44 protein-coding genes and 1 pseudogene (1 of these 45 running past the window's edge) are annotated in these 57,671 nt (G+C 49.1%); 22 read left to right on the top strand and 23 right to left on the bottom strand.

Going from position 1 to position 57,671, the window contains the following annotated elements; all coding sequences use genetic code 11:
• Window positions 1–1,103, top strand: the 3' portion of a protein-coding gene (locus Mcas_RS16305; protein WP_052566877.1) for a serine/threonine-protein kinase. 235 nt of this gene lie to the left of the window's left edge; only the last 1,103 of its 1,338 coding nucleotides appear in the window; its start codon lies off the left edge, out of view; it ends in the stop codon at window positions 1,101–1,103.
• Window positions 1,104–1,170: 67 nt separating this feature from the next.
• Here the strand turns inward: Mcas_RS16305 and Mcas_RS16300 are convergent, their stop codons facing one another.
• Complete coding sequence (locus tag Mcas_RS16300) at window positions 1,171–4,191, bottom strand: glycosyltransferase (RefSeq protein ID WP_052566876.1); 3,021 nt, start codon at window positions 4,189–4,191, stop codon at window positions 1,171–1,173.
• Between the two features lie 336 nt (window positions 4,192–4,527).
• Between Mcas_RS16300 and cbiE the strand changes: the two genes are divergently transcribed.
• Both cbiE and cobK read left to right on the top strand, forming a co-directional pair.
• The gene (gene cbiE / locus Mcas_RS05050) at window positions 4,528–5,163 is read left to right on the top strand and encodes a precorrin-6y C5,15-methyltransferase (decarboxylating) subunit CbiE (protein ID WP_040334431.1); all 636 of its coding nucleotides are present in this window, start codon (window positions 4,528–4,530) and stop codon (window positions 5,161–5,163) included.
• Window positions 5,121–6,704, top strand: coding sequence for a precorrin-6A reductase (gene cobK / locus Mcas_RS16295; protein WP_052566875.1), 1,584 nt, complete (start codon window positions 5,121–5,123; stop codon window positions 6,702–6,704). The genes cbiE and cobK overlap by 43 nt, the downstream gene beginning before the upstream one ends.
• Window positions 6,705–6,999: 295 nt before the next feature.
• Here cobK and hflX read toward each other — a convergent pair whose 3' ends face one another.
• The 3 genes from hflX to Mcas_RS05020 form a co-directional block, all read right to left on the bottom strand.
• Window positions 7,000–8,610 carry a GTPase HflX gene (gene hflX / locus Mcas_RS05035; protein ID WP_052566874.1) on the bottom strand — a complete coding sequence of 537 codons (1,611 nt, stop codon included), beginning with the start codon at window positions 8,608–8,610 and terminating at the stop codon, window positions 7,000–7,002.
• A gap of 170 nt (window positions 8,611–8,780) precedes the next feature.
• Window positions 8,781–9,791 (bottom strand): class I SAM-dependent methyltransferase, encoded by a 1,011-nt coding sequence (locus Mcas_RS05030; RefSeq protein ID WP_040334430.1) that lies wholly within the window; start codon window positions 9,789–9,791, stop codon window positions 8,781–8,783.
• 908 nt (window positions 9,792–10,699) lie between these two features.
• Complete coding sequence (locus Mcas_RS05020) at window positions 10,700–12,316, bottom strand: methyl-accepting chemotaxis protein (RefSeq protein ID WP_040334428.1); 1,617 nt, start codon at window positions 12,314–12,316, stop codon at window positions 10,700–10,702.
• Window positions 12,317–12,481: 165 nt separating this feature from the next.
• Here Mcas_RS05020 and Mcas_RS05015 point away from each other — a divergent pair, with 165 nt between their 5' ends.
• On the top strand, window positions 12,482–13,627 hold the full coding sequence (locus Mcas_RS05015; protein ID WP_081853623.1) for a radical SAM/SPASM domain-containing protein: 1,146 nt from the start codon (window positions 12,482–12,484) through the stop codon (window positions 13,625–13,627).
• On the opposite strand, the gene Mcas_RS19145 is transcribed toward Mcas_RS05015, so the two are convergent.
• The gene (locus Mcas_RS19145; protein WP_162176260.1) at window positions 13,584–13,931 is read right to left on the bottom strand and encodes a DUF2752 domain-containing protein; all 348 of its coding nucleotides are present in this window, start codon (window positions 13,929–13,931) and stop codon (window positions 13,584–13,586) included. The two genes, Mcas_RS05015 and Mcas_RS19145, sit on opposite strands and share 44 nt — an antisense overlap.
• 357 nt (window positions 13,932–14,288) lie before the next feature.
• On the opposite strand from Mcas_RS19145, the gene gyrA reads away from it, so the two are divergent.
• On the top strand, window positions 14,289–16,706 hold the full coding sequence (gene gyrA / locus Mcas_RS05010) for a DNA gyrase subunit A (protein WP_040334426.1): 2,418 nt from the start codon (window positions 14,289–14,291) through the stop codon (window positions 16,704–16,706).
• A gap of 144 nt (window positions 16,707–16,850) precedes the next feature.
• Here gyrA and Mcas_RS05005 read toward each other — a convergent pair whose 3' ends face one another.
• Window positions 16,851–17,258, bottom strand: a complete 408-nt coding sequence (locus Mcas_RS05005) for a bacteriohemerythrin (RefSeq protein WP_040334425.1) — start codon at window positions 17,256–17,258, stop codon at window positions 16,851–16,853.
• Between the two features lie 357 nt (window positions 17,259–17,615).
• Here Mcas_RS05005 and extKL point away from each other — a divergent pair, with 357 nt between their 5' ends.
• Window positions 17,616–18,881: a multiheme c-type cytochrome (seleno)protein ExtKL gene (gene extKL, locus Mcas_RS05000; RefSeq protein ID WP_040334424.1), complete on the top strand. Its 1,266-nt coding sequence runs from the start codon at window positions 17,616–17,618 to the stop codon at window positions 18,879–18,881.
• Between the two features lie 300 nt (window positions 18,882–19,181).
• On the opposite strand, the gene Mcas_RS04995 is transcribed toward extKL, so the two are convergent.
• Complete coding sequence (locus Mcas_RS04995) at window positions 19,182–19,388, bottom strand: dodecin family protein (protein ID WP_040334423.1); 207 nt, start codon at window positions 19,386–19,388, stop codon at window positions 19,182–19,184.
• A gap of 154 nt (window positions 19,389–19,542) precedes the next feature.
• On the opposite strand from Mcas_RS04995, the gene Mcas_RS04990 reads away from it, so the two are divergent.
• The 5 genes from Mcas_RS04990 (at window position 19,543) to recJ (ending at window position 23,679) form a co-directional block, all read left to right on the top strand.
• Window positions 19,543–20,079: a KdsC family phosphatase gene (locus tag Mcas_RS04990; protein WP_040334422.1), complete on the top strand. Its 537-nt coding sequence runs from the start codon at window positions 19,543–19,545 to the stop codon at window positions 20,077–20,079.
• Complete coding sequence (gene pgsA / locus Mcas_RS04985; RefSeq protein WP_040334421.1) at window positions 20,060–20,593, top strand: CDP-diacylglycerol--glycerol-3-phosphate 3-phosphatidyltransferase; 534 nt, start codon at window positions 20,060–20,062, stop codon at window positions 20,591–20,593. The genes Mcas_RS04990 and pgsA overlap by 20 nt, the downstream gene beginning before the upstream one ends.
• Window positions 20,590–21,195: a glycerol-3-phosphate 1-O-acyltransferase PlsY gene (gene plsY / locus Mcas_RS04980; protein ID WP_200873634.1), complete on the top strand. Its 606-nt coding sequence runs from the start codon at window positions 20,590–20,592 to the stop codon at window positions 21,193–21,195. The genes pgsA and plsY overlap by 4 nt, the downstream gene beginning before the upstream one ends.
• A complete protein-coding gene (queC, locus tag Mcas_RS04975; protein ID WP_040334420.1) occupies window positions 21,188–21,856 on the top strand; it encodes a 7-cyano-7-deazaguanine synthase QueC in 669 nt (222 codons plus the stop codon). Before plsY ends, queC begins: the two co-directional genes overlap by 8 nt.
• Window positions 21,857–21,945: 89 nt before the next feature.
• Window positions 21,946–23,679, top strand: coding sequence for a single-stranded-DNA-specific exonuclease RecJ (recJ, locus tag Mcas_RS04970; protein ID WP_052566872.1), 1,734 nt, complete (start codon window positions 21,946–21,948; stop codon window positions 23,677–23,679).
• Between the two features lie 162 nt (window positions 23,680–23,841).
• Here the strand turns inward: recJ and Mcas_RS04965 are convergent, their stop codons facing one another.
• Together Mcas_RS04965 and Mcas_RS04960 are read right to left on the bottom strand one after the other, a co-directional pair.
• The gene (locus Mcas_RS04965) at window positions 23,842–25,533 is read right to left on the bottom strand and encodes a M6 family metalloprotease domain-containing protein (protein ID WP_040334419.1); all 1,692 of its coding nucleotides are present in this window, start codon (window positions 25,531–25,533) and stop codon (window positions 23,842–23,844) included.
• 111 nt (window positions 25,534–25,644) lie between these two features.
• Window positions 25,645–26,874, bottom strand: coding sequence for an NAD(P)/FAD-dependent oxidoreductase (locus Mcas_RS04960; RefSeq protein ID WP_162176259.1), 1,230 nt, complete (start codon window positions 26,872–26,874; stop codon window positions 25,645–25,647).
• Window positions 26,875–26,988: 114 nt separating this feature from the next.
• On the opposite strand from Mcas_RS04960, the gene Mcas_RS04955 reads away from it, so the two are divergent.
• Together Mcas_RS04955 and Mcas_RS04950 are read left to right on the top strand one after the other, a co-directional pair.
• Window positions 26,989–27,168, top strand: coding sequence for a hypothetical protein (locus Mcas_RS04955; RefSeq protein ID WP_040334418.1), 180 nt, complete (start codon window positions 26,989–26,991; stop codon window positions 27,166–27,168).
• A complete protein-coding gene (locus Mcas_RS04950; protein WP_040334417.1) occupies window positions 27,165–27,440 on the top strand; it encodes a hypothetical protein in 276 nt (91 codons plus the stop codon). Before Mcas_RS04955 ends, Mcas_RS04950 begins: the two co-directional genes overlap by 4 nt.
• 135 nt (window positions 27,441–27,575) lie before the next feature.
• On the opposite strand, the gene ruvB is transcribed toward Mcas_RS04950, so the two are convergent.
• Genes ruvB through Mcas_RS16290 form a run of 3 tightly spaced genes read right to left on the bottom strand, consistent with a single transcriptional unit; the run spans window position 27,576 to window position 30,089 of the window.
• Window positions 27,576–28,553, bottom strand: coding sequence for a Holliday junction branch migration DNA helicase RuvB (gene ruvB / locus Mcas_RS04945; protein ID WP_040334510.1), 978 nt, complete (start codon window positions 28,551–28,553; stop codon window positions 27,576–27,578).
• Between the two features lie 29 nt (window positions 28,554–28,582).
• Window positions 28,583–29,167 carry a Holliday junction branch migration protein RuvA gene (gene ruvA / locus Mcas_RS04940; RefSeq protein WP_040334416.1) on the bottom strand — a complete coding sequence of 195 codons (585 nt, stop codon included), beginning with the start codon at window positions 29,165–29,167 and terminating at the stop codon, window positions 28,583–28,585.
• Window positions 29,168–29,219: 52 nt separating this feature from the next.
• Window positions 29,220–30,089 (bottom strand): RpnC/YadD family protein, encoded by an 870-nt coding sequence (locus Mcas_RS16290; protein WP_052566870.1) that lies wholly within the window; start codon window positions 30,087–30,089, stop codon window positions 29,220–29,222.
• A gap of 287 nt (window positions 30,090–30,376) precedes the next feature.
• Here Mcas_RS16290 and Mcas_RS04930 point away from each other — a divergent pair, with 287 nt between their 5' ends.
• From Mcas_RS04930 to Mcas_RS04920, 3 genes are all read left to right on the top strand, one after another.
• Window positions 30,377–34,954 (top strand): Ig-like domain-containing domain, encoded by a 4,578-nt coding sequence (locus Mcas_RS04930; RefSeq protein WP_040334415.1) that lies wholly within the window; start codon window positions 30,377–30,379, stop codon window positions 34,952–34,954.
• A gap of 97 nt (window positions 34,955–35,051) precedes the next feature.
• On the top strand, window positions 35,052–36,410 hold the full coding sequence (locus tag Mcas_RS04925) for an FG-GAP repeat domain-containing protein (RefSeq protein WP_040334414.1): 1,359 nt from the start codon (window positions 35,052–35,054) through the stop codon (window positions 36,408–36,410).
• A gap of 26 nt (window positions 36,411–36,436) precedes the next feature.
• Window positions 36,437–40,573, top strand: coding sequence for a DEAD/DEAH box helicase (locus Mcas_RS04920; protein ID WP_040334413.1), 4,137 nt, complete (start codon window positions 36,437–36,439; stop codon window positions 40,571–40,573).
• 527 nt (window positions 40,574–41,100) lie between these two features.
• Here the strand turns inward: Mcas_RS04920 and Mcas_RS19405 are convergent.
• From Mcas_RS19405 to Mcas_RS04905, 4 genes and pseudogenes are all read right to left on the bottom strand, one after another.
• Window positions 41,101–41,279: pseudogene (locus Mcas_RS19405) on the bottom strand (IS1634 family transposase); the annotation flags it as partial.
• A gap of 123 nt (window positions 41,280–41,402) precedes the next feature.
• Entirely contained in the window at window positions 41,403–42,353 is a 951-nt protein-coding gene (locus Mcas_RS04915) for an ABC transporter ATP-binding protein (protein ID WP_040334412.1), read from the bottom strand.
• Window positions 42,341–43,294, bottom strand: a complete 954-nt coding sequence (locus Mcas_RS04910) for an ABC transporter ATP-binding protein (protein WP_040334411.1) — start codon at window positions 43,292–43,294, stop codon at window positions 42,341–42,343. The genes Mcas_RS04915 and Mcas_RS04910 overlap by 13 nt, the downstream gene beginning before the upstream one ends.
• Before the next feature lie 50 nt (window positions 43,295–43,344).
• Window positions 43,345–44,220 carry an RpnC/YadD family protein gene (locus tag Mcas_RS04905; RefSeq protein WP_040334410.1) on the bottom strand — a complete coding sequence of 292 codons (876 nt, stop codon included), beginning with the start codon at window positions 44,218–44,220 and terminating at the stop codon, window positions 43,345–43,347.
• Between the two features lie 113 nt (window positions 44,221–44,333).
• Here Mcas_RS04905 and Mcas_RS04900 point away from each other — a divergent pair, with 113 nt between their 5' ends.
• Both Mcas_RS04900 and Mcas_RS04895 read left to right on the top strand, forming a co-directional pair.
• Window positions 44,334–45,452, top strand: coding sequence for a DUF362 domain-containing protein (locus tag Mcas_RS04900; RefSeq protein ID WP_040334409.1), 1,119 nt, complete (start codon window positions 44,334–44,336; stop codon window positions 45,450–45,452).
• A gap of 43 nt (window positions 45,453–45,495) precedes the next feature.
• A complete protein-coding gene (locus Mcas_RS04895; protein ID WP_040334408.1) occupies window positions 45,496–45,885 on the top strand; it encodes a DUF302 domain-containing protein in 390 nt (129 codons plus the stop codon).
• Between the two features lie 93 nt (window positions 45,886–45,978).
• Here the strand turns inward: Mcas_RS04895 and Mcas_RS04890 are convergent, their stop codons facing one another.
• The 4 genes from Mcas_RS04890 to tpiA all read right to left on the bottom strand — a co-directional run bounded on the left by Mcas_RS04890 (window position 45,979) and on the right by tpiA (window position 49,545).
• Window positions 45,979–46,965 (bottom strand): DUF4435 domain-containing protein, encoded by a 987-nt coding sequence (locus Mcas_RS04890; protein ID WP_040334407.1) that lies wholly within the window; start codon window positions 46,963–46,965, stop codon window positions 45,979–45,981.
• Window positions 46,958–48,295, bottom strand: coding sequence for an AAA family ATPase (locus Mcas_RS04885; RefSeq protein ID WP_162176258.1), 1,338 nt, complete (start codon window positions 48,293–48,295; stop codon window positions 46,958–46,960). The genes Mcas_RS04890 and Mcas_RS04885 overlap by 8 nt, the downstream gene beginning before the upstream one ends.
• Before the next feature lie 79 nt (window positions 48,296–48,374).
• The gene (gene secG, locus Mcas_RS04880) at window positions 48,375–48,782 is read right to left on the bottom strand and encodes a preprotein translocase subunit SecG (protein ID WP_200873633.1); all 408 of its coding nucleotides are present in this window, start codon (window positions 48,780–48,782) and stop codon (window positions 48,375–48,377) included.
• Window positions 48,783–48,804: 22 nt separating this feature from the next.
• The gene (gene tpiA / locus Mcas_RS04875) at window positions 48,805–49,545 is read right to left on the bottom strand and encodes a triose-phosphate isomerase (protein ID WP_040334405.1); all 741 of its coding nucleotides are present in this window, start codon (window positions 49,543–49,545) and stop codon (window positions 48,805–48,807) included.
• Between the two features lie 619 nt (window positions 49,546–50,164).
• Between tpiA and serS the strand changes: the two genes are divergently transcribed.
• From serS to cobA, 3 genes are all read left to right on the top strand, one after another.
• On the top strand, window positions 50,165–51,430 hold the full coding sequence (gene serS, locus Mcas_RS04870; RefSeq protein ID WP_040334404.1) for a serine--tRNA ligase: 1,266 nt from the start codon (window positions 50,165–50,167) through the stop codon (window positions 51,428–51,430).
• Between the two features lie 168 nt (window positions 51,431–51,598).
• On the top strand, window positions 51,599–52,561 hold the full coding sequence (gene hemC, locus Mcas_RS04865) for a hydroxymethylbilane synthase (RefSeq protein ID WP_040334403.1): 963 nt from the start codon (window positions 51,599–51,601) through the stop codon (window positions 52,559–52,561).
• Window positions 52,467–54,077: a uroporphyrinogen-III C-methyltransferase gene (cobA, locus tag Mcas_RS04860; RefSeq protein WP_200873632.1), complete on the top strand. Its 1,611-nt coding sequence runs from the start codon at window positions 52,467–52,469 to the stop codon at window positions 54,075–54,077. Before hemC ends, cobA begins: the two co-directional genes overlap by 95 nt.
• A gap of 370 nt (window positions 54,078–54,447) precedes the next feature.
• Here cobA and Mcas_RS04855 read toward each other — a convergent pair whose 3' ends face one another.
• The 3 genes from Mcas_RS04855 to tsoC are packed head-to-tail and all read right to left on the bottom strand — an operon-like array spanning window position 54,448 to window position 57,033.
• Entirely contained in the window at window positions 54,448–55,938 is a 1,491-nt protein-coding gene (locus Mcas_RS04855; protein ID WP_200873631.1) for a DUF3373 family protein, read from the bottom strand.
• Window positions 55,939–55,960: 22 nt separating this feature from the next.
• Window positions 55,961–56,749: a sulfite exporter TauE/SafE family protein gene (locus Mcas_RS04850; RefSeq protein WP_040334401.1), complete on the bottom strand. Its 789-nt coding sequence runs from the start codon at window positions 56,747–56,749 to the stop codon at window positions 55,961–55,963.
• A gap of 17 nt (window positions 56,750–56,766) precedes the next feature.
• A complete protein-coding gene (gene tsoC / locus Mcas_RS04845) occupies window positions 56,767–57,033 on the bottom strand; it encodes an NEPxGxxU motif selenoprotein TsoC (protein ID WP_040334400.1) in 267 nt (88 codons plus the stop codon).
• A 273-nt stretch (window positions 57,034–57,306) separates the two neighbouring features.
• Here tsoC and Mcas_RS04840 point away from each other — a divergent pair.
• Window positions 57,307–57,671 (top strand): ISAzo13-like element transposase-related protein (locus Mcas_RS04840; protein WP_040334399.1); only part of this gene is annotated, 365 nt, incomplete at its 3' end.

Here is a 57,671-nt window from a genome sequence, read left to right as displayed (position 1 = left end):
AAAAGGGCATACACTACCTTGTCCTTGAGTACGTCGAGGGTGTTACGCTCAAGGACGTCATTATTGAAAACCGTGAGCTACATCCCCTGGATAAGATCAGAATACTCGTCCTGATTGCCCGTACCCTGCACCATGCCCACCAACGCGGTGTCATCCACAGGGACATAAAGCCCGCCAACATTATGCTTCTGAGCGATCTCCAGATCAAAATAATGGACTTCGGTATTGCCATGCTTGCCACCCAGGCCGGCAATGCCTCGGAGGGCCTGATAGGTACTCCATCCTACATGTCGCCCGAGCAGATCAATGGCGGGGAGATGGACAGGCAAACGGACGTATTTTCCCTGGGGGCCCTTGCCTATGAGTTTATGACCGGCAAAAAACCCTTTATTGCCGAATCCATGCCCGCCCTGATGGACAAGATACTCACGGTCAACCCCATACCACCGCACATCGTAAACCCGCAGGTCAGCGAGTACATCAGCCGGTTTATCCTCAAGGCGCTGGAGAAGGACAAGTCGGTGAGGTACCAATCGGTCAACGATTTTGCCGATGCCCTGGAGGTCTACCTCAATCAGATGGAGATGGAGCGCACGCAGGACGTTGTCGCTGTCCACGGCTATGACAAGACCAAGCTCATTGAGTCCCTGAAGCAAAAGTACACGTTTTTTTCGGACTTCACCTTTGAGGAACTCCTGAAGATATTCAACATCAGCAGCAAAAAGGCCTACAAAAAGGGCGACATTATCTTTAAGGAAGGCACACTTGGAACAAAACTCTACGTGATCATCTCAGGCAAGGTAAAGGTTACAAAGGTGTTTCCCGAAAGCAAGGAGGCAACCTTTCTTGCCGAACTCAAGGCCGGAGAGTGTTTTGGTGAGATGGCCATCATGGATAATTCGCCACGGTTTGCCACCGTGATTGCCGAAACCGACTGTGCCATGATTGCCATCAGCGAGGTCATACTGAGGGTGTCTGAGCCACAGTTGTGCCTCAAACTATACAAGAACCTGGCGGCAGTGCTGTCGGAAAAACTAAAAAAAAGCGACACCAAGATAAATGAACTGTGGACTAAAATAAAACAGCTAACCTCTCAAAACTAATCCTTTTCGCTGGCACTCGCCCCACCCTGCCCCATAAGCGCCTCATCCTTGCGTACGCCGGAGCCGTTTATATGAGTAAATTTACGGCAAAGTCCTTTTCGTTTTCGTATCCCATCTCAACGAGGTCGGCAGAAATGGCGCTGCCGTATATAGAGCCTATGACCACATATGGACGTTGTTTATGCGTGAGCGTTTTCAGGACAACAACGGGGTCGTACACGGGCAAGCCGTCAACGGTGGATGCCTGCTTTTGCGGGGATTTATCGAGGAAGGCCACGGCATTGACCCCCATTGATGCAAGCATACGCCGGGTCTGTATGCCTCCGGCGCCGGCACCCCAGATGTATAGCGGACGCTGCCCACATTTGTCAACGATATCCTGGAGTCCCACGATGGCCATATCCTTTATTGCGTTTTCCATGCCGAGGATTTCGTTGAAACCGCCGACCGTATGTCCGGTGATTCTGTGTCTGCCGAAAGCAGTCTTTATCAGGGTGTGTACCTCCATAGCAAGTGAGGCATCCACGGTAAGAGGGGTGAGTCTTACCACCAGGTCTTGATTCAGGGCCAGGAGGTACTTTCCATAGGCATCGCTGCACGTGCAGACAACGTCAACCATTGTAGCTATGATTCGATCGCGGGCTATTTGTATTCGCTGGATGTTAGAGTAGTTGGTTTCGTCCGGTAAGGCCCCGCTGACGTCTTCATCTGACGTTATGGCAGAGGCATTGTATATGAGCAGGACGCCGCCTGAGAGTCTGCGAATTATGGTTGACCTGTGGAGGGCCATACTGCGGTCCTCAAGCCAGACTGCATCAAAGTGCAAGACATTGTCCCTTGTGAATTCGTAAAAATCCAGGTCGTTGTAAAAGACCTTGATACCCGCTCTGGTCAACCAACGGTGTTCCCGGAGTGGGTCAACCTCCTCCGTGTGGACAGCCACGTTAAAACCGGCATCTCTGAAGCAACGCAGCAGCAGGCCAACACCATCCTCAGACGATTGCACCAGGGGAAGTCTGTGACACAGCAATAAGACCCAGGGCCTGTTGCCACTTACACTGGCACGCTCAATCAGTGAGGCTTCAAAGGTGCATAGGTTATCTTTAAGCTGCATATGCCATTTTTCTCTGAAAGGCATAAAATCCCTCAATCCGTATTCTTTCAGGGCGCCTTCGTCTTTGGTTAATTCATACGGGTGGTAGTCAAACACCTCTGCCTCGGGCTGGTACAGTACGTTAAACCCAAGCCCTCTTACCTTGAAACACAGGTCGGCCTCCTGGAGAGTTGCCTGACCACACAAGTCGCCAAACTCCAGGGCACTAAATCCATTGACCCCCTTGAAGACATTACCGCGTATGGCAAAAAAAGCCATGAGAAAGAAATCAACTTCCCTGAGATACGCACAATTAAGCTCTTGCCGAGGCTTACTCCAACCATACTTGACCCTGTAGCCGTTGGCAAGCAGTATACAGCCGGCATTGTCTATGATTTCCGTGAGGTATACCGTCTTACTGCCCACTACGCCTGCCTCGGGGTGCTCCAAAAATGTCCTCATAATTTCGGATACCGATGTGTTGGTCAGCACCATATTGGAGGTCATAAAAAACAAATACCTGCCTGTTGCAGACCCTGCAATGTCGTTTAATACACCAAAGCGGTTGTCGTCAGCTTCGTTTTCAAACACGGTGGCATTGCATATGCTGCGGATGTAGTCTGCGATATGGGTCTTTCCCGTCAGGATACGTACCTCACAGGAATAGTCAAGACAGTGCTCGTAGATCGAAAACAGGCTAAGATAAAGTAGTGGCGATAGCTCTTCCGTAACGGATACAATGAATGTTATCATGGGGGCATCGTATCGTGGAAATTCCAACCGCTTATAAGTTTTCAGGATGTCCCGTCTGACAAACACGGATGCCTCAGGCATTGCGATCCCCATTGTTGCAAGAGGGTTGCCCTCCGGTAGTACGTGGTAAGGAGGGATAGTGTATATGGGAATTTCCTGATGCATCAGCAGATAGGTCAGGGCTGTGAAGAACTCTTGTATATCAAAGGCAAGCTCAACGGACAGACAGTGGACAATAAAGCCTCCGGCGTTTTCGGTCACAGCACGGTAAAAGGAGATGTTTTCCAGTTTGGGTACATTTACAATGCGTGCAGGAAATGGTACGTTGCAAAGATCAAGGAGCGTGTGTGCCGCCTCTGTATCGGTGATGACCATGACCTCGATGTCATGGAGCTTTTGCCAGGTCAACTGTGAAAGCACATATTGAACCTCTTTGACGTAGTATTGGGAGGACCTGAGTTTTTCATGGTCAAAGGGGATTACGATTGTTGCCAGGGGGCCGGCGGGAAGTATGGCAGAGTGCTTCTTGTGTCGCATGTAGATGGCTCTGTACTCAGGGAAGAAGTTTGACCATTGCGCAAAGCCGCTTTTTGATTTATCATGAAACCTGTATACCGCCAAGACATCAGGTATGCTATAGAACACGTGTTTGAGGCTCATCTTTAACCACATGTCAAAATCCATTGTGTAGTGCAGCGATGTGTCAAAGGGACCGGTTTCATTCAGGACGTCAGTCTTGAAGAAAACCGATGGCTGTGTCGGGGGGACGCAATGGTCCCAGTACCTGATCATATCCTCAAAGGTAAGCTCCCGATTGCGGGAGAGGAAACTCTCCATCGTACTTTCAAAAAGATACAGCGTCTGTGCTACTATTATCTTTGCGTATGGCATCATCTCAAATTTCATGGCGATGGTATGAAAGGCGTTGGGGCAGTAGTAGTCGTCCGAGTTGATCCAGGCTATGATGTCGCCGCTTGAGCGTGCAACACCCTTGTTGAGGGCATCTGCCTGGCCGTTGTCTTTTTCTGATATCCATATCAGGTGGGGGTATTTCCTCAATATGTCGAGGGTGTCGTCGGTGGAGCCGCCGTCTATGACTATATGCTCAAAGTTGGGGTAGCCCTGGGCAATGACGCTCTGGATTGTGTGTTCAATATATCTGCCCTGATTCAGAGTTGGGGTTATAACCGATATCCTTGGTAGCGGGGTAGTGCCCTGCCTTATGTCTCTTGTTGTATGCATAGTGTCAATCTTAAATCTGTTTATTCAGTGTTATCAATCCAGATTAACGATAAGGATACTATAACTGCACAGCTTTTATCAAGTGCCCCAACAGAACAAATTGGTCAAGGGGACTGGCCCCCAAATTACCTCCCATTATGCTACAATAAACCTGGCTGATATTTTACCATGCTTTTGCGGAACATAAGTTGATACAATTGAGGAGGTCATACAGGTGATCAGGACAAGTGGCTTTAGCAGGCAAGCAGAATTTTCAGACCTTGCGGCAGAGATGGTAGCCAGACTGGTGGTTGAGTTTGGCTTTGAACGTGGCAGTCGTCTGGCAGGACGGTGACAATGCACAAGATAACCGTTATCAGCTCAGGCCCCGGCAGCCCGGATTTTATGACACTCCTGGCCCATCGCAAAGCAAGCGCCAGTGAGATACTCATCGGGATGCAACTCCAACTCAACGCCGTTGATACCTCCGCTTGTAAGTGCATCTATGAAGAGAGCAGCATCAGCGAAATACTCAAGTTGATTGCAAAACACGAGGGACAGGAGGTCGGTGTGTTGGTCACCGGAGATGCTGGCATCTTTAGTCTGACGCAGAAGATAATTGCCCTCTTTGGCAAGGATGCGATCAAGGAGATCATCCCCGGGGTATCAAGCATCCAAACGGGGTTTGCCAGGGTTAAGGAGTCCTGGGCAAACGTTAGGGTCTTCTCCTTCCACGGACGGGAGATTAGCGGTCTTGATGAGGTGCTTGCCGCAGACAGGGCAGCCGTCCTCTGCGACAAGGTAAACAACGCCTCAGAGTTGCTGCTGCGTCTGGATGCCCTTTGTCTGTTTCAGGACAACAGAAGGGTCTTTGTCTGTGAGAACCTCACGTTAGAGGACGAGCACGTTACGGAGATCACCAACATAGACGAACTCAAGGGGTTACGGGAATGGACACGGCAGATAGTCCTCTTGATAAAGCCAATCGCATAGCCGTCATTGGCATAAGCCAACGATGTCTGGGACTGGCCGGAGTCATAGCGGAGCAGACGGGGGCGGAGATACACCTTAAAAGAACTGCTACGACCAATTACCCTACAGGATCAGAGCCGTTGAGACTGACGTTCTTTGAGACGCTCTCAGTACATATCCGGGATATATTTGACCGCTACAGTGGTTTTGTCTTTATCATGTCCCTGGGGATCGTCAACCGCGTCATCGCCCCACTGATAAGAGATAAACACACAGACCCTGCCGTTGTCACGTTGGATGAAGCGGGGCGGTTTGCCATCAGCACGCTTTCGGGGCATGAGGGAGGCGCAAATGCCCTGGCGGCACTGGTAGGTTCGATTACCGGGGCACAACCCGTGATAACGACGGCATCTGAGGCGTGCAGGCGTTATACGTGTGGCGTTGGCTGTCGGGTCGGCGTTTCAAGAGAGGACATCCTCGATGCCATAACCAGGGCCTGCATCAGCGTCGGGATCAAGGTCGGCGACCTGCGGTGTATTGCCAGTGCATGGGTCAAGCGTCACGAGCAGGGGCTTATAGCTGCAGCGGCGGACCTGGGGCTTGACTGCGTGTTTATATCCAGGGAGGCCATTGAGCTGTACTACCGCAATAATCCATCGACATCCAGATCAGAGATGGTCTTCAGGGCAATCGGCGTCTATGGCATAGCGCAACCCTGTGCGATGTTGGCCGGGAGAAACACACAGCTCATCCTGCCAAGGACAGTGTTTAATGGCATAACGGTAGCCATTGCAAGGGAGTGTCTCTTTGAGGACGCCCTCTCGGCAGTGGGAGATGTCACGGGCGAGGGTGTGGTACTCGTCCTGGGCGGGACGACCGAGGGCATCAGTGTTGCCAGGGAGCTGGATTTAAAGGGCTTCAACTACTACGTCTCCACGGCCACGGATTACGGCTACCGGCTGTTCAAGGAGAAGTTTGGCTCGCGGGTCATCCTTGAGAACTTCACAAACGATTCACTCAAGCGGTTTATCACAACCCACTGCATCACCAAGGTCATCGACTGCACGCATCCCTACGCTCACGTTATAACCAGCGTGGCACAGGCCGTGTGCTGTGAGCTTGGCGTCGAGTACGTCTCAAAGATCAGGGAGACGGGGATGGATACCGAGTTTGAATACGACAGACTCGTGACGGTGTTGTCCCTGGCTGAGGCGATGGATGCAATCGTCAGGCTCTCTCTCAAGAGGCCGCTGTTTACCACCGGTAGCAAGGATTTGAGCTTCCTCAAGGACTACCTTGCAATGGAAGGGGTAGAGGTATTTGTGCGGGTTCTGCCGTTTGAGCAGTCCCTCAAAAGTTGCTCTGATGCAGGCATAAAGAGTCAGAACATCATAGCCATGCACGGGCCGTTTTCGTATGAAATAAACACTGCCCTGATAAGGCAGCATGGCATAGATTGCATTGTGACAAAAAAGTCTGGCAAAGAGGGCGGATTTTACGAAAAGGTCAGAGCCGCCGTTGACTGCGGGATCGGCATCGTCGTAGTGTCGTCATCGGGATAGAAGGGGAAAAAGAAAATAAACCCTCCTGTAAATATTTCTGTGATGAAAATAGTCACATATTTGAAGCCAATGGTAAGTTTACGGTGATGTTATCTGCTTCCTCATTAGAAGCATTTCCTGATGACCATAAATTTCCCCATTGCTTATCAAGTTCGACAACTACAGTTTTTTCTAATGCGATTGCCCTGGCCCTTAGCCTTCGTGTGCATAAGCAAGTGGTGGATGCCTTTGGGAAAGAAAGGGGCGGTGGGGGGTGCGACCCGCTGCGGGAAAATCGTGCCCCACCCCCTCCCTCTCAGTTTTCGATAAAGATACTGTCGTGGATGGCTTTTAGTAGTGGGCCAAAGGTGCCGTGATCGATGGCCGAAATTGCCACGGCGTTGTATCGTACCAGGAGGTTTTCCACCACGTCGGGGGCAACCTTGTCAGTCTTGTTAAATACCAGCAACTGTGTTTTTTCTGCAAGCTCAAGCTCCGTAAGAATATTTCGCACCGAGTCCATGTGCGCCTCAAACCGGGGGTTTGATATGTCAACGACGTGGATGAGGACATCGGCGTCCTCGAGTTCTTCGAGCGTGGCCTTAAAGGCCGCCATCAGGTCCGGGGGCAGGTCGCGTATGAAACCCACGGTGTCCGTGATTATGACGTCGCGCTCGTGCGGAAATCGCAGGCGTCTGCTGGCAGTGTCCAGGGTGGCAAACATCTTGTCCTCGACAAACGTGGCACTCTTGGTCAGGTTGTTGAGCAGGGTTGACTTGCCCGCGTTGGTGTAGCCGATGATTGAGAGGATCGGCAGGGACATCTTCAGTCGCCTGCGTTTTCGCTGAAGCCTTGCCATTGAGAGCTTTTCAAGTTCACGCTCCAGAAGGTTTATCCTGTCCCTGACCCTCCTGCGGTCAATTTCGAGTTTCATCTCTCCCGGCCCACGGCCACCTACACCCCCCATCAGACGCGACATGGCCGTGCCCTTGCCCGTGAGATGAGGCAGCCTGTACTTGAGTTGCGCCAACTCAACCTGTACCTTGCCATCCCCACTGTGCGCACGTCTGGCAAATATGTCCAGGATCAACTGCGAACGATCTATTACCTTAAGCTCGGTGATGTCGGTTACAGCCCTGCGCTGAGACGGCGACAGGTCCTGGTCAAACACCAACAGCGTCGCCCCCTTACCCAGGGCATCGATGACAAGCTCCCTGACCTTGCCGGTGCCTATGAGATAGCGCGGGTTTATCTCCTTTGCCCGCTGGATCACCTTATCCAGCACCATCACGTTGCACGAGACGGCCAGCTCCTCAAGCTCGTTGAGCGACTCCTCCTGCTGATAGCGCGGCGTCTGCGATACGCTTATCAGGATCGCTCTTTCCTCTGCATCGTCCTTGGAAAAGGCACGCCGGCGCTGCATCTGCTCTTGAAGGGAGTCAATGAATTCCCTGAAGTCCAACTCAAGGCTGTGCAGCCCCACAGGCTCGGAGACCTCGTAGAGCTTATCGGGATTGTGGGGCAGCAGGTATGCGCCATAGAACTTGTCGGGCAATCCGTTGCGTAACCCAATGGCACCCAGATAGTCAAACCGCAACAGCGCCAGGTCGGTGAGGTCGTCTCCGGAGAGTGGCTCGTTTTTGAGGTGCGTGTGGATAAACCTCAGCCCCCGCAAAGGCTTCTTGCCCAGGGGATAGTCGCTCAACCCCGGCAGAAACAAACCCGAGGCATCACCACAGATGACATGGGTAATGATCCCCTCACGTGCAATAAGCACTCCAATCTGACGGTTGATTTCCCAGGAAATCTCCGCTATAAAGCGCACAAGCTCCTGCGAAATGACCTCCCGCACGGGAACCTTCCTCCTGTATACCCTTTCAAGGTCGTATACGGTCTTCTTCTTAAGCCCCGCTATGTTACCATACACCGTAGCGATATCATTACCTCCATTGTGTCGCTATTTTCAATACCTTCGATTTCAACCACCAAAGTAACCATAACGACTATTTATTTTTTAAATCATTATAAAATATAAAAAATAACTAATCTGAAACAAGGTGAAATTTTTTATACTAAAGCCCCGAACTCTTACAATTGCTATAAAAAAGACATCGCTATCTTATAATTACTGATACCGTGATTTCCCAGAATCGTTTCAATATCCCTTGAGTACATCGAGGTTACCAGTACCATATCAATTTCGGCCATATGCTCTTTAAGGTTGTTGACATTGATGACCTTTAGGTTGCCTTCCTGGCCATCCTTAAAGCTGTCAGCGAAGAACCTTACCTCGATGTCCTTTCTCTGTATTGCAATATTGTTTCTCATGCGACGGCCAAAGTTACCGGAGCCATAGAGGCATAATCGGGCATTTGGGGGTAGGGCATCAAGTGAAGTCATGTATTTATTTTCCGGTAGTTTGATATTTCGGTTTTGTTCGTCTTTCCTTATTATGGCAATTCCACAGTAATCGATGTGAACAAGGTCAATGTTAAAGTGGAGTTGTTTAAGCTCCTGGACAAATTGATAGACGTCTTTTATTACACGCACATGAGGGCAACTGGAATCATGGATTGCCAGTATGCCATTGTCCCTGAGCATTGGCCAGTAGGCCAGGAAATCCGACTTTACCCCTTCGTAGCTATGATCGCCGTCGAGCATGATAAAATCCAGCTCTCCATTAGTAACTTCCCTTACCTTATCGAGAGTTGACGGGGCAACTGAGGGGCCAATTATCAACTCCGATCTGTCATCCAGGACATTGTTTTGAAGATACTTTATAAGGTGTGCCGGATTGAGTTCAACCGAGACAAATTTGTCGAAGAATTCCCTGAAAAGCAGATGCGCCCCCCCTCTGAAAAAACCCGTTTCAAGGCCCACCGAACGATTTTTCATTGCCTCAATCATCCCCAAGACGGTCGTAAACTCCCTCACTCCCTGCTGAATATAAATATCCTTAAGGGGATCATATTGCATCCCATGCAAGTCTGAGCCCCATACCACATCAACAGACTCCATAATGGTGGTATGAACCCTTGGCCTTCCTGCTTCATGGCTATTTGCTCTTGTAACCGTAGCCTCAAAGCTGTCGATTAAATCATCAATCATATGACTCTCCTTCATTATACAATGCATGCTCTTGTGCTATCTAAAAAAACTTGTCACGCTTTTTTTAGTATCCTCTTTGTATTTCATGGTAACTATGCTGTTACGCATCCTGGATTCCTGGTCAAGCCAGGAATGACACAATTGGAAAACGGTTGTAACTGTCATTCCTGCGAAACATGTCCCCCTGTTCGAGCCAGGGGCAAGCTCTGGCTTGAACAGAGAAGGGAGCAGGAATCCATGTCTTTAAACCATGAAGTTAATCTACCATGCTGTTTAAAGAGGATACCTTATTTTATACTACAACCCTGCCTTTGCTGTCAACTATTGTAAATTTGTGGGTGCATAAATTTTTGGTGGCGTCAGGCTGCATCCTTTAGATGCGTGACAATATTGCTCCATTGTCCAGACGCAGACAATGCTTTTAGTGATACAATAGACTAAACGTGATTCTTTAGCATTTTGTATGGGTAACTCTTACTACCTTTGCAGAAAGAACCCTCCCCTAACCCCTCCCATAAAGGGAGGGGGATTTGTGCTGGTATCTTTGACATATTTTAATTTCCCTCCCCTTGTGGGAGGGAATACAAGGGAGGGGCCTCCTAAAACATTTGTGAGGGCTAAAAAAAACCGCCACCACTTTTTTATGCACCCCGGCCAAGGGTACCGAAATCAGGGCGGTTGGTATGGCACCGCAGAACAGCTCAAGAACTCCGTATGAAGGGTGACAAGAAGATAGTGCCCGATACCATGGTCGTAGGTGGCAACCTGGGGTCAATTGATGGCCTGGCCGCTTCCCTGATAAAGTTCCTGGGAGAAAAGGACCTGAAAGTTTAAAAAATCAAGCGTCTGAAAGAAAGGGCAAAGGGTGTCGGCCCCGTAATCGCTCCAATCTGCAATATAGCGCAACCCTACTCTAACAGCTTTGAAGTGCGGTTACGTCCAACACTGAACTGACTGACGATATCCCGCAGGCGCTTTGAGAGCGTCACCAGATGCGAGGATGCCTGTGACACAACATCCGTACACACGGAGGTATTCCTTGAACTCGTTGCTATTGTTTCTATATCCCTGGTGACGTTGTCTGCAACCGAAGTCATCTCATCCGTGGCAGAGGCAATGCTTGACAACACCTCCTGGAGCCTGGTAACACTGGATAAGATATCCTCCAGCGATTTACCGGCTTGCATGGAATATGATACACCGTCACTGACCCTCTGGAGACTGCCCTGCATGGAGGTAATGACCTTGATGGTCTCCCCCTGCATTGTGGTTATCATGGAGCTTATTTCGGTTGTAGCCTTTGAGGTTTTTTCAGCGAGCTTTCTTACTTCGTCGGCAACAACGGCAAATCCTCTGCCCTGTTCCCCTGCCCTGGCCGCCTCTATGGCCGCATTTAAGGCCAGGAGGTTGGTCTGATCCGCTATGTCGTTGATAACCTTTACGATGTCACCTATCTGGTTTGAGCGGTTGCCAAGGGATTCCACCAAAGAGGCCGATTCCCTGACCGTTTCATCTATCATCTTTACTTCATTTACCGTTTGTCCTACCACCTTTGAGCCTTTGCGTGCTATCTCCACGGTACTGCTTGCCGACAACGCTATATCTGATATGTTCTTTGCTATGTCCGAGACCGTCTGGGACATCTCTTCTATGGAAGTGGCTATCTGGGTGGTGCGTTCTGCCTGGTTGATTACGTCGGTTGACATCTTACCGGAGCTGTTTTTAAGGTTTCCGCTGGCATCTGACATGGCATCGGCAGCATCCTTGACCTCGCTTATAATGTCCTTGAGACTTGTAACCATATTGTTAAGCCCCTGCGATAGCTTTCCTACCTCGTCCTGGGCGTCGTATTGAAAACGAACCTTCAAGTCTCCAGATGCGATCAACTCCAGGTCCCTTGCCAAATCAACAAGAGGCTGGTGGGTAAACTTAAACGTAAACGTAAAAATAAGAATTACACTTACCAGTCCAAGCGCTCCCAGGGCTATAAATATGTACTCGATTTTCTTAAGACTTCCCAGTGTCCTGGCCATTGACACAGTAATGCTGACAGCCCCCAATACCTCTCCCTCACGTACATTGTGACAGCCCAGACAGTCCTTACCCATGAAGTTCCTACTTGCAACGTATGGATAAACGCCACGTATGTTCTCGCCCTCTATCACAACCTTCTCCGAGCCGGTGGTGATCACATCTCGTTCAACGGAGTCTGCGGCATACTCATCCGCATTTCCCTTGCCGTAGTCTCTGTCAAGGGCATCGGTTCTGAGCAGTTTTATCTTAACTATGTTGTTCATCTGCTCGATAAACGGCCTTTTACTTTCTTTTATGTTACCTGCCAACATCATTGTAGTGAGGGCATTTAACACGGTATCCTTGTATCCTCTGATGGCGCCATCTCGTATCTCGTTTATCACGAGATGCTTTGATAACTTCACCGTGACGACCACCGTCGCAATGATGCCTATAAATGTTATTAATATGATTGGCACTAAGGTCTTTGTCCCTATGGATACGTTCTTCATAACAATACTCCCTAATAAAGTCTTTTTAATGTTACACCAATAAGAGATTTATAATCTTTAAGTCTGTCCTGATAAACTACTGTTATATATTATCACGATTTTCTTAATTGTGTAAACACGGCGTTTGGTTCTCTCAAAAAAACTATGGCGCTATGTCACATATAAATGCTACCATCAACTGTGTCAATAATCGGGACGACATTGTGGCGGCTGATAGTTAGCAAGCTGCCCCCTGTAACGCATTCCCTGGTGGATAGCGTCTTTGCCGGAAAGCGGTATGTCAGGAGGAAGGTAGCCAATCTGGCATTAAATGCGCTGGAGGCATCTCTGCAGAGGAGTTCGTTGATAAGCTACCCTATCTACATGGTCATCGACCCGACAAACCACTGCAACCTGCGCTGTGCGCTGTGTCCGACGTGGCAGGACACGCAGGGCAGACCAAAGGGGATGATGGTGCTGGATGCGTATAAGAGGCTCCTGGATGAGGTTGGCCCGTATGTCTTTGGCGTGTATCTGTGTAACTGGGGAGAGCCGCTGTTAAACCGGCATCTTGCCGAAATGATCAGGTATGCCAAGGGGTACAACACAATAGTGGGTTTCAGCACCAATCTCAACCGTCTCAACGACAATACCGCAAAGGACATTGTTGCCTCCGGTGTAGACCTGATCGTCCTGTCCATTGACGGGGCCACCCAGGACAGCTATGGACAGTACCGCGTCGGTGGCAATTTCTCAACGGTGATGGCCAACATTGAGAGGCTGCTTTCCTTCAGAGAGGCTTCAAAGCCGTTTCCGCAACTGATATGGCAGTTTCTCGTAAACAGGTACAACGAGGGCGAGGTGGAGGCGGCAGGGCAGATTGCCCGTGGCTATGGGATAGCGTTTTCGCCTTCCCCGCTGCGGACGCACATGGGCAAGGAGCTGTTGATGCCTCTGTACGCACGCCTCAACGAGGACGCCTCCTGGCTGCCACAGGACAACTCCTACAGTCGATACGCATATGAGATAGCCCCCGGTACGAGGACAAGGCAGCATAGTTGCAAGTGGTTGTGGGACGCCTCCGTTGTCAACTGGGACGGCTCCGTGGCGCCGTGTTGTGGCGTCTACGAAAAGAGCTGGGACTTCGATAACTGTTTTGGTGCACGCGGCACGTTTCGCAGGGTGTGGAACTCCCCACAGTATCAACACGCACGACGCCTGGTGCGGGCTTACACCAAAAGAATGCCTTCAATGTTGCCGTTGCACAAACGCTGCAAGGACGCAGGGATTATCTGTGCCAACTGCGTTGAGTATGGATTTCTGGAGGACTAACCCGGGAGGGTAGGTAAAAACCAGTCAACCAGTTTAGTATTAACGAGCAGAAAATAACATACAGGTAAACTCTAAATATTTTATCGATCCGTGGATTCCCTGTCCTGGAATTTTTTGCCACGAGATACAACCGGTACGGGATTTGCAAGATAACGAAGACATATACGATTATCCCTGCCCGATTGTATTGCCAAGCCTTATCCAGGCGCATCCTGCTAATGCTTATAAAGCTCCTTGTCAACCCACAACCGGGGCAATTTATATGGAAAAGATTCTTGAATGCGCATATATCCGGTAACGTCATGCCATTAAGAGAAACGGAACATCCGTCCTCAATGGACAAGATACGCGACAAGACCAAAATCGAGAGGCATAGCACTAAAATGTATACATTACTGTTATCTCTAAGCACTTTGATTACGGGCATTCTAGTGCCAGATCAATCCTCCTGGAAATCGCGACACCAAAAACAATGCATTGACACCTTCCTTTAAAAAAAAATTACTCGAACAAGTATGCAATTTAGTCGTTAAATCTGTCAACATGAAGATACAGCTTACAGCTTTATACACCGAAAGTTGTTTTTCCCGGGTGCAAAAAGGTATCATAAAGGGATTAAGATTGACTCAAAATAGAAAATTAAAGGCAGGGAGAGTATAAAATGACTACGCTACAAGTGAGCATAGAAGACGAGATGAAGGTCTGTTACCTGGATTACGCCATGAGCGTGATCATAGGCCGGGCATTGCCTGACGTCAGGGATGGCCTCAAGCCGGTGCAGAGGAGGATACTCTATGCGATGTTCAGGGAGGGACTGCTCTCCAACAAGAGGTACTCAAAGTGCGCCGGTGTGGTGGGCGAGGTCTTAAAGAAGTACCACCCCCACGGTGACAGTGCGGTCTACGATGCCCTGGTGAGACTGGCGCAGGATTTTAATATGCGCTATCCGCTGATTGACGGACAGGGCAACTTTGGCTCGATGGATGGTGATCCGGCAGCGGCTTACCGGTATACGGAGGCCAGGTTGGCCAAGATCGCCGAAGAACTGTTACTGGACATCGACAAGGAGACCGTTGACTTCATCCCCAACTTCGACGAAACCACCGAGGAACCAATCGTGCTGCCGGCGTGTCTGCCCAACCTGATGATCAATGGGGCCGCAGGCATAGCAGTGGGCATGGCAACCAACATCCCCCCGCACAACCTGGGCGAAGTGACAGACGCTCTGGTGCATCTGCTCGAAAACCCTGCAGCGGACACCGCCGCTCTGATGAACTACATCAAGGGGCCGGACTTCCCCACCGGAGGCATCATATTTGGCCTCAACGGCATCACCGAGGCATACGAAAAGGGCAGGGGACAAATCCGTGTCCGGGCACGGGCGGTCATCGAGCAAAAGCAACGCGGAGGGGACAGCATCATTATCACGGAGATGCCGTATCAGGTCAACAAGGCCCGAATGCTGGAGAAGATCGCACAACTGGTCAGGGAGAAAAATATCGAGGGTATATCCGACCTGCGCGATGAGTCCGACAGGGATGGCATCAGAGTGGTCATAGAGCTAAAGAAAGACGAAATGGCACAGGTCGTGCTCAACAACCTCTACAAGCACACGCAGATGGAGGTCACCTTTGGCATAATCATGCTGGCGCTCTCAGGCGGACAACCACACGTGATGCCTCTTAAGACCGTCCTGCAGCACTTCCTGCAGCACAGACGCGAGGTCATCATCAGACGCACCAGGCACGACCTCAGAAAGGCCCTGGAGCGGGCACACATCCTCGAAGGTCTCAAGACGGCCATCGATAACCTCGACGCCATAATCAACCTCATCAGGACATCCGAAAGCCCCGATGTGGCAAAGGCCGCCCTGGTCAACAACTATCCCCTTAGCGACATCCAGGCACAGGCGATCCTTGAGATGCGTCTGCAACGTCTGACCGGCCTGGAGAGGGAGAAGATCGTGGCCGAGTACGAACACACCCTCAAAGAGATAGAGCGCCTGAGGTCGATCCTCGCCAGCAATGCACTCATCGCCGAAATCATCAGGGGCGAACTCCTCCAGATAAAGGAAAAGTACGCAGACGAACGCAGGACGGAGATCGTTTCGGACATACAGCAGATATCCATCGAGGACCTCATCACGGAGGAGGAGATGGTCATCACTGTGTCGCACAATGGCTACATCAAACGCAATCCGCTGTCGGAGTACCGTCAGCAGCGTCGTGGCGGCAAGGGGATGACGAGCATGGAGACACGTGATGAGGACTATGTTCAGCAGTTATTCATAGGTTCCACGCACAACTACATCCTGTTTTTTTCAAATTTTGGCCGTCTGTACTGGCTGAAGATATATCAGATACCGGAGGCCGGCAGGACTGCCAAGGGCAAGGCCATCGTCAACCTCCTGCAACTGCAACCGGGTGAAATCATAGCGACGGCCCTTCCGATCAAGGGGTTTGACAAGGGCTACCTGATCATGTTTACCAAGAAGGGGATCGTCAAAAAGACCTTGCTCAGTGAGTTTAGCAATCCTCGAGGCAAAGGGATCATCGCTATCAGCATAGACGAGGACGATGAGCTGATGGCCGTGCGCTATGCCGATGGTCAATCGGACGTGTTGATTGGCACGCGTCTGGGACACGCCATACGTTTCAATGAGGAGGACGTGCGTTCAACGGGCAGGGCCTCCAGGGGTGTCAAGGGCATAAAGCTCAAAAAGGACGACGAGGTCGTATCGGCGGAGGTCGTTGAGGACAAGACGACGTTGTTGAATGTGACGGAGTTTGGTTTTGGCAAGCGTTCCAGTTTGCAGGAGTATCCGCTTCAGGCTCGTGGCGGGCAGGGGGTTATATCGATAAAGGTTACGGAAAAGGGCGGCAAGGTGGTTGGCCTGATACAGGTTAGGGATGAGGACGAAATAATGGTGGTGACCAAGACCGGCAAGAGTATCAGGACCATCGCCAGTGCCATCTCCGTAACCGGGCGTAACACGCAGGGCGTAAAACTAATGGACGTCGGCAAGGACAACATGATCATGAGTATCGGCAAGGCCGCCGAAAAGGATAGGGTCGAATAAAACAAACGGCTTTGCGTGTGTGTTTTGATTACGATCACCTTTATGTATGACAAAACTTGCCTTAAGCTATACTCATGTGACCTCCAGCCAGGTGGACGGTTCCACCTGACATAACCGCCCACTTCTTCTTTTTTTTCTGAGAGACTAGTGTACGCCCTTTTGGTTGAGGAAGGCGGCAAACGTCCTGTCTTTGTCGAGGATGTGATCGTTTAGCCACTTCTTGAGGAAGTTCATGACCTCTACGGTAACTACCATCTTGCCGTCTGCAAATTGCTTCTGCAGGTCAAGCACCTGTTTTGTCAGCTTATCATGCTCGGTCTTGTGCTTGTTGTTGTCGTTGTACTTGTACTGTGCCATTAACTTCTCTTCGTATGCGAAGTGGTCCTTTGTATAGCCAATCAACTCTCCAAGTACCTTGCCCATCACTGCTGCCCCCTTACCACCCTGCATGGCGCCGTAGAGTTCATTGATGATATCGACAAGTTTTTTGTGCTGATTGTCTATATCCGCTGCGTTTACTGCCAACTTACTGCTCCAGTCGATAAACTGCATCTTTAGAGTTTCTCCCTGCAAATAAAATGCTGATAGCCATAAATTATGGCCTTTGGACAATAGCATATTGCATTTCAGCGTGGGGCGTCAGTGACCATGGTTACACAGCATTGGTGCTCATTTGAAGTTATCTGCATGTCCCTTGGTAAGGATAAAAAAAATACTTGCTTTTTTTTTGCCATAATGTTATAACACAATATTATTGCAATTTATATAATAGATAAAAAGAAAGGCGGTGATTGTCGGGAAACGGTTTAGACGTTAACGTGAGAGAAGCAGACAGAGAAGTGGTTTAATTTTGGTATTTAAACAGACGAAAAAAAAGTAGTACGTATTAAATGTTAGGAGGTTTAATACATGAGAACGTTGAAGTTGTTTGTATTGTTAACACTAGCTATTGGGCTTCTTGTTCCGTCAATTGTAATGGCTAGAGCTGATGACAGCGGTAAAGAGGTAAAGACCGTTAAAGAACTGATAGCTATGTATGACTCAACAAGGTGTAAGCAGTGTCATGAACAGATTTATAAGGATTGGGAGAAATCTCTCCATTCCAAACCGCTAATCGGTCCTTTTAGCAAGACGCTCGGTACGTTGATTGATTATATGAAGCAGCGTGATGGTGAACTCAAGAAATCCCGCGAGATCACAAAGAGCATTAAAGATTACATGATGCCTTGCTTTATCTGTCACATTCCACAGCTGCAGGATGCCTCGGAGGCGGCCGCGCAAGAAATAGCCGATGCCGTTGTCAAACAGGACTTTGATATCATCGAAAAGCTCCAGATCAACTGCATAATCTGCCATAACAGAGACGCCCTTGTCAGAACGTTCAGAGATGGCGCCCCGGCACCAGACACCATCTATGGCAACAAAGACCTTGGTGGTGCACATGCCGATTCAGTATTTACAAAATCCAAGCGTGCAGAAATGATGGAGGACTCATCCTTCTGTGGCCGCTGCCACCAGGGACCAAACCTCCTGCACTCGGCCGAGCCTATGTGGTGCGTATCCAACTACGACAGCATGGTGCAGAACTATATCCCTAATGGTGGGGATAAGGGTTGCCAGGATTGCCATATGAGGGCGCCTAATACAGGGCACCGCTTCCCGCCAAACTATGACGACAGGGAATTCCAGATGAAGAGGCTCAAGGAGCATATCAAATTTGACGTCTCTGCAATGGCCTATACCTTCAAGGTCAAGTTACCAGAGGTCCTGTCAATCCCGCAGGTTGTTATAAAGACAAAGGTCACTCATGACATCGGACACAGGTTCCCGGATGGTTGCCCATCTCCCACACACTTCTCGCTAAAGGTCAAGGTAAAATCCAAGGACGGCAAGGAGATATTCTCAGAGACAAAGTACTACATGCCTCAGAAAAAACTGGGCTATCAGGATAACACTATGGTATTTGCCTCGCTGAGAAAACTCAACCTGATGAGAGACACATCGCTTCAGCCGTTTAAGGCCAACGAGGAGACCTTTGAGGTCAAACTGCCCCCTGGCGTAGAGGATGCCGTAGTGGAGGCCTCCCTGACACTGGTTGTCGAACCGGGCGTAAAGGATTCAGTGTACGAGCTGGGTACATTTACAAAAGAGGTCAGTCTCAAAGGACATAAATAAAGCGCAATAAAATGGGAGTCTTCCATGACTCCCGCAAAAAAGGTGATAGCAGAGAGCAAGGATTAAGATATCATGGTGTGTTAGCCTTGTTCTTTGCGCTCTTTGATTCCTGCCTGCGCATAAACGGCACCGTCAGACTCTCACAGGTCAGCGTCGTTCATGCACAGGTGTTTTTTTTACCCACCTCCACCGTTGCCCACCTCCACCGTGTCTGTTCCCGCCTCTGTAAACCCTTCCAGCATCTTACATCTTATCACCCTTTGACTTTCGATACACAATATTTCAATGCATATCTAATGGCTAGTGTGCTTCGACCCTGAAGGAAACCTCGGCCTTTACCCGGAATGCGTCTACGCTGCCGTCTTCTTTCATTTTTACGTCAAATTCCGTTACGAGGATGCGTGTGATGTGTCTCAGGCTTGCCTGTGCCTCTTTGATAAGATTTGTCGTTGCCTCTTCCCAACTAACCGGTGATTGTCCTACTAAAATTACAACCTTCGATACCATAACTTACCTCCTTTTAGGGTTTGCTGATATTTACAAGATATATAATCCTCACCACCTATGCTAATTATATGTTACATAAAAATTGCAACACAAGTCAACCCCCTGTCCTCTGCCCCTTCTTTTTCTGTGACCTGTCCGTGTATAATAAAAGGCGATGGAAATATCTCATGATATTATAGCCAGGGCCAGGGAGGTCAGGGCCGTGGTACTGGACGTAGACGGCGTGCTCACAGATGGCAGCATTGTGCTGGATGCCCGCGCAGAGGAGCTCAAGACCTTCAACGTCAGAGACGGACAAGGTATCAAGATGCTCCAGAGGGCGGGCATTGTTGTGTGCATAATATCGGGCAGGTCATCCAGGGCTGTTGAGAGTCGGGCAACAGAGCTTGGAATAACCGAGTGCTTCCTGGGATGTGACCAAAAAGGCGGGGTCTACCAACAGTTCAAGGCCAGATACCAGCTCAGGGATGAGGAGGTTGCCTGCATGGGCGATGACCTCTCAGACATTGTGATACTCAAAAAGGCTGGACTGGCCATTACCGTATCCGATGGCGATGAGTATACCGGGGGACACTGCCACTACGTTACAACAAGGCCGGGCGGAAAGGGCGCCGTCAGAGAGGTCTGCGATATGATACTCAAGGCAAAGGGCCTCTATAACGGGATCGTTGATGGGTACGCTGCGGTTTAACATCCCCACGCTCTTGACACTGAGCAGGATAGTGCTTATTCCGGTGTTTATAGTTGTTACGCCGGGGCATCCGCTGTGGGGGGCCGTGGTGTTTGGGATTGCCTCGATAACGGACTTCTTGGATGGCTACCTTGCCCGTCACTTGGGACAGATCACCGAGTTTGGCGTAATCCTCGACCCTGTGGCCGATAAGTTTCTGGTGATATCGGCGTTGTTCCTGCTGGTGAGCATGGGAAGCCTGTCCGTGTGGCTTGCCACGATTATCACGGTCAGGGAATTTCTGGTCACGACCCTGAGGGTCGTTGCACTGTCAAAGAAGATCATAATAAAGGCCGAACTCGGAGGCAAACTGAAAACGGCTGCACAGATAACCGGAATCCTCTGCCTGATCCTCGAAGACACCCTCTTTGGAATCAACCTCTATGGGATCGGCGTGGTAACGATCTGGATATCGGTGGTGCTGGCCATCGTCTCCGGGATACAGTATACCGTTGTGTTTTGGAAAAAGGTATGATGCACACAGCAACGTATGCAGGCTTGTGTGTGGCGGCATTTTTAGCGGGGTCGATCCCCTTTGGGCTGTTGATTGCCAGGGCAAAGGGCATCGATCTCAGGACCGTTGGCAGCCGTAACATTGGCGCCACAAACGTCCTGCGCAGCGTGGGCAAGCTCCCCGCACTCTTTACACTCCTGGCCGACATCTTTAAAGGGGCAATCTTCGTTGCACTTGGCAGGCATCTGGGGGTTGGAGTAACCGTGGAGGGGGTTATCGGACTTTGTGCGGTACTGGGACACATCTTTTCGGTCTTTCTGGCATTTAAGGGGGGCAAGGGGGTTGCCACTGCCCTGGGGGTCTTTGTCATCTACAGTCCGGGGGCGTGGGGGGTAACCGTTGTGACGTGGCTGATAACGGCATTTGTCACAAGGTATTCCTCACTTGCCGCATTGACGGCCTTTGCGCTCCTGCCTGGATACATATACATCATTGATCGCTCAATGGTCAAGGTGATAATCGGCATTGTTGTTACAGTTGTTATCTTTTTCAAACACAGGGACAATATCAGCAGACTCCTGCATGGCACTGAAAAGAAGATAGGCCGGAAATCCGATGCCTAGCTGCGTGGTGCTCCTAAGCGGTGGGATAGACTCCTCAACGACCCTGGCCATAGCCCATGCCGAGGGATTTGAGCTCAACGCCCTGACAATCGACTACGGACAACGCCACAGGGTGGAAATAGAGTGCGCCAGGACGGTTGCCCGAAGGTTTTCCGTCAGGAGGCACCTTGTCCTGCCCCTTGACATGACAGCAATAGGCGGTTCAGCACTCACAACACAGGACATCGACGTCCCAAAGGACAGGTTCTCAGACGTGGACGGAGCTGCGGCAAACGACATTCCTGCGACCTACGTACCGGCCAGAAACACCGTTTTTCTGTCGCTTGCGCTGGCCTGGGCCGAAACGCTTGAGGCAGATAACATCTTTATAGGCGTCAATGCCGTTGACTACAGCGGCTATCCCGACTGTCGCCCGGAGTTCATCCATGCCTTTGAGGAGATGGCCAACCTGGCAACAAAGATATCCGCAGAGGGAAGGCTCCGGTTTACGGTTCGCACGCCGTTGATCTCAATGTCCAAGGTCGAAATCATACGGAGGGGACGGGAGCTGGGACTGGATTACTCCATGACCTGGAGCTGCTATGACCCAACCCCGACGGGTAAGCCATGTATGCGGTGCGATAGCTGTATCATCAGAGAAAATGCGTTGAGGGAAAAATGATCTTTACATTAATTCATCCTTGTTATGATATTATATACTATAGGCTTAAATTTATCAGATATGATAGCAATGCTGATTTCTAACGATATATGATGCAAAAGAGATGGATTATAAACAGAACCAACAGGGAGTTTGTAGATTACCTGTCCAAGGCTGCGGGGATTTCGCCTATAGTGGCGCAAATAATGATCAACCGCGGCATCAAAACCCCCGAGAAGGTAAAGAATTTTTTTTCGGCCTCCCTCAACGCCTTGTCTGACCCTTACGAGCTTCCTGGGATGTCGGTGGCCGTTGAACGCATAATGGGCGCCATAAACAACGGCCAACGCATCCTTGTCCATGGAGATTACGACGCCGATGGCACAACGGCCACTGCCATACTGGTTGAGACGCTGCTGAGGCTTGGTGGGCATGTAGATTACTTTATCCCCACAAGGTTCAAGCATGGCTATGGCTTTCACACGGCGGCAGTAGAGATTGCAAGGGATAACAACGTCGGGCTTATCATAACGGTCGATTGCGGCATCAGCTCCTTTGAGGCCGTGGAGTTGGCAAACACTTGCGACATAGACGTCATCATAACCGACCATCATGAACCACTGTGGAAAGACAAGGACACCGTTGGCCAAGAGGGGAGCACTGCATCTGTCGTGTTGCCTGCCGCCTTTTGCATCGTCAATCCGAAGCTGACGGGTGTGGACAATCCACTTTCCATACTGACGGGTGCCGGTGTGTCCTTGAAGCTGTCCATAGCGCTGATGGCAAGGGGGTATAATGTTGGTGATTTCACGACACTCCTGGATATCGCCGCAATTGGCACAATAGCCGACGTGGCACCGCTGGTTGGTGAAAATAGGGTGATAGTCAAGGAGGGTCTGCGGGTGCTTGCGGAGAAGAAGCGGATAGGGTTGAGGGCGCTTCTGGAGTTGACCGGTATAAGTGAGCGAGCCTTGGAACCTGACCTCATGTCCTACTCAGTCATACCTCGGATCAATGCCGCCGGCAGGATGGCTGATGCCACTTCCGTGGTCAAACTGATGATCACGAACTCTGTCGAAGAAGCCGAAACCATCGCCAGATACCTCAACAACGTCAATCTCGAAAGGCAGCGTGTTGAGGAGTATGTGCTTGAGATGTCACTGATTCAGGTCAGGCGCAAGGGGTTTGACAAGGTGATAATCATTGCCGATGAGGGTTGGCATGAGGGCGTGTTGGGAATAGTGGCCTCAAAGATGGTTGACCGCTACGGTTTGCCTGCCGTGGTCTTTTCCATAAAGAATGGGGTAGCCAGGGGGTCGGCCAGGAGCGTACCGGAGTTGGACATCTGTGATGCCATATCCCATTGCTCGGAGTGTGTCATACAGTTTGGCGGGCACAGGCAGGCGGCAGGGCTTACCCTAAAAGCAGAGGATATAGACAGATTTGAGACCCTTATCAATGAGCACGTAAAAAATACCATCGCCAACAGCAATTTTACCCCCACAATAAGCATTGATGCCGACGTCGCACTCAAAGACGTAAACGCCAAACTCCTGACCGAACTGTCAAGGCTTACCCCTTATGGCTATGGCAATCCGGAGCCAATCCTCGGGTCAAAGGGGCTGATGGCGCTAAATCCCAGGGTCGTTGGCAAAAACCACCTCAAGCTAAGACTTGGCTACAACGGTTACATAATTGATGCCATCGCCTATGACCTCGGAGGTTATCTGCAGGAGCTGTCGATGCACGAACGATTCGATGCTGCCTTTACGCCCACCATCAACTCCTACAATGGCATCAGATCCGTGCAACTCAACGTAAAGGCCTTCAGACCAAGCGATTGAGAGAGAAGGAAAGAAGGAGGGCGGCGGAGCTTCTTTTCCGCTCCAGGTCGCACCTGGCCCTCCTCAGACCTCCCCCGCAAGGGGAGGGGCGAGGCGCCCCGGCCACGAAGAAGCCCCCTTGACCCCATTTTACCATGCTTTTTTAAGAGGATACGTCAAATCTTAGTCTGCGTTGCTGAATTGCCTGCGTCTTACCCTGTACATGACGATAGAAGAGAGCGTTATAATCCCTATGATCGACCACGCATCCAGCGTTGGAACGGTGTACACTTTACTGAAAACGGCCGTCATCGTCGTTGCCGTTGCAGAGATGGCGCTAATTGAGACCCAACTTAATGAACCGTTGTATAGATTGCTGTTTGGTGTTGATGCGGCATTAAACGCTGTGGCATTACCTGCGTACCAGAGATTGGTATTTTGGCCGTAGTGACCTACTGACATCTGATAATTGTCTGCCGTTTCGAGGTTTACCAGGCGATGATTTTCATTGGTGTTAGTTGACATACTTGTATCGACATGAAAGATGGCCAGCCCGCCTCCAAAGCCTGCCCCTAACCAATTTTCAAGCCCCAGGTCGTATCCTGCGGCCTGTCTGTTTTCAACGAGAAAGTATTCGGTAGCGTTAGCCGTTGTTGCCCTGTAGACGGTGTTGGCAGAGGTTGCGTTTGTATGGCCTGCCGCCACAATGGATACGGAACCATCCCCTATGGCTCCATCGACCCAACCGCGGATATACTTGCTGTAGGCACAGGGTAAGACAGGGGTTGCTCCCGACCACGTATCGGTGTTTGCCTTTCCCCAACTCCCCGAAGACATGAGACCAAAAGCCCCTATGCCCTCAGAAGAGTCGTCCGTGTCGTACAGGTCTACCCATTTGAAGATCAGATGCCCCAACTCATGCACCATAATCCCTATTGTTGCTTGATGTGCATTGGCAACGGCATTGGTCTTATGCACTTCACCAAACATGGCATAGCCGCCATCTCCGTTGTGATATGCCCCCACGGTTTTACCATCCACCACGGGCGGTGCAACGTTGAAGATGGACCACTGATGTCCCCACACATTAGGCGTCGCGGGAGTTGCCGAGTAAGATGCCTCATATCCGGCAGCTATGACTACAACAGCCAACTCGTTGGTATCAACATAACCATCGCTATTTGTGTCGTAGGCAGCAAAGTTTACAGAAGGGTCTGCTGCAACAATTGCGTCTTTTGCTAACTGCTGGTTGGCTGTGCCAGTGCTATCCCCTGTGTTTGGATGTGCGTAGCCAATGTTGATCCAGTCAATAACGCCGTTGTTGTTTGTGCCTGATGTTTCGTTAGCCGGTGTCAGCGTAACCTTACCGTAGGATGCCTTGCTGTAATAATCGGCGATATTGGTTGAAAGCAAGGTTGCAAAGTTCGCCTCAGTGTATGTGGAATTCTGGTCCGTAAACTTTACCAGGATAAATAAAACTTTCCCCGAAAAGGTACCGTTAGGGGCAGACTTCGGGTTCACTTTGCTCTTGACAGACACTTTTTTTTTCAGTTCTTCCGTTGGCAGCATTATGTGTTTGTTTAATTGCGCTGGTGGGGAATGGTGGGCCCTTACGTTTGTCAGGATGGGTGTGTTGTTGGAATATGACGATATGTAATACCAGTAACCATCGTCTGACTTTGCCACTGAATACCCCTCTACGGTTTCAATCCAGTTGTGCCACTCATCTCCCCTCTGTCTTACCTGAAAACTACTGCCGTCGGGTTGTGTGATAGTAGAAGTCTCAGGATTTGCCGGAACTGCCTCTGCTAACGTCATCATCCCCACTGTCAACATGATGAGCAAACTACCAATAAACGCAAAAAACCCCTTCATATATTACATAATCCTTTCTCTCAATATATTTAGAATGCCTAAGACATCCCTGCAGGATTTATCGGTACAGGCAGAGGGAAACTTTAGACGCTAAAAAGAATAGCGGCTTTATTAAGCAGAGGGGTTTTTCAGGAAGCTGATGACATCCTGGACGCCCTTGTTGGCGTTGAGGAGGCTTGAGCAGTCAATCTTTTTTTCGATGGCCTTCTTAACGGCTGCCGACAGCTTTATGCTGCCAAGGAGTATTGCCCCTGCCATGTGGTCGTTGCGGAACATGAAGTAGTAATAGCTGCCATCGTCTAGTTCGCCTTCGATCACCTTGTCGTTGTCGCTATCGGGATTGATTTCGCCGATGCTGAACATGTCGTAACCGAGTACCTTGAGCATATTGGAGCGCGGCATACCTTTAAACTCGGCGTGTTGCCCTGCGGCATTTGTGCCGGCAATGCTCCCCTGGGACATGGAAGCGACCCACGTGCCGTAGATGACCCCCTCGTGTTCTGCGGCGTCTCCGGCGGCATAGACGTCGGGGTCGGATGTTGCCATGGTGTCATCGACAATGATCCCGTTGTTTACGGTAAGCCCTGCCTTGCCGGCAAGGTCGGTGTTTGAACGTACCCCCGTGGTGACGATGACCATGTCGGTTGCTATTTCGGTACCGTTGTCGAGCACGACGGAGTCGGCACGCTGTTGGCCAATGATCTCACGGGTTTTGACGCCGTTGTGTATGGTAAAGTCCTTGCTTATATGCCGTTGCAGGATATTTCCGGCCTTTTGGTTGAGTTGTCTTGGCAGCAACCAGTCGTAGCCCTCAAGCAACGTCACATTCACGCCACGCTTTGACAGCGCCCCGGCCGTCTCAAGCCCCAGCAGTCCCCCACCGATGCATACGCAACGTGTCTGTCCCTGGCAGTTGTCGAGCAGGAACTCGGCGTCGGCCATCGTCCGCAGTACCGTGACGTTTGACTTGTCGGCCCCCGTAATGGCAGGCACAAACGGCTGAGAGCCTACCGTAAGGATCAACTTGTCGTAGGATTGCGTGCTGCCATCGGTCATGGCGAGAGTCTTGTTTTGCAGGTCGATGCCGCTTAACTCGGCGCCCAGGAGGATGTCTATGTCTTTGTCTTTATACCAGCTTGCGGGGTGTATTTCAAGCTCTTTGTTGCTGACCTCTCCGGCGAGATAGCGGGTGAGGTTTATCCGATAGTATGGCAGGTAGGGTTCCTTCGATATAAGGATTACCTTGGCCTGGGCGGACACCTTCCTGGCAGCCTCCGCTGCCGATACCCCGGCAATCCCACCGCCCACGATCACAATCCTGTTGATTGGCGCATCACTCATATCGAAGATAGTATACCACGGTCGATTAAAAATGTAAAGTGTCCGAATTGCCTCACTTAAAAATCTATACGAAATTATAATAAACCTCATATAACAACATTATAGGAGGTTTATATGTCGTTAAAGATGAACGAAAGGCAAGCAGTAACAAAGGTATTTGCCGAAAGATACAAAGCAGCAAATAAGAAGCAAAAAAAAGTGATTCTCAACGAATTCATAGATTTGGCAGGATATGGCCGATGCTATGCAGGCTATTTGCTGAGAATAAACGGAAAACAGGTTACATCGTATTGAATGAACTCTATGGTTATCTAAGATTATACACCAATTTCTTCCAGCCAGTGATGAAATTAATAGCGAAGGTAAGGATTGGTAGCAAAATTTCTAAAAAATACGAAAAGTCTAAAACTCCTTATCAAAGGGTTCTGGAGTCAGAACATATTCCACAACAAAACAAGGAGCAACTCCGGCAACAATATGCGTTGCTAAATCCCGCTGCTCTAAAACGAAACATTGGCCGTTTGCAAGAAGAACTTCAGAACCTCGTTGCCTTTAAAAAACATTAGCGAGCATGACTTGGCCAAATACAGACCACCACCACACCTAAGACTACTTTCATATAGATACTTACGGAGGCAACACGGGTGAGCAAGTCAGGGCATTTCTTTTTTGCATTGCACACAATCGAAACGCTCCATAAGTCAGAACAGCCTGTGCGGGAGGTCTATACCCATGTGCTGGTATGCAAGCCTTGTGGCAAGTCTGCCGCGCGGGGTTCTTTCGATCAACCCCTCCTGTATGAGGAACGGCTCATAGACGTCCTCGATGGTGTCCTTTTCCTCGCTGACCGATGCGGCAAGGGTGTCAAGGCCAACGGGGCCACCGTTGTACTTTTCGATGATGGTCTGCAGGAGTCTCCTGTCCATCTCATCCAGGCCCATTTTGTCTATGTTCATAGCCAGGAGTGAGCTATCGGTTATGGCAATATCAATGATGCCGTTGTTTTTGACCTGTGCGAAGTCCCTGACCCTTCGTAACAGCCTGTTTGCGATTCTCGGGGTTGCGCGAGCCCGTTTTGCGATCTCCAGTGCGGCGTCATCGTTTATCCTGACGTTGAGTATTTTGGCCGAACGCTTCACGATAATTACAAGCTCATCGGCGCTGTAGTACTGCAACCTGTTGATGACACCAAAGCGGTCCCTCAGCGGTGAGGTCAGAAGGCCTGTGCGTGTGGTTGCCCCCGCCAGGGTGAACCGCGGGAGGTTGAGCTTGAGGGTTCTGGCATTTGGCCCCTGACCAATGAGGATATCGAGCTTGAAGTCCTCCATGGCAGGGTACAGCACCTCCTCTACGACACGTGGCATCCTGTGGATTTCGTCTATGAACAGGATGTCGTGCTCTGAGAGGTTTGTCAGTATGGCGGCCAGGTCGCCCTGTCTCTCCAGGACGGGGCCGGAGGTGGACTTTATGTTGACCTTGAGTTCGGTGGCGATGATGTTTGCAAGCGTGGTCTTTCCAAGTCCGGGGGGGCCGCAGAACAATATGTGGTCAAGCGGTTCGCCACGTCCCCTGGCTGCCTCAATAAAGACGCTGAGATTGTCCTTGAGTCTGTCCTGGCCAATGAAGTCGTCAAAGGTCTTTGGTCTGAGTGTGACCTCCGTTGTGATATCCTCCTTCATGGTGCCGGGTTGACAGATGTCGTCTTTTTTCAATTGCTGGAGGTTCCCGTTGCACCCTCTGAGAGGTATTTCAGCGCCTCCCTGATGAGGGCCTCAATGTCTTTTATGCCTCGTTTGTTGAGCAAATCGAGGGTGGTAACGATGTCTGCCTTTTTGTATCCGAGCGTCAACAGTGCAGAGAGGGCGTCTTCGTACTGGGTGTCCTTTGCAGGTACGATCGAAGGCAACTTTCCCTTGAGTTCAAGGATAAGCCTCTGGGCCGTTTTTTTGCCGATACCGGGAATGCGTGACAACATCGCCACGTCCTCCCCCTCAATGGCCGCCGCAAATCGCTCCACAGACAACCCCGACAACGTGGCCAAGGCTATCCTCGGCCCTATGCCCGAGACGCCGATAAGCCTGCTAAAGAGCAACCTCTCCTCATCTCGCATAAATCCATACAACTGCAGTGCGTCCTCCCTGACGTGCGTATGGATGTATAGAAACACCTCATTGCCTTCCCCGGGAAGCTCACTGTTGATGGCAACATGCACCTCGTACCCCACACCGTTTGTCTCTACCAGGACCTCCGTTGCCCTCTTGCGCATCAACCTGCCCCTGAGCGAACCTATCATAGCGAGCCTGTCATCTTTGTCGCTTTAATGATATCAGCAGGTCTGCGAAGGTTCAGTTTATCAGCCGGACAAGTTCGTCAATGCTGGAGGCTTCACGTATGTAGCCTTTTATCTTCTTTAAGTTGTCCAGACTATCGATCTTGCTGATCTTTTCCATTAAGAGCAAGCCGGTACTGCCAAACTTTACCTCAAGGGCAAGCTCTACACCTTCAAGCAATCCCTTTTCCAACCCCTGCGACAGACCCTGCGATAGACCCTGCGACAGACCTTGCTTAAACCTTACATCACTCTCGATGTCATATACTAATGCCATGTTTTCTAACTCCTTACATATATACTCTTGCAGATCCCTTGTCAGCGACATTATTTCTATTTGCTTTATGTACTTACTCAGGAGCGTCTCCTCACTAACAAAGGCCCTGACGCGCTGAAGCAGCTCCGTCAAATATACCTCGGCACCCTTACCCTGAAGATTGCACAGCACCGCTATGACCATCTCCTGAGGCCTCATCGAATACAAAAACACCTCACAATCTATCTCTCTCATGTCTATCATGTTATACCGATAGTGTACATCAGGCTCAACAATAGTTTCTGCCATCGTCAACGGTTTGTTACCAATATAGAAGACATATTGTATCACAGGGAGTTTATGTATCTGCGTCATATGACACCAGTATCTCAGCATCCTGTAGACCATGTCTTTATCATTGGTCAATTGAAACTCTATGTGAACAATGATAGTTTCACCCTGCACTGTAACCACTTTTAAGAGAAAATCGGCCTCCCTCTCATCGGTGACCTGCATCTTGCTCTCTATGGCAGTGACACTCACAGCGTCTATCTTCATCACCCTGGAGAGTAGAACGTCAACAACCTCACGCATGGTCTCCTTGGTTATCTTATCATACTGACCCGACATACTCTTATCATACATCTTTTGTGTAAGTTTTGACAATAGTGACCAAAATCACACTTGCGGACTTTAATAAAGACACACATCCATCCCAATTGACAATATCTTTATCCACTATGTTAATATTCTAGTATGCTTCATTTGAAAGCTAAAAAGTGCAAAAGTAATTAGGATGATATAAAATATAACATTGTCAAATTACCATAAATATAAAGAAGATACGGTAATAGTTTAGCTAAATCATGCAGTCTTTGATTGCTGTCACCAATCCTTGACTTTCGGAGGTATTAGGTATGGTTAGTTTTAATGCTTTTGGTGTTGCTACTAACAGGGCACTAAAGGGTGTCCTGATAATATCGATGTTTGTCTTATTGCTATTGGCAATGAGTGCATTGGCCTTTGCAAATGACAGGGAATCCCCTCAAGGATCAATACCGGATGGACCACCAGGAGGTGCAGCAGGCTCCCCGAAAGAGCGCATATGGCATGTGGATGTCAACTCTGGTTGTAACTACTCAGACTACGACGTTGATTTAGTTATAGGCGAGGACCCGGCTCAGATTGAAAATACACTTCTGAGGTTGAGTGCGTGGGATGTGGACTACAACGATCCACATGACTGTAAGGGAGGCATTGAGGTAGACTATGTGTATCTCAACGGAAAGAAACTGGGACAGTTTCAGGGGGCAAATAACTCATGGAGCATAAATACCTTTAGCATATCGCCCGGAGATTTGATAAAGGGGACTAACAAGATAATGGTAAACACTGACGCCACAAATACAGGATGTTGGTGTGTGGGCATAGGATATGTAGAGGTAGCGGGTACGGTAGGTTTTGATATAACGGAGTTCACGCCCGGCAGCAACAGTAAAAACATCCTATGGGACAAGCCCAATATAACGGTAAAATTTAGTAGTGAGTTAGACACCGGCACGATGAACAGAGACACGATTAAGCTGGATTATCGGGACAGGTCAGGTAATTGGGTGGATGTTGACTACAGATTAGCCCATGCGTCATATAAAGAGGTACATGTGATTCTTGCAGCGGACCTAAAAGACGGTATCCGTTATCGTATGAGGGTAATTGGCGGGGAGAACGGGATAAAGGGCAAAGGTGGCGCTACGCTTGATGGCACAACGGAGTGGACATTCTGGACAATGGTCAATCTCGATGGTCAAACCAACCTCAGACATCCCCCAAATACAACGAAAGATAAGTTGCAGATCACATGGTTTAACACGTTGCGCAACAAGAACTTGGTTAAACACAAGAGAGTCGCTAACCGTATCTATGTCTTGTGGGACGAGAACTATGACGTGTTTCATGAAGACCAGGTTGAGAGATTTGATGCAAATGTGACACTTGGCTGGTGCACAGGTCAGCAAACAATGAATTTGTCTATTCGACGTCCTGATATGTACCATAAAGTTGAGAGAGAAAGTGCAAGTAATACGGCAAATTTTTATCATCTCCATTTCGATGATAATGAAACATATAAACTGACGGTAGAGCCATCGCCACAGCAAACAGAGAGAAGGGTATTTGAAAAAGAGGTAGTGGCAACAATAGATGTAAGCAACAGAACTCTCCAGACAAAGGTCTACGCCTGTGATATGGCCGGGTGGTTTAATGGAGCCATCGCCGCAGACCTGGCAGCCGCTAAATCAATGTTTGAGGAGGGGGCAAGGTATACAACAGAGGTCTTCCCAATATCCAGATTTGACTACACCTATACCGGGGTTGGTAATACAATTGAAGAAATTCCTAGCGGTCACGGGGGGTTTGGCATGACATACAAGGGCTTTGAGTATTCACCGTGGTTGGATAATGCAATTAACCACAATACAGTACAGGGCAATAACGCTACGTGTGAGAATGTCAGAAAGGTTGAGATAACCGAAGGCGGTGTTACCAAGACACTGGATGAGAAGGATGTGGTAATTAATTACATGACAAATCTTCTTGGTGATAGTAAGTTCATTGTGGGCCTGGTGCCTGGTGACGCAATGCCCACCACGCTTGGCTCCAACACATCTTGCATAACCGGGTTAAGTAATAACTCAAAACACGTTATCCTCTTACTTGGAGGGACATTTAATGAAAGTACGGTAGCACATGAGATAGGTCATGAGTATGGCCTGGCAAAAACGACCGGAGCTGGATGTACAGATAGACACAATAATGATGGCAGTGGGATAGAAGGCTTCAGGGTTAACTACGGCAATAACAAGTCTTTTACTGAGGGTAATAGTGAATTTCGTGAGCAGAATATCGCAGATTGTAACGGAATTCAGTATCCGACATCGGTCGTACCTGTGATGTATCAGAGCAAACAACCTACTACGTTTAGATGGATGAGGGAGGATGACTATAACCATCTGTTTACTTCGATTCCCAATAGTGTGGCAGTGGCCTCAGCAGCAGCAGCGGCCTCAGGGGACTGGCTGGTTGTCCAGGGGTATGTGGACGACTCAGGGGCAATAGATATAGTCTCCCCGCTATACCGGATAACACAGAGAAACATAGCCCCCCCAAGTGGCACTGGCTACACGGCAAGTCTGCTTGATGCCTCCGGAGCCGTAATAGGCGGGGCCAGTGGCACCTACTCTTTTGGGCCGGATCAGTTATTCGTCACGTTGGATGATGGCAGGACAATAACGACTGCCAGCAAGATGTTCATCTTTACAATCCCCTATGATGATACCGCCCAGAGTCTAAGCCTCACCGGTCCAACCAGCACAAAGACAATAGACAGGGCATCCTATGGCAGCGCACCATCGGGAGTTGGTTTTACCTATCCCACAGATGGCGCTACACTAACCGGCAAGGTAACCCTGAAGTGGACCGGCACAGATGACGGCGGAAGGCTCTACTACCGCCTGGAACACAGTCCCAATGGCACAGACTGGAATCCGCTGGCACATGCCTTAGCCGCTACCACCTACAGTATAGATACCACCAAATTTGCCTCCGGAGCAAACCATAAACTGGCGCTTATTGCATACGATGGCTTTAACTCAGTCCGAAAAGAGATATCCATACACGTCAACAACACCGTAAACATAGCCCAGACAGTCCCTGGTAACACAGAACAAAATGTCAGTGAAGGAACTTTTGTGTTGGTAGATTTTGTTACCCCTATGGATGCATCCACTATAAACAGTGATACGTTTAAGGTAAGACTAGGCAGTGTCCCTGTAGCAGGCAGAGTTACATATAACAGCACCTTAAACAGAGCGATTTTTGTACCGACAGATAACCTGCTCTCCAAGCGCATCTATACTGGAATCATTTCTGGCGGGCCAACCGGCGTAAAGGATCAGCAGGGCAACATACGGACATCATCCTACATCTGGACATTCACGACCGGACAAACCAAGGTCATCCCTGTTGCTGTAACATCTACCCCGGAGAAGGGTTCAACCAATGTGCCGATAAGTACGCTCATAACGGCCACATTCAACACGGATATTCTAAGCAGCACCGTTAACACATCCTCCTTTACAGTCGCCGATGCCTCTGGTGCCTCCGTAGCAGGCAGCGTTACATACAATGCCTCAACTAAGAGAGCCATTTTTACCCCATCTGCAAACCTCTCCCCTAATACCACTTACACCGCGACTTTGACAACCGCCATCACTGATACAAATACCCCCGCTAATAGTATTGCCTCTGATTACTCCTGGGGCTTTACTACCGGTACTACGAAAAACAGTGGGGTTGTAATCAATAAGGTTGAATACGACTTAGGCAAAGACCTAAATGGCGATGGTCTCTACGATACCCTGGTAGTAAGGGTTCAGGCTGAGGTTACAAATCCCGGTACATTCAATCTGAATGCGCAGTTGAAGGACCAAAGTGGATTGGATATCCAGTGGAACTATAAAACCATAGAGGCCTCATCAAAGGGCGTTTACTCGATAGACCTGGAGTTTAACGGCTCAACCATAGCCGCACACGGAGTCGATGGCCCATACGTTGTAGCCAACCTGCTCATATATCACGCATCTAACCCCGGCGTGTATAACTTAATGCGTGGGAGCTATCAGACGTATCCGTACAAGGCATCCAGTTTCTATTCCGCTATACGACTATCTCCAATCCCCAACATATCGGTGGCACAGGATTCTACCAATACGGATGTGGTAAACCTTGAGTCATATGCCTGGCATATGAGCCTCCCCGTTACCTCCCTCACATACACAAAGCTGTTGGATACCGAACCCAAGGCAGGGGTGAGCATCAACGCCAAACACATGCTCGACATTAAACCAACAACCGGATTCACCGGCTCTACGGATGTTACGGTTGAACTAAAGGACAGCTCCGGCAACAGGGCATTGTACATTGTACGTATAAATGTATCGCCCGCCTATAAGTTCGATAAACCAGGGTTGTACATGATATCCCTGTCAAACCAACCGACAGACAACAATCTCTCAAGCGTACTAAAGTCAATCGACGGAAAGTATGATAGTATATGGGGTTACGCAAACAACCAGTGGTACGTCTATAAGCAAGGCAGTTCCCTGAACAACCTCGACAAAATTGAAGCAGGCAAGGGATATTATATCAGCATGAAGGAGGCTGCAAATCTAACCACGGTGGGAGCTGCAATTGCCTCTAAGAACATTAGCCTTGCAAAGGGCTGGAACCTGGTAGGTTTTAACTCAATGGAGGCCAAACCAATGGCCGATGCCCTTGACTCAATAACCGGGAGATATCTGGCAGTCTTTGCCTACATCAATGGCAAGTGGCAGTTGTATGACCCAAGCAACCTGGCAGCCAGTGACCTCACTACGATGACACCGGGATACGGGTATTGGATATACGCAGTGATGGATACCAATTGGTCTTTGCAGTAAGAGCGGTCTCAGGGTGGACGTCTGTACTTAGCGGACGTTCATCCTGACTTACAAGGTTGACAATAGAATACTTTTAACTGACAACAAGGAGGTCTACATGCAGCGCATAGCTTCGTTTTTGGTGAGTCTTATCGTGACATTTAATTTGTCCCAGGCAGTGACATATGCCAGTGGCATCCCTCTGCCATATAGAATAGGAGGGACGATCACATCATCGGCGGGCCTGCTTATTCAAGCCAATGTCAGCAATCTGGTTGTAACGGTGAAAAACCCGGACGGTTCTGACTACAAGGACGCAAATGGCAATATAGCCCAGGATAAAGACGGCTTAAGCTCAAACAACGTCTACATTGTTGACATCCCAATCTACGATGATACATCGCAGAAATCGGGGGCAAAGCCCGGCGATACCGCCAAGATACACGTCTCCGTCAACGGAGTCGAATATACGGTGACAACTCCAGCCGGTGGCTCAATAACGGTTGGGGCATCGGGCGATATCCAGACTGTCAACCTCACGATAGAAGGTCAACCAACCCCCGTGGGGAGGCACGTCGATTATGACTTTGATGGTAATGGCAATAGCGACGTATTGTGGAGACACTCTACAACCGGCGATGTCTATATCTGGCTGATGAACGGGACGTCTATAACCGGTGGCGACTTTGTTGTCAGAAATGCAGGCATAGATTGGGACATAAATGGTGCAGGTGATTTTAACGGCGATGCCAGGGCAGATATCCTTTGGCGGGACTCCTCAACCGGAGATATTTATATGTATATTATGGATGGTACCAAGATATCAAGTGGTGGTTTTGTAGCCAAGGGTATCCCCGGCAATTGGCAGATAAAGGCAATCGGTGATTTTAGTGGTGACGGCAAGGCCGATGTCCTCTGGCAAGAAACGACCACCGGCGATGTCGCCATGTGGATTATGAACGGGATCAGTATCGCCGATGGTAATTACATAGCCAAGGGTATCCCCGGCAATTGGCAGATAAAGGCGACCGGTGACTTTAATGGTGACGGCAAGGCCGATGTCCTCTGGCAAGAAACAACCACAGGCGATGTCGCCATGTGGATTATGAACGGGCTCAGTATCGCCGATGGTAATTACATAGCCAGGGGTATCCCCGGCAATTGGCAGATAAGGACTGTCAGCGACTTTGACGGCGATGGCAAGTCTAACGTCCTCTGGCAGGAGACCACGACAGGTGATTATGCCCTCTGGTTTATGGACGGGACAAAGATAATCAGTGGTAACTATGTGGTTCGTTCAGTGCCTGGTAACTGGCAGGTCATCAAGTCCGGAGACTATAACGGTGATGGTAAGGCTGACATCCTCTGGCAAGACTCTACCGCCGGCGATGTGTACCTGTTCCTCATGTACGGAACGAATAAGGTTGGCGAGGGACTTGTGGGCAAAGGTATACCCAGCCAGTGGCAACCCAGGTGAACATCATAATCTAAGGCAAACAACGTATGGATAAGAATACTTTCAATAGCATTTACGAAGGCTTATATCTGTTTGAAAAAATAGTACTTCAGATGATATCAATCATCTATGAGCCTTCATCTGCAAAGCAGATAGAAAGATGCCTCAATGAAGCCGGCATTAAGACGTCTCAGGACGTGAAGACTGTGTTGCACAAACTTGAAACCCTCCAACTGATCAGAGAAAATGCCTATAATGCCTACGAATGTAATGAGCCTGTAAACAACATAGCAACCCTTATGGCTGTACAAGATGGCACAATGAAAAAAATGGTATCGGCAGTCCAAAAAACAATGCCTGTGGCTAGCCTTAATGCTGACAGAATTTTCAGGGATATGCGCATAGGTTTCTACACCAAAGATGTTGAACAGACTATGAACAAGTATAAACTTGGCTTGACCTTTAATCCTGGCTATTTCCACCAAAGTCGGGTATTCAGCAGAATATGTAATATGCCCTTTGATAGCTCCTGGTTTAAGTCGTTGCCGATTACCTTGCAGTTAGCCGCACTGGATGAGATCATTGATTATGCAATAATTGCCCTGGAGCCTTTGAATGACTTCACGGATATCCTGCTCCAGCATAAGAATAATCCCAACATAGATGCCAAAGGAGACGACAATAGCCACATGCTATTATTGCTTGCAACCGTCATGATATTTCAGGGAAGACTGCCTGAAGCATCCGATGTAATCGGCAAAAGCGGTGGGGACTTCTATACACACTATGCACGGGGGGCATTGCAGTTTTTCAAGGGCAATACCGACAAATCGATCGAGGAGTATGAGACAGCCCTCAAGTTGCTCCAAAAGGTCACCAAAAAGAGAAACATATTCTTCAACAGTATCCTGGGGGTGTTGTTTTTCATCGCCAAACTCAGGAAAGGCGATACGGAGTTCATTTACAGATATGCAGAGATTGTAAATAAAATACCGTACTATAGACATCATGTGTCTCTGAGGATGATAGAAACTGTCTGTTCCTCGGTAGACGGGGGACGTGTTACCACAAACGGTCTGACCTTTTTCATGAGACAAAACAAGACCAGAGACTTTATCGCCGAGTTGATTTATAACTTCGCCTTGTACTATATAGACTCCAGGATACCGTTAGATAATCGCTCTCAGTTGTATGAGTCATACCAACAGGCATCGTCCAATGGATATCCAATCATGGCAATGGACATGGCGGAGCTGATAGCCATCGTCATGACGGATAGGTCAGAGTTAATAAAGCCGGAATTAACAGATTTTGTGCAACAAACACGGCAGCAGACAGGGGGCACTGGCATTATGTCGCTGTTGGCTCTCAAGACAGAGGCATGGGAGCGTTCACTCAATGCCATAATAGGATTGTTTCAGTCAGACAGGGATGCAGACGCCATGCAGAAGAAATCCCGCCTGGTGTGGCAGTTACACATAGATGTGCTCAGAAACTCATGCGTCATAACCCCCAGGGAACAGCGGAGACTTAAAACCGGTGCGTGGTCTGGTGGCAAGAACGTGGCACTGAAACGAATATATAACATAAAGGCCGAAAAAGACCTGCTCCTGACACCACAGGATATCAACATCTGCTCAACCCTGGAGATCGACAAAGACTATAGTGGAATGTGCTACAGGTTTGACACCAAGAGGGCATTGCTTGAAATGGCAGACCACCCCCTGCTCTTTGTGCATGACTCTAACACGGAACGGATCGAGCTTAAAAAGGGGGTGCCCGAGCTTATCGTCGATAACTCCAAAGGCGGATACATATTAAAGGTATCGCCTTTTAAGCCGGAAAACGATGATGTAGTTATCGTCAAGGAGGCCACCAACAAGTACAGGGTCGTGGAGTTCAAGGAAGAGCACAAGAAGCTCTACAGCATCATTGGCACCAAGGGTCTGCTGGTGCCTGTAGATGCCAAAGACAAGGTACTCCAGGCGGTGAGCAATATCTCCTCGATAGTGCAGGTACACTCCTCGATGGCCATGAGCCTTGAAAATGCCCGGGACATACACGCCGACGCCCATCCGCACATACGGTTATTGCCCTACAGGGAGGGGTTGAAGGTGGAGATGACGATCAGACCCTTTGGTGATGCGGGGCCTTATCTGAAACCTGGCGTTGGCGGTATAAATCTCCTGATAGAGATTGACGGCAAACCCTGTCAGACTCGCAGGGACTTTGAGCAGGAGAAGAAAAATGCCTCCGACGTAATCAATACCTCTGCCATCTTGCAGGAGACCGAGCAAAATGATTGGGAGTGGGTTGTTGAGGACCCTCAGAGCTGTTTGCAGTTGCTTGTTGAACTGAGGGAGATCGGTGACGGGGTAATGCTGGAGTGGCCGGAGGGGCAACGCTACAGTGTAACCAAAGAGCTATCCTTTGACAGTCTGCGATTGGCACTGAGGCATCAGACGGACTGGTTTAGTGTCTCCGGCTCAATAGCCGTAGATGAGTCAACTGTGCTGGAGCTAAAGCAGGTGCTGGAGCTTTTGGATGGCACGGAGGGGCGTTTCGTCAAGCTCGATGAGGGCAGGTACATACTCCTGACGAGGCAGCTCAAAAAGCGTCTTGAGGACATGAAGGCATACGCCCATGGACACGCAAAGGACGTGCGCATGCATCCCCTGGCCGCCGTGACGCTTCAGGACTTCTTTGACGACGTCAAGGCCATCGATGTTGACAGCGGATGGCGGGAGTATGTCAAGAAGGTTGCCGATGCCGGTGTGCTCGACCCCGCAGTGCCATCGACCCTGCAGGTGGAGCTGCGTGACTATCAGGTGGAAGGATTTAAATGGCTATCTCGTCTGGCCCACTGGGGGGTTGGGGCGACTCTGGCCGATGACATGGGACTGGGCAAGACCCTCGAGGCCCTTGCCGTCATCATAGAGCGTGGTGTGGCTGGGGCATCCCTTGTGGTTGTGCCCACTTCCGTGCAGTCCAACTGGCAGAGGGAGGCGGAGCGGTTTGCCCCAACCCTCAACGTGGTCATCTTTGGCGGCAAGGACAGAAGGCAAATCCTCGAAGCGTTAAAGCCTAACGACCTGGTGCTCTGCACCTACGGTTTGCTGCAGAGTGAGGTCGAGTTGTTGGCCGAGGTCAACTGGCAGACGATTGTCCTTGACGAGGCACAGGCGATAAAGAACTTTGCCACAAAGCGTTCCCAGGCTGCCATGAAGCTCAAGGGAGGGTTTAAGCTCATAACCACTGGCACGCCCATCGAAAATCACCTGGGGGAGTTGTGGAACCTGTTTAACTTTATCAATCCTGGACTGTTGGGATCGCTTGCGAGGTTTAACGACAGGTTTGCCATCCCCATTGAGAAGTACAACAATCGAGAGGCACGGCAGCGGTTAAAGAGGCTTGTGCAGCCGTTTATCCTGCGACGGACGAAGAGTCAGGTATTGGAGGAACTACCCTCGCGCACGGAGATCGTGCTGGAAGTGGAGATGTCTGAGCATGAGGCGGCCTTTTACGAGGCCCTGCGACAGAGGGCTATCGAGCGGATAGAGATGGCCGAGGGTGAGAGTGGGCAGAAGCTGATTGGCATCCTGGCGGAGTTGATGAGGTTGCGCCGGGCCTGCTGCAATCCCAGGTTGGTCAACCAGGAGGTCGATATCCCCAGCAGCAAGCTCAATCTGTTTGCAGAGGTGTTAGAGGAGTTGCTGGATAATAAGCACAAGGTGTTGGTGTTCAGCCAGTTTGTTGACCACCTGCAGATAATCAGGCAGTTCCTTGAATCCAAGTCCGTATCGTACCAGTACCTCGATGGTAGCACACCCATAAAGGACAGGGCAAAGGCGGTGGAGGACTTTCAGGCCGGTACGGGCGATGTTTTTCTGATAAGTATCAAGGCGGGAGGATTTGGGTTGAACCTGACGGCTGCCGATTACGTCATCCACATGGACCCCTGGTGGAATCCCGCCGTTGAGGACCAGGCATCGGACAGGGCACACAGGATAGGCCAGAAACGTCCAGTGACTATATACAAGCTGATAACAAAAAATACCATCGAAGAAAAAATCGTAAAGCTCCACGAAAACAAAAAAGAACTCGCCAACAGCCTCCTGGAAGGCACCGAACTAAGCAGCAAGGTCTCTGCCGACGAACTCATCGCACTCATAAAAGAATTGTAGCGGGAAAAAAGAACAAAGGGATAAAAAAGGGGCGACTCCGCTTCTTTGGTAGCACTCCAATCAAGCGTGGACGAGGTATAGAGTATTGAAAAGAATGGGTTAAAGAAGCCAACGTTTCCTTGATCTGCCTCCACGGTTGGTCACAATTAAGTTCTATCGTCCTCTCTATGAGCAGAGCAAGAACACATATCTTTACATGTGCCACAATGCAGTTACTTAACCAGTGATGCATTGGTTCTATCTTCTGCACTCACCATCATCAACAATAAGTCCTGCTTGTTCTTTGGAGCGGATGTTCTGGGTTTTGACTGTAAAAAATCGTGTAACCCCTTGACACTAAACGATTATTCAAAATTGATAGTGTCTACATTTTAAAATTCTTTGCTATATTAATAAGTTATCATGAAATGTATTATACCATGCCTCACTAATAAAATCAAGTTTTAGTGTCTACGTGTTTACACATTTTCTTTTATAAAACCTTATATTTAAAGGAAGTAAGCCTTTTTTTGCGCAGAACATCCGTTGGAGGTAGAGGTTTGTTCCGGAGGATACTGTCAGTAACAGTAACTCCACAAACTCTTGCTATCGATATGCATAACCGTACTAAATCATCACGGTTTAGAGTATCTGCACGACCGAAATTATATATCACTTTGACCTCTGGGACTTTGGTTTTAGGGTTTCGTGTGTTATGTGCAAGAATGACTTTATTGGCGGTGTTTCATGTTTAGCTTAACACGTATGGGGCGGAGGGGGTGAGGCACCCCTGCCACAACCGCCCCTTTCTTTCTTTGGATTGCATGCAATCGAAACTCGCTAACCTGAGTTAAGTTTTAAGGTACAAATGACATGCCACAAGCCTGCCGCTGTAGGGCTGTAGCGATGGCGATTTCCTGCTGCATGGCTCAAAACGCCGCGGGCAACGCGGATAGAAGCAACATCCTGATGACGATGATTCCTCTGCAATGACGTTGTCGCGATGAACTCTGTCCTTGGGGTTGATCTGCGGGACGGAATCTATAAGCATCTGCGTGTAGGGATGAAGCGGTTGCGTAAAGACCGCCTCCGTTGCACCCTGCTCAACGATTCTGCCCAGGTACATGACCCCAGTGTCGTCGCTGAAGTACTGCACGACGTGCAGGTCATGACTGATAAACAGATACGACAGCCCTATCCGCTGCTTTAGCTCAAGCATGAGGTTCAATATCTGTGCCTGTATGGAGACGTCCAGCGAAGAAAGCGGCTCATCGGCGACAACCAGCTCCGGCGACAGGGTCAGTGCCCTTGCAATGCAGATGCGCTGCCTCTGTCCGCCGCTGAACTCATGCGGGTAACGATTCATCACATCCGGCGTCAGACCAACCGTGTGCAAGAGGTCGGCCACCTTTTCCCTGTACTGCGAGTTGGGTACAATTCTGTGGATGCGTAGTGGCTCAGACAGTGTGGCAAAGATCGACATCCGCGGATTTAACGATGCAAACGGGTCCTGAAAGATTATCTGCACCGAACGCCTGTAAGCCTTAAGCGCACCCGCCCTCAAGCCAAAGATATCAACCCCCTTAAACAGCACCTCACCGGCATCAGGCTCGGTCAACCGGACAATCATCCGTGCCACGGTGGACTTTCCACAGCCACTCTCACCAACGAGGGCAAAGACGTTGTTGGCATCCACGCTGAAACTTACACCATCGACGGCCGTGACCACCGATTTCTGCTTAAACAGTCCCAAGGCGCTGCTGTAGTGCTTTACAACGCCGCTGACCCTTAGCAGCTCCATATGCACCTGACCATGTGCCCGGGGGCAAGCTCTCTCAACGGCGGTTCAGCTTCCCTGCACTGTCCCGTGACATGCTCGCAGCGGTCTGAGAACTTACAACCATCAGGGAGATTATCCGGTCTGGGGACAAAGCCCGGGATCGGTTGCAGCGCCACACCGCGTCCGCGGGGAAGTGAATTCATTAGGCCCAGCGTGTATGGGTGCATGGGGGCCTTAAACAGTTCCTGCGTCGATGACAGTTCCATGACACGACCGGCATACATAACCATCACCTTGCTTGTGTGCTCGGCGATGATCCCCAGGTCGTGGGTTATCAAGAGCATGGACATGTTTTTTTCCTCCCTGATGCCGTGCAGGAGGTGCAGAATTTGCGCCTGGATGGTAACGTCCAGGGCCGTAGTCGGCTCATCTGCTATGATCAGTGCCGGGTCGCAGGCCACCGCCATCGCTATCATCACCCGCTGCCTCATCCCTCCGGAGAGCTGATGCGGGTAGTCGTTGACCCTGGCCCTGGCAGAGGGAATCTTTACCGCATCCAGGAGCTCTGCTGCCCTGTCTGTGGCTTCCTTGCGTGAGATGCCCTTGTGGGTCATCAACACCTCTGCTATCTGGTAGCCTATCGTGAGCACGGGGTTGAGAGAGGTCATGGGTTCCTGAAAGACCATGGATATCCTGTTACCCCTGAGCTGCCTACGCCCCTCTGCGGTCAACCCAGACATGCTTTTGCCCTGAAAACGGATATCCCCCTCATAGAAGGCACCATCGGGCAGTATTGACATGATCGCATAGGCCGTGATGCTCTTTCCACAGCCGCTCTCACCAACGATGCCAAAGACCTCGGAGTCCCCCACTACGAAGTCAACAGCACTTACGACCCTTATTACAGGCTGAGACTTGTTCTTGAAATATATGCTTAATCCCTCGACCTTGAGGACTTCCATATTTATAACTATACCTGGAATCTAAACTAAAGACAAGGGTCCCCGTACCATTAGAGCAACCCTTCTATTGCGCTAAAGTCATCTGCCCGTATCAAGGCCTCAGTGATTGCAGATAGTCGTGATTCATCCTCGCACTGTCTGATTTTATCCATAAGGGATAGACCTTTGGTGCCAAATTTTATCTTCAGCAATATCTCAATAGAGCTTTGCATACCCTTTATCTGGCCTTTTATCTGGCCTTCCGCATGGCCTTCCATACGGCCCTGCATAAACCTTATGTCCGTTTTCAAGTCGTATACAATTGACATGTTTTTCTCCTCCTCTATCATGATTTTTTGCAAGTCTCTCAATTTTGAAAAGACCTCCAGCTCCTTCATATACATCGACAGGTTTAGTTCTCCGGTGGTGCTTTTAAACAATTCAGTTAATATATCCCTTGCAAATGAGCGATCATCACGATCCCCCTTGTCGCACAATACGGAGAAAACTATCTCAGGAGGCACACCAGAGTAAAGAAACCGTTCACATGGTGTATTGCGGATATCTATCAAATTATAACGGTAGCGGATATCGGGCAAGTTCAACTCACTATCCATCTTCATCTTATCCTTGCCAATAAAGATAACGTACTGCTTGACCACTACCTCATACACCGAGTAGATGTGAATAAAGTATCGCAGCATTCGTTTAGGCATCTTAGAGTCATTGGTACTCTGGAACTCTGCGTGTACAATGAAGGCCATCCTGCCATCCTCATTTATCCCGGCAACGAAATCAGTCTCGCGCTCATCGGTCAACTGCGTCACAACATTGAGACTGCTGATATCATCGGCCTTAATACCCAAAACCTTCTCCAGCAGAGGCCGCTCTATATCTCTGAGCAACTCCTTGATGATCTTGTCGTAACTCTCTGTTGGTGCATCCATCCTACCTCTATTATACTATAGACAGGGATAAAATTGGGTAAATTTGATTACCCTGACGCTATCTAAATCTGCTATTAAAATTAATCCCCCCAATATGTTATAATAATGTTCAGATGAAAAAGACGGCGAAGGTATACTTTGCGACGGCACGGTCAACAAAGTGGCGCTACAGCGACAGCATGCCGGGCAAGCTGCAACGACTGATGGCAGAGGTGGGACTGTCAGCGTACTTCAACAGGGATGAGTGGGTGGCGGTCAAGACGCACTTTGGCTCACCGGGTGCCCACAGGATAGTGCGGCCAACTTTCCTGAGAACGGTCGTCGATACACTCAGGGGCTTGGGGGCAAAGCCGTTCGTAACAGACACCGTGAGGATCCAGGGGTTGGACTACCTCGAAGTGGCAAACGCCAACGGGATAAATCATCTTTCGGTGGGAGCGCCCGTCATACTTGCCGACGGTCTGTATGGCAAGGACAGCATCCTTGTAAAGGCCGGTAGCATATTAAAAGAGATAGCCGTGGCATCGGTCATACACGACGTAACGGCTATGGTGGTGTGTTCGCATGTAAAGGGGCACATAAACGCCGGTTATGCCGGGGCTATAAAGAACCTTGCCATGGGCGGGGTGAGTTCCTCGCACAGGCACTGTGGCTGGAAGTGCGGCAGAGGCTCCATGCACACAATAGGGGAGGGCATGATGCGCTGGGAGCAGGACCTGTGTCAACTGTGCATGCAGTGTGTTGAGGTCTGTCCCCTTGAGGTGATCACGTTTGTTGGGGAGAAGATGGTGTGGAACGCAGACAAGTGCTGGCGATGCGGGCGGTGTCAGCGGGTATGTCCTGCCTCGGCGATTGATTTCCCGGGGGATGATGAGCGTTTCATGCGCTCCATGGCGGAGGCCGCAGGGGTGGTGCTTGGCACGTTTGCTCCCTCAAAGGTGTTATACATAAACTTCCTCACAGAGATACAGCCCGAGTGTGACTGTATGCCCACGGCAGACGTGCCGATGGTCCAGGACCTCGGTATCCTGATCAGCGACGACGTGGTGGCCATAGAGCAGGCATCCATAGACCTGGTGCTTAAAGAAAGACCGTTGCCATCATCAGCAGCCGACGGGATCACTGGCGATGTCTTCAAGGCCATGCACGCAAAACCATACGAATTCCAACTTGACGAGGCACAACGCCTTGGCCTGGGAACTTCATCATACGAGTTGATTACGCTTACGTAGAGGCGTTTTTTTATCAAAAAAACATTTCAGGAGGCAACACGCAGTGGACACTAAGTTTGACTACACGGTTGAGACCGCAAAGGGTTTTGACAAGGTCGTTGAGGATATCACAGAACGCAGCAAGGCCAACGGGTTTGGTGTGCTCCACATCCATGACGTAAAGGCAACCCTGGCATCCAAGGGCTATGACAGGAGCGCCCTGAAGATTATCGAAGTCTGTAATCCCGGCTATGCCTACAAGGTATTAAAGGCCGACATAAAGATATCCCTGATGCTTCCCTGCCCCATATGCGTCTACGAAGAGGGTGGCAAGGTGTTCGTAAGCGCACTGAGACCCAACATCATAGCGGATTTTTATCCCGATGCCGGCATAAAAGCAGTTGCACAGGATGTAGATAAGGCCATACTCAAGATCGTGCAAGAGGCTGTGTAGGGTGTTGAAAGCAAACCGAGCATGGGCATAAATAATTCATTGCAGAAGAAATCGTCCGGAGGATTCTTATGAAGCCGTCTGAGGAGGTCAGATTCAGACGGTGCCCATGCGTCCGTGAATGTATGTGATATACGTCCGTTCGATAAACCTACTGAGGGACTCAGGAATACGGGACATTGGGGCAACCAGAATTGCCGCATTAGTTTCATTTAGGTTGACATGCATCTTGGGAGGTTGTGTAAATTTTTTAGAAAACTTAGATATGTTGGTATAGACAGATAGAATAAACTCTAAAAAAAACCATAACATGTACTTGCCTCTTACAAATCTTAGATGTCTGTTTTGATCTGTGAATTCATCTTCTACCTTTGTGATGTCAATGTAAGATGCATAGGGGACTTTAGACTTATTGTGTATATACTCCTCAATTGTCGAAAACATTTTATTAGGGAATGGTAGCATCTGCACTCTGCCTTCATTGATAGCAAATATGTCCCCCATATCAATATTGTCAAAATAAGCTTTTTCCCCTTTGCGCATCCAATATATACACCAGGCCATCACGGTTACCATTTTATCCTGAAAGACTAATCGTTGTTCATCAAAAATTTCAAGGATTTTATCCAGTGAATCATCTTCAAGTGAAGATAAACAACAAACCTCAGTTATTACTCTGTAGCAGGTCTCTCTATCGACAAAATAATTTTCTATGGAGTGGTTGTCCGTGATGTAGACATTAATGTCATCAGGCAACGATTCGTTTAGAAAATCTGAGAGGTCACGATCTATAAAGAAGGCTATTTGTTTTTTGGGATATCGAGTCCAATCAAAGCCTTTGTAAAGCGCAATCACATTATCTCTATTTCGAACCACTAACAAGTCAACCTTCCATTGTCCCGGCAATCTGTCATTTATCTTGCCCCTGTAAAATGACAGGTCATCTTTACCTTCTACAAAGCCATAAACACACATTGCCTTCTTGCTCCAACGCATAAGAAACTCGTGATAGAAGGGCTTTTGAGTGTCTCTCGCTTTGTTAAGAGTCTCAATCATATTCGTAGGCGGTATCTTTTCACTCATAAAATTCACCAAGCCCGTGGGTGTATCTTTCAAGTTCGTTGTCATACACGAAAGGGGAATGTGTAGCCACAATAAGCCCGGAGCAAAATGTCCCATTTTTAATGTCAGGCAGAAATCGCCTCTGCCATGGGAGAGAGAGGGATAGTTCCGGTTCATCAATGATTACAATGTATCTGCCCTCATCTGAGAGATAGAGTTGGCTAAACAGAGACACAATTTGTTTCTCTCCTGATGACAGATACTCGAGTTCAATATCTTGCCTGGTTTCACTTGGTTCCTTTAATTTGATTGAGAAAACAAGATTTGCACTATCATAGTCGAGTCGTTTATCTACCAGGTATTCGTTACAGACATCACAAAACGTCCTCATCCGTGATTCATTGCTGCTCAGTTTTTCCTGAAATTGTAGCAACTTGAGCAGGTAGTGGCAGATGACCTTTGCATGTTCGTCTAAATAGCCGCCTTGTTTGACTTTTTTTATTTTCTCCAACAAATGTTGTTTATGATCCTTGGACAAAATGTTTTCTTGTATCCTATCAAGGATTAATTTTATAGCATCCTCAGATTTATTCTGTATATCTTCAATTTTCACCTCAGAGTATCTCTCATCAACCACATCACCCAAGTATCCAAGGGTCAAAGAATTCAGATTTTCCCGGATAAAATCTTTTATTTCCTTAAGATTCCATTCTATTGCTATTTTCACATCGTCCATTCCAAATTCAATTAGTTCAATATAGGAATCAGAACGTTTTCGTGGCACTTTGTAATTTTCTCCGAATATTGATTCAAGGTCTTGTTCAATTCGTCTGTATGTTGGGAGATATAGAATCTGCGCGTCTATTGATTTTTTTAGATTTGCATAAAGCTCTTTATTAAGTTTATCTTCTGATTTTTTTAGATTTTCATAAACCTCTTTAGTAATTTTATCTTCATTTTCATCTTGTTTCTCTTTCAGATTTTTAAGGCATACAAGTCCAAATCCACGTTCAGGTGGGTTAATTTTTAAATTGAGGAATCTACGCAACGTACCAGTTTGAATAACGTTCGGTTGGAGTGCAACATATTTTTCAATTATACCATATGACAATTCATGCTCACTCCCATCGACGGTTACAACCAATCTTGCAAATTCATACGGAGACAACAAATCCCATCTGCCAGCCAAGAAGTAGCACAGAAGACGCAACACCGTTGTTTTTCCGGTGCCATTTTCACCTACGAGTATAATAGTGTTGTCTTCAATCCTGATATCCAGATTCTTATAGCCATGCAGGCCTATGATCTGAAATCTTTCTATGTTGCCACGCATAACAACCTCTGTCTTCACCTCTGGGTATACATCCCCCCCTAAGTGCAATGGAAAGATACTACCCCCCTTATGGCAGGGGGGGATGGGGATTGCTTGTCTATTTTTTATCCGTAGTGGTTTCTTTGCCTGCGGATTGTGGTTTACCATCCTGGGCAGGTATCTTATTGCCTTCAGCGGGTGGTGGGGCAGGCTTATCCTTCTGTGGCGTGATGCCAACCCCTCCTGCAGGCAACTTGGCTTTATCGGCAGGAGTGGAGGTCTGCGATTGTGCGGGCGCTTCTATCATAGAAACTCGCCGGGCTTCTATAAATGACAACAGAAATGAGGTAATCATAAACACTATTGCCGTTGTCGTCGTCAGCTTTGTCAAAAAGGTTGCGGCCCCACGACTGCCAAAGACGGTCTGACTGGAACCCCCAAAGGCCGCACCCATCTGCGACCCCTTGGAGCTTTGCACAAGCACCACAAACACAATTACAAAACAAACGATTATGTGCAGAATCATCAAAAATACATGCATCTAATGTCTACCTGAACTTGACGATTTTCTCAAAGCTGTCCGTCTTGAGACTTGCCCCGCCAACGAGGGCACCATCAACATCGGGTTTGGCCATCAGCTCTGCGATGTTTTCGGGCTTGACACTCCCGCCATATTGTATGCGTATTTCGTCGGCCTTGCCACCGTAGACACCCTTGAGTTGTTCCCTGACGTAGGCATGTGCCTCCTGTGCCTGCTGCGGTGTTGCCGTAACGCCGGTGCCAATTGCCCAGATCGGCTCATACGCAATTACCAGTTTCTCGGGGGAAACGTCCTTTAAACCACCTTCTATCTCACGCTTTATGATGTCAAAGGTCTTGCCGTCGTTTCTCTCCTGAAGCGTTTCGCCTATACAGTAGATGACGCTCAATCCTGCAGCCATGGCAGCCCGTATCTTTTTGTTGCAGAACTCGTCACTCTCATTAAAATACTGCCGCCGCTCGGAATGACCCACGATCACGTATGAACAACCCACATCTATGAGCATCCCCGCAGATACCTCACCCGTATAGGCCCCCTCTGCCTCAAAGTACATATCCTGTGCCGATAGCTTCACGTTGCTACCCTTTAACATCTCCCCTGCCCTGGACAGCGACGTAAACGGTGGCGCTATCACAATCTCTACGTCCGTAACGGACTTCACCCCGGGGAGAAATCCAGTTATAAACTCAACGGTCTGTGCCGTCGTCTTATACATTTTCCAGTTTGCTGCTATACACGGTGTTCGCATAATCATAAACTCCTTCCTGAGATAAATAAGATATAGTATAAATGAATTAAACGTATAAGTCAACTACGCGAATTCTCAGACAACGACGTGCTGCCTCACGTAAAAATCTATACGAAATAGGGGTGGTTGCCTCACGTATCTATCATAGCAGCTATCGTTCTTATGGTAAGTCCTTGTCCTTGTAAAGATTATTCCTTCTTCTTTACAGTATTGTAGCAGGCGAGCATTAATAAACTCAGAAACTGCGCTGTCATACTCTCTTGCTCTTCTTCTTTTCGTTACTTTCCTGCCATTTGCAGGTGATGTCTTGCTTGATGTAACCTGTTGTCCGTTTATTCTCAGCAAATAGCCTGCATAGCATCGGCCATATCCTACCAAATCTATGAATTCGTTGAGAATCACTTTTTTTGCTTCTTGTTTGTTGCTTTGTACCTTTCGGCAAATACCTTTTTTACTGCTTGCCTTTCGTTCATCTTTAACGACATATAAACCTCCTATAATGTTGTTATATGAGGTTTATTATAATTTCGTATAGATTTTAGATGAGGCAATTCGGTCTCTCCCTTTTTCCCTGCATGTTATGTTATAGTATTGCAATGATGAACAGGAGTGATGAGAAATGCTCGACATAAGGTTTATAACGGACAGGCCTGATGTAGTGCGACAGGCGCTGAAGAACAGGAACTCTGATATATCTGTCGATGGCATAGTGGCTCTTGCCATGCAACAGCGGAGTACACAGCAGGAGCTTGACGGACTCAGAAACAGGCGCAATGTTGTCTCTCAGGATATCGGGCGACTCAAAAAGCAAAAGGCCGACACATCTGCTATGGAAGAGGCCATGAAGCAGGTCTCTGACGACATCAGACGCCTTGAGGAGAGTCTGCGTGCAACAGAGGAGAAGGTCATGGCGGCCTTGCTCCTGGTCCCCAACATCCCGCACGAAAGTGTCCCCGTCGGCGCAGATGAGACTGCAAACGTCGAGGTATTGAGGTGGGGACAGCCCGGGGCGTTTGACTTTGAACCGCTCAACCACTGGGATATCGCAAAGACGCTCAACATCATCGACTTCGAGCGGGCCACCAAGATAGCCGGGGCGAGGTTTTCGATCATGCGCGGGGCCGGGGCGGCACTTGAGCGGGCATTGATGAATTTTATGCTTGAGCACAACGTTCGGCGCGGCTATACGGAGGTCTTTCCGCCCATTCTGATCAACCGTCCAAGCATGACCGGTACGGGGCAGTTGCCTAAGTTTGAAGAGGAGTTGTTCAGGGTGGCCGATCCCGAGTTTTATCTGGCTCCAACGGCTGAAGTCCCGGTTACCAACATGCACAGGGATGAAATCATCGCCGATGATGACCTACCCCTGCGTTACACGGCATATACGCCGTGCTTCAGGCGTGAGGCCGGCTCCTATGGCAAGGACACCAGGGGGCTTATCAGGCAGCATCAGTTTAACAAGGTCGAACTTGTCAAGTTTGTCAGGCCCGAGGACTCGTATCAGGAGCTGGAAAGCCTCACCGACGATGCACGTGACATCCTGGTGCAGCTTGCCCTGCCCCACAGGGTGATAGTGTTGTCAACGGGGGATATGGGGTTTTCGGCGTCAAAGACCTACGACATAGAGGTCTGGCTGCCCGGGCAGAATCGCTACAGGGAGATATCCTCCTGCTCGAACTTCGAGGATTTTCAGGCCAGACGTGCCAACATCCGTTTTAAAAAGGCCGACAAAAAGGGCACACAGTTTGTCCACACCCTCAACGGTTCGGCCCTGGCCATCGGACGTACCGTGGCCGCTATCCTGGAAAATTATCAGCAAAAAGACGGCTCCGTCGTTGTCCCCGATGTACTGAGACCTTACATGGGAGCGGAGAGCATTAGATAAAAGGCAATGGAAATCTTTGGAAATATAAACCATCTGAAGTATTGTGTATAAGCATTGGACAAGGTATAATGGGGTCAAGGGGGCTGGCCCCCTTGCAGGGGGTTCTGAAGGGGGGCGGAGCCGCCCCTTTTTTTCTCTTCCCTTCTCTGCCATAAATGGTGAATTAAGATAGAAGTCAACAGGATAGTGATAGGTACCAGGGGCAGTAAACTAGCCCTCTGGCAGGCCAACTGGGTTAGGGATCAGCTCCTGGGGCTTTATCCTCATATCGAGGTAGAGCTTAAGGTGATAAAGACCACTGGGGATAAGATACTCGACGTGCCATTGTCTAAGGTTGGGGGCAAGGGGCTGTTCGTCAAGGAGATAGAGGAATCCCTGCTCAGTGGCGAGTCCGACATTGCCGTACACAGCATCAAGGACGTCCCCACGGAGTTCCCGGATGGCCTGCACCTGAGCGTCATATGCCGGCGTGAGGACCCCACCGATGCCTTGGTGTTGTCACCCAACGTGATGGCCTCCAAGCGGGCCGACAAGGCAGGCCTTGATGCCCTCGCCGAGGGGGCAGTCGTTGGCACAAGCAGCCTCAGACGCTCATGTCAGTTGTTGAGCATACGACCCGACCTCAAGATTGAACAATTACGCGGCAATCTCGACACGAGACTCCGAAGATTAAGCGAGGGCTTTTTTGATGCCATTGTCCTGGCCTCTGCCGGATTAAAGAGGCTCAACGTTGAAGATGCCGCCATACATGCCCTGCCCGTCTCTGTGAGTCTGCCGGCAATTGGGCAGGGTGCCGTGGGGATCGAGTGCAGGGTGGCCGATGAGGCGATAAACGCCCTTCTTGTACCTCTGAACCATGAAGTAACCTCCATCTGCGTAAGGGCAGAGCGGGCGTTTTTAAAGAAACTCTCAGGCGGCTGTCAAGTCCCTGTTGCCGCACACGCTTGTTTTACCGCCTCGGGTACGGTCAAACTCGACGGCCTGGTAGGCTCCGTTGATGGTGTTTGCATCATCCGGGGGCATGCCGAGGGTACCGTTGGTACGGAAGAGGTCATCGGGACGTCTCTGGCCGACGACCTGCTCAGGGCCGGGGCGAAAGAGATACTCGATGAGGTCTATGGCAACGGGTAAGGTCTACATCGTAGGGGCAGGTCCCGGCGATATGGGGCTGTTTACCTTGAAGGGTCTGAGTTGCGTCAAAAAGGCAGACACAATAGTTTACGACTTCCACATCAACGCACAGATATTGACCTACGCCGGTGAGGAAACGGAACTGATCTATGCCGGTAAGCGTGGTGGACATCACGAGTTGACACAGGATGAGATAAATCGGGTGCTCGTTGACAGGGCGCTGGAGGGCAAGACCGTGTGCAGGTTAAAGGGGGGTGATCCCTTTGTCTTTGGACGTGGCGGGGAGGAGGCCGAGGTGCTCGTTGAACACGGCATCGAGTTTGAGGTCGTACCGGGTGTCTCTTCAGCCGTTGCTGCTGCTGCCTATGCGGGCATACCGATTACGCACAGGGGGTATGCGTCCTCCTTTACCGTGGTGACTGGCAACGAAGATGCCGCAAAAACCGATAGCACGCTTAACTGGGCAGCCCTTGCCACGGGACCTGATACGCTGGTGTTTTTGATGGCAGTCAGAAATGTCCGGGGCATCGTTGAGCACTTGATCGAACACGGCAAAGACCCACAAACCCCCGCCGCAGTGATACGATGGGGCACACGTCCCGACCAGGTCACTGTGATAGGGACGTTGGGACAATTGCCGCAGTTGGTCAAGGCCAAGGGGATCAAGCCACCCTCCGTCATCGTTATTGGACAGACGGTGGGGTTGAGAGACAAACTAAACTGGTATGAGACAAAACCGCTGTTTGGGCAGCGTGTGTTAATTACCAGGCCATATACGCAAGACTATGACCCCCTTGAGTTAATGGGGGCTGAAATATACGAGTTCCCGACAATTAAGACGATTCCCCCGGAGAGCTACGACGACCTCGACCGATGCATTGACGTAATAGAGGGCTATCACTGGCTGATTATCACCAGCGCCAATGGCTTTAAGTTCTTCCTGCAGAGGCTTTTGCACCGTGGCAAGGACATCAGAGACCTCAGAGGTATGAAGATATGTGCCATTGGGGAAAAAACCGCACAGTCTATCAGGGAGTATGGTTGCAGGGTAGATGCCGTCCCCGATGAGTTCAATGCCGAGGGCCTTATAAAGATGTTCACTGAGGCGGGGGGGGTAGACATTGCCAGTCTGCGGTTGTTGTTGCCGCGTGCCCAACAGGCCAGGGAAGTCTTCCCCGATATGGTCAGGCAACTGGGTGGGTACATAGACACACCCACTGCCTACAGGGCCGTCAAACACGAGGGACACATCAAGCGCCTCGTGCGATTCCTCAGAGAGGGTAAGATCACCGTGGCAACATTCACCAGTGCGGCAACGTTTAACTACCTGATAGAGGCACTCGATGAGGAATACCTCAGGCGGTTCAAAGATATCACCATCGCAGCCATTGGCCCTGTCACGGAAAAGGCCATAACAAAGGCCGGTTTTACGGTACAGATCATGCCCAAAAAGGCCACGGTTGAGGCCATGGTAGAGGCCATCGTGAATTACTTTGTGACCCAACAACCCGGGTAGTTGCATCCAAAAGATGAGATATACATTTGCTTTGACAATGTCACATTCAAGTAAACATGAGGATAGTCTGAACTAGGATTACACAGATTAAAGGATTTACAGGAAAAAAGAATAAGACCTTCTCGGACATAAATCCTGATAATCCCTTAATCCGTTAAATCGTGGTTCAGACATCTTTAATTGCAGAGATTGGAATATGACATTGTCAAGTTAGTATCCTCTTTATATTTCATAGTGACTATACTTTAAGGCAAGAAAGAAAGGGGCGGGTCGTACCCGCCCCGGCCGGAAAGAAGTCCCCTTGACCCCATTTTACCATGCTTTTTTAAGAGGATACATCAATTGTCTCTCAGTGCCTTTCTGATTATCTTTAAAAAAGCACGTCAAATGTAAAATAGACATTATGGGCATTAGTAAGTGGCTGAAAGAACTGTGCAGGTGTCGATGTCAGGGTCAAGCCGGAAATTTCATATGGTGCCCCAACCCAATTTTGGCTCCCTGAATATTCGAAATCATAGTACTGGTAACCCAGTCTGACAAATGCCTTTCCAAACTTAGAGATGGGTTTGCTTTTTATTTCCTGAATAATGTACGCTTCATAAGCATTACCCCTTGTCCCAAGTTTGGATGTCAATATATCATCAGAGGCAGGTGTAAAGGAAAGCCAGTATTTAGAACCACGATTATACTCTAATCCTACCTTCGTTGCAGTTGATTTAAAATCGTATCTGCCACCCAGATATAAAAGAGCGCCCGTGCGATTTTTTCTCTCAGTGCCACTGTCCCAAAGCAGACCATAGCCATTATAGGTATTTTCGTTTGGGTGGGTTAAACTTAATGCCGTAGCGGCAAAGAGATTCAGGTCTCCGTTGCCTAAATCCTCAAACTTCTTCATAACAAGTATACCAAATTGGTCAACATCTCCGAGATTCGTATTTGAGGATATCGTTTCAGCCCTGGCAAAGATATTAAAGGCCCTTAACCACAGCAGATCAAAACGCAGGTTATCGTTATCATATGGGACAGCGTGTAGCCCCAATAGATTTGTATCCTTGAGGCCGCCACTTGCCTGAAACCCTGAATCAAATCCTTTGCCGTAGCAAATCTTGGCCTGTGCCCCGGGCAGGAGGTCAATTTCCGGCATATACCCAACAGTTGCACCATCAAATGCCCAATCTACCATGTAGCCTGGTACGCCGGAGGTGTTTTCTACGTTCCTCCTGAGGTTTGTTGGAAGCCCGCCTGTAGACGGTCTCCTTCCAACGGAAAAAGACAGCGGCTCTCCGCCTATGTTGCTCCACGTCGCTACCACCTGGTCTACCATTAAGAGGGAACTATCCGGCGTATGACCCATGTTGCCATCGAAGATGTCCTGTTTGTCGGCAAAATATCCGTTCTCTCCCGTTACGGCATCGGAATTTGATCCCCATACCTTGTACATGAGAAGCCTTGCTTTAACCTTTATATCCTCCGTGGCCTTTGCCGTAATGTTTAGTCCCAGTCTGTTAGTAAACAGGGAGTCATTTGTCAGGGTCCTTGCACCGGATGATACATTACCCGATGGTGTCATGATCAAGGCGTCATGAGTCTTACCACTGAGATAGTCATATCTGGCCCTGAAGTCTCCACCGATCTCAAGCCACGATGGCCACGTCAGCTCCCGACCTTTTTGTTCTACTGACGTTAACCGCTCTTCTTTTGACGCCTCTTTCTTTTTCATTTCCTCTATCTGTTGTTTGAGCTGCTCGAGTTCATTTGAGAGGATATCGATTCTTTGTTGAATTTCCGACTTGTCTACACCAAAGGCAGAAATCGGAATAGTCAAAAGCACTACAATAACTACCAAAAGCAATCTAATCACACTAAACCTCCATAAGCTTAAATTATTTCGTAAATACATCCCACCACATACGAATGGCTGCAAAGGCAATAACTATGGCCAGTGCCCTTCTAAGGGCTTGAGCGGGTATCTTCTTCGTAAACATGGCCCCTATCCTTGCCGCAGGGACGGCTCCAACAACAACAGCCGCTGCGAGCAGGTAGGGAACCTGTCCTGTTACCAGCTTCCCGATTGCCCCTGAGATTGAGGCTACAAAGGCTATGCCCAGAGTGCTCCCTATGGCCACCTTTGTTGGAATCTTGAGAAAATAAATCATCATGGGTGTAAAAATATAGGCCCCGGGGGCGCCTACCATTCCGCCAATAAACCCAATGGCAAAGGAGATAACAATTGCCCCTGACTTGCTAAAACTTATCTTTTCTAATTCTACATCCTTATCGGCCTCCTTTTTGGGAATGAACATCATGACGGCTGCAAAGGCCGCCATACATGCAAATATAATCAGCAAGACATCGCTTGTAGTATGCCTTGAATAAACGGCACCCAAAAACGCCGCTATAACCGCCGTTATGCCCATTATCAGGACAAGACTCCTTAATACTAACCGGTTTTTTCCGTGTACAAGCACACCCGCCAGAGAAGAAGCAAAAACAACAATGATAGTTATCCCTGCCACCTGCTTCATCGTTAATACACCAACACCCAAACACGTTGGACAATAAAGGAGCATGGGGACAAGTATTATGGCCCCCCCTAAGCCCAGCAGACCAGAGACAAAGCCGCCAACCACTCCTATACCCAAAAGTGTTGCCAATAACCAATAATCAACCATTTTCTCACCTTTTACTGTTAAAGTGTTTGCAATCTTTTCAATATCTCCTTCTCTAACTCATCGGCGGTAATATCCCGCCCCTGGAACACAATGTCATCATTGATTGATACTGCGGGTAATTTCAGCGATGCATCAGAACACTCACTACAGCCTCCCTTGTTTAAATCTGCGTTGCTTATTGTCTCAACGCTAAAACCATACCTTCCCTTCATCTCAGAGACAAGGGCTATGATGTTGCTACACTTCCCGCCTGGCGGGGCATTAAGATAGAGCTTGATATTCATCTGCACCTCCATATAAATTAATCTCTATATTCTAATATTAGAATATATAAACATTATTATATCCAGAGGAATATGAAAAGTCAAGAAGAAAATCTTACTGCTCCCCTGTCTCCATTTTAGAGAATTAAGGGGGTGCATAAAAAAGTCATGGGCAATGGATTCTTGCTTACCACTGTTCAAGCCAGGGGCAGGCTTAGGATTTGTCCACAAATAACTTGTACAAATGGTGTCTAAATATGTTATGATCAAAAAGTGCAAAGCGATACCGAACTTATGATACAAAGAAAATTTGAAGTACTCAAAGATGTTTTAGACGAACAAGGCAGACGAATGTGGGCTGCAGTGGAAGCCGAGGCATTGGGACGAGGAGGAGTTACTTCAGTTTCCAGATCTACTGGTCTTTCGCGGACAACGATATATGAAGGAATTAGACGTATTGCTGAATCAAAGGAAAAACCTTCAAAAGGGAAAAAGAAGATACGTTTACCTGGAGGTGGACGCAAGCCGGTTGTTGAAACAGACCCATCCGTGCTTGTAGATATTGAGGGGTTGGTAGATCCGGTTACCCGAGGAGACCCTGAGTCTCCATTACGGTGGACCTGTAAGAGTGTTCGTAATCTTGCTGTTGCTCTTCAAAA

Source organism: Candidatus Magnetobacterium casense, from assembly GCF_000714715.1.
Taxonomy (GTDB): domain Bacteria; phylum Nitrospirota; class Thermodesulfovibrionia; order Thermodesulfovibrionales; family Magnetobacteriaceae; genus Magnetobacterium; species Magnetobacterium casense.
Note: the sequence above shows the minus strand (reverse complement) of the source record. Positions and strands in the feature narration are given on the sequence as shown.

Excerpts from the sequence above, each read along its gene's own strand:
- cobK (WP_052566875.1), top strand. The coding sequence starts at position 5,121 with ATGGACACGGCAGATAGTCCTCTTGATAAAGCCAATCGCATAGCCGTC.
- Mcas_RS04905 (WP_040334410.1), bottom strand. The coding sequence starts at position 44,220 with ATGGATGCACCAACAGAGAGTTACGACAAGATCATCAAGGAGTTGCTC.
- recJ (WP_052566872.1), top strand. The coding sequence starts at position 21,946 with ATGATGCAAAAGAGATGGATTATAAACAGAACCAACAGGGAGTTTGTA.
- Mcas_RS05030 (WP_040334430.1), bottom strand. The coding sequence starts at position 9,791 with ATGATTGATGATTTAATCGACAGCTTTGAGGCTACGGTTACAAGAGCA.
- Mcas_RS04930 (WP_040334415.1), top strand. The coding sequence starts at position 30,377 with ATGGTTAGTTTTAATGCTTTTGGTGTTGCTACTAACAGGGCACTAAAG.
- Mcas_RS04850 (WP_040334401.1), bottom strand. The coding sequence starts at position 56,749 with ATGGTTGATTATTGGTTATTGGCAACACTTTTGGGTATAGGAGTGGTT.
- Mcas_RS05005 (WP_040334425.1), bottom strand. The coding sequence starts at position 17,258 with ATGCAGTTTATCGACTGGAGCAGTAAGTTGGCAGTAAACGCAGCGGAT.
- ruvA (WP_040334416.1), bottom strand. The coding sequence starts at position 29,167 with ATGATAGGTTCGCTCAGGGGCAGGTTGATGCGCAAGAGGGCAACGGAG.
- tsoC (WP_040334400.1), bottom strand. The coding sequence starts at position 57,033 with ATGAATATCAAGCTCTATCTTAATGCCCCGCCAGGCGGGAAGTGTAGC.
- Mcas_RS04920 (WP_040334413.1), top strand. The coding sequence starts at position 36,437 with ATGGATAAGAATACTTTCAATAGCATTTACGAAGGCTTATATCTGTTT.
- ruvB (WP_040334510.1), bottom strand. The coding sequence starts at position 28,553 with ATGAAGGAGGATATCACAACGGAGGTCACACTCAGACCAAAGACCTTT.
- Mcas_RS04890 (WP_040334407.1), bottom strand. The coding sequence starts at position 46,965 with ATGAGTGAAAAGATACCGCCTACGAATATGATTGAGACTCTTAACAAA.
- tpiA (WP_040334405.1), bottom strand. The coding sequence starts at position 49,545 with ATGCGAACACCGTGTATAGCAGCAAACTGGAAAATGTATAAGACGACG.
- queC (WP_040334420.1), top strand. The coding sequence starts at position 21,188 with ATGCCTAGCTGCGTGGTGCTCCTAAGCGGTGGGATAGACTCCTCAACG.
- Mcas_RS05015 (WP_081853623.1), top strand. The coding sequence starts at position 12,482 with ATGCTACCATCAACTGTGTCAATAATCGGGACGACATTGTGGCGGCTG.
- Mcas_RS04910 (WP_040334411.1), bottom strand. The coding sequence starts at position 43,294 with ATGGAAGTCCTCAAGGTCGAGGGATTAAGCATATATTTCAAGAACAAG.
- Mcas_RS05020 (WP_040334428.1), bottom strand. The coding sequence starts at position 12,316 with ATGAAGAACGTATCCATAGGGACAAAGACCTTAGTGCCAATCATATTA.
- Mcas_RS04960 (WP_162176259.1), bottom strand. The coding sequence starts at position 26,874 with ATGAGTGATGCGCCAATCAACAGGATTGTGATCGTGGGCGGTGGGATT.
- Mcas_RS04925 (WP_040334414.1), top strand. The coding sequence starts at position 35,052 with ATGCAGCGCATAGCTTCGTTTTTGGTGAGTCTTATCGTGACATTTAAT.
- cbiE (WP_040334431.1), top strand. The coding sequence starts at position 4,528 with ATGCACAAGATAACCGTTATCAGCTCAGGCCCCGGCAGCCCGGATTTT.
- extKL (WP_040334424.1), top strand. The coding sequence starts at position 17,616 with ATGAGAACGTTGAAGTTGTTTGTATTGTTAACACTAGCTATTGGGCTT.
- Mcas_RS16300 (WP_052566876.1), bottom strand. The coding sequence starts at position 4,191 with ATGCATACAACAAGAGACATAAGGCAGGGCACTACCCCGCTACCAAGG.
- Mcas_RS04990 (WP_040334422.1), top strand. The coding sequence starts at position 19,543 with ATGGAAATATCTCATGATATTATAGCCAGGGCCAGGGAGGTCAGGGCC.
- secG (WP_200873633.1), bottom strand. The coding sequence starts at position 48,782 with ATGATTCTGCACATAATCGTTTGTTTTGTAATTGTGTTTGTGGTGCTT.
- gyrA (WP_040334426.1), top strand. The coding sequence starts at position 14,289 with ATGACTACGCTACAAGTGAGCATAGAAGACGAGATGAAGGTCTGTTAC.
- Mcas_RS04965 (WP_040334419.1), bottom strand. The coding sequence starts at position 25,533 with ATGAAGGGGTTTTTTGCGTTTATTGGTAGTTTGCTCATCATGTTGACA.
- Mcas_RS04995 (WP_040334423.1), bottom strand. The coding sequence starts at position 19,388 with ATGGTATCGAAGGTTGTAATTTTAGTAGGACAATCACCGGTTAGTTGG.
- Mcas_RS04955 (WP_040334418.1), top strand. The coding sequence starts at position 26,989 with ATGTCGTTAAAGATGAACGAAAGGCAAGCAGTAACAAAGGTATTTGCC.
- Mcas_RS04900 (WP_040334409.1), top strand. The coding sequence starts at position 44,334 with ATGAAAAAGACGGCGAAGGTATACTTTGCGACGGCACGGTCAACAAAG.
- serS (WP_040334404.1), top strand. The coding sequence starts at position 50,165 with ATGCTCGACATAAGGTTTATAACGGACAGGCCTGATGTAGTGCGACAG.
- Mcas_RS19145 (WP_162176260.1), bottom strand. The coding sequence starts at position 13,931 with ATGACGTTACCGGATATATGCGCATTCAAGAATCTTTTCCATATAAAT.
- Mcas_RS16290 (WP_052566870.1), bottom strand. The coding sequence starts at position 30,089 with ATGTCGGGTCAGTATGATAAGATAACCAAGGAGACCATGCGTGAGGTT.
- Mcas_RS04915 (WP_040334412.1), bottom strand. The coding sequence starts at position 42,353 with ATGGAGCTGCTAAGGGTCAGCGGCGTTGTAAAGCACTACAGCAGCGCC.
- pgsA (WP_040334421.1), top strand. The coding sequence starts at position 20,060 with ATGGGTACGCTGCGGTTTAACATCCCCACGCTCTTGACACTGAGCAGG.
- plsY (WP_200873634.1), top strand. The coding sequence starts at position 20,590 with ATGATGCACACAGCAACGTATGCAGGCTTGTGTGTGGCGGCATTTTTA.